At 39.9% G+C, this 55,205-nt stretch carries 67 protein-coding genes, 4 tRNA genes and 1 pseudogene (1 of these 72 running past the window's edge); 17 read left to right on the forward strand and 55 right to left on the reverse strand.

The window, feature by feature from the left end; genetic code table 11:
* Positions 1–79: 79 nt before the first annotated feature.
* The 3 genes from AC1M9N_RS11315 to AC1M9N_RS11325 are packed head-to-tail and all read right to left on the reverse strand — an operon-like array spanning position 80 to position 2,887.
* Positions 80–1,147, reverse strand: coding sequence for a DUF6670 family protein (locus tag AC1M9N_RS11315; RefSeq protein ID WP_481954793.1), 1,068 nt, complete (start codon positions 1,145–1,147; stop codon positions 80–82).
* An 18-nt stretch (positions 1,148–1,165) separates the two neighbouring features.
* Entirely contained in the window at positions 1,166–1,990 is an 825-nt protein-coding gene (pssA, locus tag AC1M9N_RS11320) for a CDP-diacylglycerol--serine O-phosphatidyltransferase (RefSeq protein ID WP_481586809.1), read from the reverse strand.
* A 39-nt stretch (positions 1,991–2,029) separates the two neighbouring features.
* Positions 2,030–2,887, reverse strand: a complete 858-nt coding sequence (locus tag AC1M9N_RS11325; RefSeq protein WP_035269897.1) for a 23S rRNA (adenine(2030)-N(6))-methyltransferase RlmJ — start codon at positions 2,885–2,887, stop codon at positions 2,030–2,032.
* A 117-nt stretch (positions 2,888–3,004) separates the two neighbouring features.
* Between AC1M9N_RS11325 and AC1M9N_RS11330 the strand changes: the two genes are divergently transcribed.
* On the forward strand, positions 3,005–3,607 hold the full coding sequence (locus AC1M9N_RS11330; RefSeq protein ID WP_092768036.1) for a 2OG-Fe(II) oxygenase: 603 nt from the start codon (positions 3,005–3,007) through the stop codon (positions 3,605–3,607).
* Positions 3,608–3,665: 58 nt separating this feature from the next.
* The gene (locus tag AC1M9N_RS11335; protein ID WP_035269895.1) at positions 3,666–4,193 is read left to right on the forward strand and encodes a hypothetical protein; all 528 of its coding nucleotides are present in this window, start codon (positions 3,666–3,668) and stop codon (positions 4,191–4,193) included.
* A gap of 25 nt (positions 4,194–4,218) precedes the next feature.
* Here AC1M9N_RS11335 and AC1M9N_RS11340 read toward each other — a convergent pair whose 3' ends face one another.
* The 5 genes from AC1M9N_RS11340 to AC1M9N_RS11360 form a co-directional block, all read right to left on the reverse strand.
* Complete coding sequence (locus AC1M9N_RS11340; protein ID WP_035269894.1) at positions 4,219–4,470, reverse strand: DUF2789 family protein; 252 nt, start codon at positions 4,468–4,470, stop codon at positions 4,219–4,221.
* Positions 4,471–4,589: 119 nt separating this feature from the next.
* Positions 4,590–4,829, reverse strand: a complete 240-nt coding sequence (locus AC1M9N_RS11345; RefSeq protein WP_179999322.1) for a DUF2789 family protein — start codon at positions 4,827–4,829, stop codon at positions 4,590–4,592.
* Positions 4,830–4,977: 148 nt separating this feature from the next.
* Positions 4,978–5,964 (reverse strand): malate dehydrogenase, encoded by a 987-nt coding sequence (locus AC1M9N_RS11350; RefSeq protein ID WP_035269892.1) that lies wholly within the window; start codon positions 5,962–5,964, stop codon positions 4,978–4,980.
* A 173-nt stretch (positions 5,965–6,137) separates the two neighbouring features.
* Entirely contained in the window at positions 6,138–6,800 is a 663-nt protein-coding gene (locus tag AC1M9N_RS11355) for a ribonuclease T2 family protein (RefSeq protein WP_481596487.1), read from the reverse strand.
* Between the two features lie 26 nt (positions 6,801–6,826).
* Positions 6,827–8,740, reverse strand: a complete 1,914-nt coding sequence (locus AC1M9N_RS11360) for a lytic transglycosylase domain-containing protein (RefSeq protein ID WP_481596536.1) — start codon at positions 8,738–8,740, stop codon at positions 6,827–6,829.
* A gap of 360 nt (positions 8,741–9,100) precedes the next feature.
* On the opposite strand from AC1M9N_RS11360, the gene miaB reads away from it, so the two are divergent.
* From miaB to AC1M9N_RS11395, 7 genes are all read left to right on the forward strand, one after another.
* Positions 9,101–10,558, forward strand: a complete 1,458-nt coding sequence (miaB, locus tag AC1M9N_RS11365) for a tRNA (N6-isopentenyl adenosine(37)-C2)-methylthiotransferase MiaB (protein WP_481952416.1) — start codon at positions 9,101–9,103, stop codon at positions 10,556–10,558.
* Between the two features lie 38 nt (positions 10,559–10,596).
* Complete coding sequence (locus AC1M9N_RS11370; RefSeq protein WP_481954794.1) at positions 10,597–11,682, forward strand: PhoH family protein; 1,086 nt, start codon at positions 10,597–10,599, stop codon at positions 11,680–11,682.
* A 30-nt stretch (positions 11,683–11,712) separates the two neighbouring features.
* Complete coding sequence (gene ybeY / locus AC1M9N_RS11375) at positions 11,713–12,201, forward strand: rRNA maturation RNase YbeY (RefSeq protein ID WP_481952415.1); 489 nt, start codon at positions 11,713–11,715, stop codon at positions 12,199–12,201.
* Between the two features lie 74 nt (positions 12,202–12,275).
* The gene (locus AC1M9N_RS11380; protein WP_180028263.1) at positions 12,276–12,569 is read left to right on the forward strand and encodes an antibiotic biosynthesis monooxygenase family protein; all 294 of its coding nucleotides are present in this window, start codon (positions 12,276–12,278) and stop codon (positions 12,567–12,569) included.
* 258 nt (positions 12,570–12,827) lie between these two features.
* Complete coding sequence (locus AC1M9N_RS11385) at positions 12,828–13,508, forward strand: hypothetical protein (RefSeq protein WP_179999309.1); 681 nt, start codon at positions 12,828–12,830, stop codon at positions 13,506–13,508.
* 141 nt (positions 13,509–13,649) lie between these two features.
* Positions 13,650–14,363 (forward strand): DUF3108 domain-containing protein, encoded by a 714-nt coding sequence (locus AC1M9N_RS11390; RefSeq protein WP_481610327.1) that lies wholly within the window; start codon positions 13,650–13,652, stop codon positions 14,361–14,363.
* Positions 14,364–14,445: 82 nt separating this feature from the next.
* Complete coding sequence (locus tag AC1M9N_RS11395) at positions 14,446–15,021, forward strand: xanthine phosphoribosyltransferase (RefSeq protein ID WP_035265221.1); 576 nt, start codon at positions 14,446–14,448, stop codon at positions 15,019–15,021.
* Between the two features lie 36 nt (positions 15,022–15,057).
* On the opposite strand, the gene AC1M9N_RS11400 is transcribed toward AC1M9N_RS11395, so the two are convergent.
* The 3 genes from AC1M9N_RS11400 to AC1M9N_RS11410 form a co-directional block, all read right to left on the reverse strand.
* Positions 15,058–15,912, reverse strand: a complete 855-nt coding sequence (locus AC1M9N_RS11400; RefSeq protein WP_481954795.1) for a MetQ/NlpA family ABC transporter substrate-binding protein — start codon at positions 15,910–15,912, stop codon at positions 15,058–15,060.
* Positions 15,909–16,958 carry an isopenicillin N synthase family dioxygenase gene (locus tag AC1M9N_RS11405; RefSeq protein ID WP_481586802.1) on the reverse strand — a complete coding sequence of 350 codons (1,050 nt, stop codon included), beginning with the start codon at positions 16,956–16,958 and terminating at the stop codon, positions 15,909–15,911. Before AC1M9N_RS11405 ends, AC1M9N_RS11400 begins: the two co-directional genes overlap by 4 nt.
* A gap of 115 nt (positions 16,959–17,073) precedes the next feature.
* Positions 17,074–18,054, reverse strand: coding sequence for an aliphatic sulfonate ABC transporter substrate-binding protein (locus tag AC1M9N_RS11410; RefSeq protein ID WP_481954796.1), 981 nt, complete (start codon positions 18,052–18,054; stop codon positions 17,074–17,076).
* Positions 18,055–18,325: 271 nt separating this feature from the next.
* Between AC1M9N_RS11410 and AC1M9N_RS11415 the strand changes: the two genes are divergently transcribed.
* Positions 18,326–18,700, forward strand: coding sequence for a hypothetical protein (locus tag AC1M9N_RS11415; RefSeq protein ID WP_035265212.1), 375 nt, complete (start codon positions 18,326–18,328; stop codon positions 18,698–18,700).
* 51 nt (positions 18,701–18,751) lie between these two features.
* Here AC1M9N_RS11415 and wrbA read toward each other — a convergent pair whose 3' ends face one another.
* Positions 18,752–19,348, reverse strand: coding sequence for an NAD(P)H:quinone oxidoreductase (wrbA, locus tag AC1M9N_RS11420; protein ID WP_035265209.1), 597 nt, complete (start codon positions 19,346–19,348; stop codon positions 18,752–18,754).
* 114 nt (positions 19,349–19,462) lie between these two features.
* On the opposite strand from wrbA, the gene AC1M9N_RS11425 reads away from it, so the two are divergent.
* Entirely contained in the window at positions 19,463–20,707 is a 1,245-nt protein-coding gene (locus tag AC1M9N_RS11425; protein WP_481614236.1) for a YihY family inner membrane protein, read from the forward strand.
* A 37-nt stretch (positions 20,708–20,744) separates the two neighbouring features.
* On the opposite strand, the gene yddG is transcribed toward AC1M9N_RS11425, so the two are convergent.
* On the reverse strand, positions 20,745–21,632 hold the full coding sequence (gene yddG, locus AC1M9N_RS11430; RefSeq protein ID WP_481614235.1) for an aromatic amino acid DMT transporter YddG: 888 nt from the start codon (positions 21,630–21,632) through the stop codon (positions 20,745–20,747).
* Positions 21,629–22,570 carry a DMT family transporter gene (locus tag AC1M9N_RS11435; RefSeq protein ID WP_481954797.1) on the reverse strand — a complete coding sequence of 314 codons (942 nt, stop codon included), beginning with the start codon at positions 22,568–22,570 and terminating at the stop codon, positions 21,629–21,631. The genes yddG and AC1M9N_RS11435 overlap by 4 nt, the downstream gene beginning before the upstream one ends.
* Positions 22,571–22,672: 102 nt before the next feature.
* On the opposite strand from AC1M9N_RS11435, the gene AC1M9N_RS11440 reads away from it, so the two are divergent.
* Positions 22,673–23,476 (forward strand): AraC family transcriptional regulator, encoded by an 804-nt coding sequence (locus AC1M9N_RS11440; RefSeq protein ID WP_481596495.1) that lies wholly within the window; start codon positions 22,673–22,675, stop codon positions 23,474–23,476.
* 51 nt (positions 23,477–23,527) lie between these two features.
* Here the strand turns inward: AC1M9N_RS11440 and AC1M9N_RS11445 are convergent, their stop codons facing one another.
* Positions 23,528–24,166, reverse strand: a complete 639-nt coding sequence (locus AC1M9N_RS11445) for a fumarylacetoacetate hydrolase family protein (protein ID WP_481596496.1) — start codon at positions 24,164–24,166, stop codon at positions 23,528–23,530.
* A 45-nt stretch (positions 24,167–24,211) separates the two neighbouring features.
* A complete protein-coding gene (locus tag AC1M9N_RS11450; RefSeq protein WP_481596497.1) occupies positions 24,212–24,715 on the reverse strand; it encodes a YcxB family protein in 504 nt (167 codons plus the stop codon).
* 171 nt (positions 24,716–24,886) lie between these two features.
* On the opposite strand from AC1M9N_RS11450, the gene AC1M9N_RS11455 reads away from it, so the two are divergent.
* Positions 24,887–26,194, forward strand: coding sequence for an SRPBCC family protein (locus AC1M9N_RS11455; protein ID WP_481614233.1), 1,308 nt, complete (start codon positions 24,887–24,889; stop codon positions 26,192–26,194).
* Between the two features lie 75 nt (positions 26,195–26,269).
* Here the strand turns inward: AC1M9N_RS11455 and AC1M9N_RS11460 are convergent.
* The 4 genes from AC1M9N_RS11460 to AC1M9N_RS11475 form a co-directional block, all read right to left on the reverse strand.
* Positions 26,270–26,346 (reverse strand) — tRNA-Arg (locus tag AC1M9N_RS11460).
* Between the two features lie 360 nt (positions 26,347–26,706).
* Positions 26,707–26,783 (reverse strand) — tRNA-Arg (locus AC1M9N_RS11465).
* 43 nt (positions 26,784–26,826) lie between these two features.
* Positions 26,827–26,903, reverse strand: a tRNA-Arg gene (locus AC1M9N_RS11470).
* 16 nt (positions 26,904–26,919) lie between these two features.
* Positions 26,920–27,010 (reverse strand) — tRNA-Ser (locus AC1M9N_RS11475).
* Positions 27,011–27,272: 262 nt separating this feature from the next.
* Between AC1M9N_RS11475 and rnr the strand changes: the two genes are divergently transcribed.
* The 3 genes from rnr to AC1M9N_RS11490 all read left to right on the forward strand — a co-directional run bounded on the left by rnr (position 27,273) and on the right by AC1M9N_RS11490 (position 32,173).
* The gene (gene rnr / locus AC1M9N_RS11480) at positions 27,273–29,711 is read left to right on the forward strand and encodes a ribonuclease R (RefSeq protein WP_481954810.1); all 2,439 of its coding nucleotides are present in this window, start codon (positions 27,273–27,275) and stop codon (positions 29,709–29,711) included.
* Positions 29,712–29,883: 172 nt separating this feature from the next.
* Positions 29,884–31,923 carry a M3 family metallopeptidase gene (locus AC1M9N_RS11485; protein ID WP_481954798.1) on the forward strand — a complete coding sequence of 680 codons (2,040 nt, stop codon included), beginning with the start codon at positions 29,884–29,886 and terminating at the stop codon, positions 31,921–31,923.
* Between the two features lie 40 nt (positions 31,924–31,963).
* Positions 31,964–32,173 carry a YheV family putative zinc ribbon protein gene (locus AC1M9N_RS11490; protein ID WP_171076743.1) on the forward strand — a complete coding sequence of 70 codons (210 nt, stop codon included), beginning with the start codon at positions 31,964–31,966 and terminating at the stop codon, positions 32,171–32,173.
* A 94-nt stretch (positions 32,174–32,267) separates the two neighbouring features.
* Here AC1M9N_RS11490 and AC1M9N_RS11495 read toward each other — a convergent pair whose 3' ends face one another.
* From AC1M9N_RS11495 to AC1M9N_RS11515, 5 genes are all read right to left on the reverse strand, one after another.
* Positions 32,268–34,487, reverse strand: coding sequence for a TRAP transporter large permease subunit (locus AC1M9N_RS11495; protein WP_481954799.1), 2,220 nt, complete (start codon positions 34,485–34,487; stop codon positions 32,268–32,270).
* 339 nt (positions 34,488–34,826) lie between these two features.
* A complete protein-coding gene (rrtA, locus tag AC1M9N_RS11500; RefSeq protein WP_481954800.1) occupies positions 34,827–35,414 on the reverse strand; it encodes a rhombosortase in 588 nt (195 codons plus the stop codon).
* 84 nt (positions 35,415–35,498) lie between these two features.
* A complete protein-coding gene (locus tag AC1M9N_RS11505) occupies positions 35,499–36,542 on the reverse strand; it encodes a hypothetical protein (RefSeq protein WP_481954801.1) in 1,044 nt (347 codons plus the stop codon).
* A gap of 537 nt (positions 36,543–37,079) precedes the next feature.
* Entirely contained in the window at positions 37,080–37,394 is a 315-nt protein-coding gene (locus AC1M9N_RS11510; RefSeq protein WP_481596500.1) for a hypothetical protein, read from the reverse strand.
* A gap of 61 nt (positions 37,395–37,455) precedes the next feature.
* On the reverse strand, positions 37,456–37,716 hold the full coding sequence (locus AC1M9N_RS11515) for an FAD assembly factor SdhE (protein WP_035265169.1): 261 nt from the start codon (positions 37,714–37,716) through the stop codon (positions 37,456–37,458).
* Between the two features lie 179 nt (positions 37,717–37,895).
* On the opposite strand from AC1M9N_RS11515, the gene AC1M9N_RS11520 reads away from it, so the two are divergent.
* Positions 37,896–39,068, forward strand: a complete 1,173-nt coding sequence (locus AC1M9N_RS11520; RefSeq protein WP_035265167.1) for an acyl-CoA dehydrogenase family protein — start codon at positions 37,896–37,898, stop codon at positions 39,066–39,068.
* Between the two features lie 48 nt (positions 39,069–39,116).
* Here AC1M9N_RS11520 and AC1M9N_RS11525 read toward each other — a convergent pair whose 3' ends face one another.
* From AC1M9N_RS11525 to AC1M9N_RS11670, 30 genes and pseudogenes are all read right to left on the reverse strand, one after another.
* Positions 39,117–40,607 (reverse strand): flavin-containing monooxygenase, encoded by a 1,491-nt coding sequence (locus tag AC1M9N_RS11525; protein ID WP_481597843.1) that lies wholly within the window; start codon positions 40,605–40,607, stop codon positions 39,117–39,119.
* Between the two features lie 190 nt (positions 40,608–40,797).
* Entirely contained in the window at positions 40,798–41,163 is a 366-nt protein-coding gene (rplQ, locus tag AC1M9N_RS11530) for a 50S ribosomal protein L17 (protein ID WP_034587447.1), read from the reverse strand.
* 18 nt (positions 41,164–41,181) lie between these two features.
* The gene (locus AC1M9N_RS11535; protein ID WP_035265161.1) at positions 41,182–42,189 is read right to left on the reverse strand and encodes a DNA-directed RNA polymerase subunit alpha; all 1,008 of its coding nucleotides are present in this window, start codon (positions 42,187–42,189) and stop codon (positions 41,182–41,184) included.
* A gap of 17 nt (positions 42,190–42,206) precedes the next feature.
* A complete protein-coding gene (gene rpsD / locus AC1M9N_RS11540) occupies positions 42,207–42,833 on the reverse strand; it encodes a 30S ribosomal protein S4 (RefSeq protein ID WP_035265160.1) in 627 nt (208 codons plus the stop codon).
* 12 nt (positions 42,834–42,845) lie between these two features.
* A complete protein-coding gene (rpsK, locus tag AC1M9N_RS11545) occupies positions 42,846–43,232 on the reverse strand; it encodes a 30S ribosomal protein S11 (protein WP_001040166.1) in 387 nt (128 codons plus the stop codon).
* A gap of 19 nt (positions 43,233–43,251) precedes the next feature.
* Entirely contained in the window at positions 43,252–43,608 is a 357-nt protein-coding gene (gene rpsM / locus AC1M9N_RS11550) for a 30S ribosomal protein S13 (protein ID WP_035265156.1), read from the reverse strand.
* A gap of 106 nt (positions 43,609–43,714) precedes the next feature.
* Positions 43,715–43,831, reverse strand: a complete 117-nt coding sequence (gene rpmJ / locus AC1M9N_RS11555) for a 50S ribosomal protein L36 (RefSeq protein ID WP_000867907.1) — start codon at positions 43,829–43,831, stop codon at positions 43,715–43,717.
* Positions 43,832–43,851: 20 nt separating this feature from the next.
* Entirely contained in the window at positions 43,852–45,171 is a 1,320-nt protein-coding gene (secY, locus tag AC1M9N_RS11560) for a preprotein translocase subunit SecY (protein ID WP_171076742.1), read from the reverse strand.
* A gap of 45 nt (positions 45,172–45,216) precedes the next feature.
* Positions 45,217–45,657, reverse strand: coding sequence for a 50S ribosomal protein L15 (gene rplO / locus AC1M9N_RS11565; RefSeq protein ID WP_035265144.1), 441 nt, complete (start codon positions 45,655–45,657; stop codon positions 45,217–45,219).
* A 3-nt stretch (positions 45,658–45,660) separates the two neighbouring features.
* Positions 45,661–45,837: a 50S ribosomal protein L30 gene (rpmD, locus tag AC1M9N_RS11570; RefSeq protein ID WP_004786899.1), complete on the reverse strand. Its 177-nt coding sequence runs from the start codon at positions 45,835–45,837 to the stop codon at positions 45,661–45,663.
* 6 nt (positions 45,838–45,843) lie between these two features.
* The gene (gene rpsE, locus AC1M9N_RS11575) at positions 45,844–46,341 is read right to left on the reverse strand and encodes a 30S ribosomal protein S5 (protein ID WP_035265141.1); all 498 of its coding nucleotides are present in this window, start codon (positions 46,339–46,341) and stop codon (positions 45,844–45,846) included.
* A 2-nt stretch (positions 46,342–46,343) separates the two neighbouring features.
* On the reverse strand, positions 46,344–46,694 hold the full coding sequence (gene rplR, locus AC1M9N_RS11580) for a 50S ribosomal protein L18 (protein WP_035265138.1): 351 nt from the start codon (positions 46,692–46,694) through the stop codon (positions 46,344–46,346).
* A gap of 14 nt (positions 46,695–46,708) precedes the next feature.
* Positions 46,709–47,242 carry a 50S ribosomal protein L6 gene (gene rplF / locus AC1M9N_RS11585; protein WP_035265135.1) on the reverse strand — a complete coding sequence of 178 codons (534 nt, stop codon included), beginning with the start codon at positions 47,240–47,242 and terminating at the stop codon, positions 46,709–46,711.
* Between the two features lie 13 nt (positions 47,243–47,255).
* Complete coding sequence (gene rpsH / locus AC1M9N_RS11590; RefSeq protein ID WP_035265132.1) at positions 47,256–47,651, reverse strand: 30S ribosomal protein S8; 396 nt, start codon at positions 47,649–47,651, stop codon at positions 47,256–47,258.
* A gap of 12 nt (positions 47,652–47,663) precedes the next feature.
* A complete protein-coding gene (gene rpsN / locus AC1M9N_RS11595) occupies positions 47,664–47,969 on the reverse strand; it encodes a 30S ribosomal protein S14 (protein ID WP_067731180.1) in 306 nt (101 codons plus the stop codon).
* 9 nt (positions 47,970–47,978) lie between these two features.
* Positions 47,979–48,515 (reverse strand): 50S ribosomal protein L5, encoded by a 537-nt coding sequence (rplE, locus tag AC1M9N_RS11600; protein ID WP_004809796.1) that lies wholly within the window; start codon positions 48,513–48,515, stop codon positions 47,979–47,981.
* Positions 48,516–48,531: 16 nt separating this feature from the next.
* Positions 48,532–48,849 carry a 50S ribosomal protein L24 gene (rplX, locus tag AC1M9N_RS11605; RefSeq protein WP_035265122.1) on the reverse strand — a complete coding sequence of 106 codons (318 nt, stop codon included), beginning with the start codon at positions 48,847–48,849 and terminating at the stop codon, positions 48,532–48,534.
* Positions 48,850–48,860: 11 nt separating this feature from the next.
* A complete protein-coding gene (rplN, locus tag AC1M9N_RS11610) occupies positions 48,861–49,229 on the reverse strand; it encodes a 50S ribosomal protein L14 (RefSeq protein ID WP_035265119.1) in 369 nt (122 codons plus the stop codon).
* A 91-nt stretch (positions 49,230–49,320) separates the two neighbouring features.
* Complete coding sequence (rpsQ, locus tag AC1M9N_RS11615; RefSeq protein ID WP_004691314.1) at positions 49,321–49,578, reverse strand: 30S ribosomal protein S17; 258 nt, start codon at positions 49,576–49,578, stop codon at positions 49,321–49,323.
* Positions 49,575–49,772, reverse strand: coding sequence for a 50S ribosomal protein L29 (rpmC, locus tag AC1M9N_RS11620; RefSeq protein ID WP_035265113.1), 198 nt, complete (start codon positions 49,770–49,772; stop codon positions 49,575–49,577). The genes rpsQ and rpmC overlap by 4 nt, the downstream gene beginning before the upstream one ends.
* The gene (gene rplP / locus AC1M9N_RS11625; protein WP_035265110.1) at positions 49,772–50,185 is read right to left on the reverse strand and encodes a 50S ribosomal protein L16; all 414 of its coding nucleotides are present in this window, start codon (positions 50,183–50,185) and stop codon (positions 49,772–49,774) included. The genes rpmC and rplP overlap by 1 nt, the downstream gene beginning before the upstream one ends.
* A pseudogene (gene rpsC, locus AC1M9N_RS11630) lies at positions 50,125–50,941 on the reverse strand (30S ribosomal protein S3). Before rpsC ends, rplP begins: the two are co-directional and overlap by 61 nt.
* A gap of 1 nt (position 50,942) precedes the next feature.
* Positions 50,943–51,272: a 50S ribosomal protein L22 gene (gene rplV / locus AC1M9N_RS11635; RefSeq protein ID WP_035265103.1), complete on the reverse strand. Its 330-nt coding sequence runs from the start codon at positions 51,270–51,272 to the stop codon at positions 50,943–50,945.
* A gap of 11 nt (positions 51,273–51,283) precedes the next feature.
* Positions 51,284–51,559 (reverse strand): 30S ribosomal protein S19, encoded by a 276-nt coding sequence (rpsS, locus tag AC1M9N_RS11640; RefSeq protein ID WP_004281508.1) that lies wholly within the window; start codon positions 51,557–51,559, stop codon positions 51,284–51,286.
* Between the two features lie 19 nt (positions 51,560–51,578).
* Positions 51,579–52,403 carry a 50S ribosomal protein L2 gene (rplB, locus tag AC1M9N_RS11645; protein ID WP_035265099.1) on the reverse strand — a complete coding sequence of 275 codons (825 nt, stop codon included), beginning with the start codon at positions 52,401–52,403 and terminating at the stop codon, positions 51,579–51,581.
* 11 nt (positions 52,404–52,414) lie between these two features.
* Positions 52,415–52,735 carry a 50S ribosomal protein L23 gene (rplW, locus tag AC1M9N_RS11650; RefSeq protein WP_035265097.1) on the reverse strand — a complete coding sequence of 107 codons (321 nt, stop codon included), beginning with the start codon at positions 52,733–52,735 and terminating at the stop codon, positions 52,415–52,417.
* Positions 52,732–53,334 (reverse strand): 50S ribosomal protein L4, encoded by a 603-nt coding sequence (rplD, locus tag AC1M9N_RS11655; RefSeq protein WP_035265093.1) that lies wholly within the window; start codon positions 53,332–53,334, stop codon positions 52,732–52,734. Before rplD ends, rplW begins: the two co-directional genes overlap by 4 nt.
* Positions 53,335–53,345: 11 nt before the next feature.
* Positions 53,346–53,984: a 50S ribosomal protein L3 gene (rplC, locus tag AC1M9N_RS11660; RefSeq protein ID WP_035265091.1), complete on the reverse strand. Its 639-nt coding sequence runs from the start codon at positions 53,982–53,984 to the stop codon at positions 53,346–53,348.
* A 59-nt stretch (positions 53,985–54,043) separates the two neighbouring features.
* Complete coding sequence (gene rpsJ, locus AC1M9N_RS11665) at positions 54,044–54,355, reverse strand: 30S ribosomal protein S10 (RefSeq protein ID WP_004725677.1); 312 nt, start codon at positions 54,353–54,355, stop codon at positions 54,044–54,046.
* A 235-nt stretch (positions 54,356–54,590) separates the two neighbouring features.
* Positions 54,591–55,205: the 3' portion of a type 1 glutamine amidotransferase gene (locus tag AC1M9N_RS11670; RefSeq protein ID WP_035265089.1), read on the reverse strand. 144 nt of this gene lie beyond the right edge of the window; 615 of the gene's 759 nt are visible here — the last part of the coding sequence; its start codon lies off the right edge, out of view; its stop codon occupies positions 54,591–54,593.

The raw sequence follows: 55,205 nt of genomic DNA on the forward strand, positions 1-55,205 counted from the left end.
ATGTTTTTTAAATATTTAAAAAAAATATGATTAACTGGATATTTATTGTTCAATTTACGTGATTTTTATGCTTTTGGAGCTATTTTTTAAGCGTGCATGGCACAATACTTGCAAAATTATCCATTAATTTTTCATCTTTATTAATTTCTTGCCACTTTAAACTACGGCAATCTATATATTCACAATACCCAGATTGTCCCACTTCTTGAATTCCATCAATCTGCACCTGATAACTAAAACTACCTACATAACCTGCGGCAAGACCAAATTTAAAATCTCCACGACTTTCACCTTTCACGATTATTTTTCTTTTTTTATTTTCAAATGACCATTCAAATACGCGCGCTAAATACATCTCATGTCCATTAGGGGTTTTTACTTTTGGGTATACACGATGGACTTTGAAATAAACATCATCAAACATTTCAGATGTCTGAGCTTTTAAATCTCTTAAATACATCCTTGATTGCACAATTTGATTTAAACTATTACGTATATGAGCAAGAAGTAACTGCCTTTGATCAATCAAATTAATAATCTGATAGGTAAAAAAGTGAAGTGGTAGATAAGGAATATTGATCGCTCTGGCAAATTCAAATGCCCCTAACTGGTCAATTTTATATGTTTGTTCTTTATAGGTTACTGTTCCTTTGCATTGACACATTAATGACCAGTGATCAAATAAACCTAATTTTAGTTTAGTAAAGTGCGAAATAATTGGTTGAGTTTGAATATTCAGATCAACGGAAAGTTCATTGTCCTTTCTTATTAATTTGAAGTTTGGGATTGAGCCTTCTAGTTGTTCTCTTTGTCCAAATACAAATTTATTCTCTTTAATCTCGCAATCATTGATGATTGAATAACCATGAAAATGTCCAACCATATGTGGACTAATGCTCGTAATGAGTGAAACAGTATCCAAGGCTTTTGTTTTAATTGCATAATCATTACGCAGCATTGGAACATTCGGCTGTCCGATAATGGTTAAAAAATTAAAATAATGAAGTGGAGATGGTAATCCTGGAATCATCAATCCTTGATGGATAATTTTATAGATTCCTCGTGGACCGTGATAATCCAACCGAAGAGGAAAAGGAGCCTGATTAAGCTGTTTTGAATCGTCCGCTAAACTCATCAACAACTGCATATCAAACTCCTTTTTTATTTATCTTGTTTTTTCTCGAGCCAAAAATGTAGTGACGAAACCTGAAAGTGCATAAATAATCGAAAGCACTAAAATACCGACAGGAATATTGTACGTAATCGCAGCAAAGATAAACACAACAATAGGCAAGACTGCAAACGGCACACGTTTACGATCTACGGTTTTAAACGAATAGTATTTAATATTCGAAATCATCAGCAAGCCAACTGCAATAATAATGACTGCATTTATGGTCTGAATCATTGGATCAGATAGGACAAAAATTTCAGGGAAATCACGTCCCACCCAAACCAAAGAAATGATCATTACTGCGGCTAGAGGACTAGCTACACCAATAAAATAGCGTTTATCAACCACACCTATTTGCACATTGAAACGTGCCAATCGGAATGCAGCACAAGCAGTATAGACAAAACATGCAGCCAAACCGATTCGACCTAGATCATGGAGGCTCCAGCTATACATCAAAATTGCAGGCGCAACACCAAATGCCAACATATCTGATAATGAATCAAACTGCTCACCAAAAGGGCTTTGCGCTCCAATTGCTCGTGCGACCCGACCATCTAAACCATCAAATAAAGCAGCGATAAAAATGGCATAAATAGCTTGTGTGAATTCGCCATTCATACTTGCAATAATTGAGTAAAACCCTGACAACAATGCCGCAGTAGTAATCAGATTTGGCCACAGATAAATCCCACGACGCTTAACCTTTTGCCCTTCTTGTGTATGTTCCTCTTCTTCAACTTCGAAAGTAATACCATCAAAGCCCGGAACATTTCTTGGAGAAGATTCAGTTTCAGGTTTATTTATATTTGTCATTGTCATTCGTCCTAACTGTAGCCTTATCTCTCAATATTCTTATTCGCCGACCAACCAACGAACGGCAGCATGACCACCATTTTCACTCATTCTTAAGTGCGGAAAAAGCCATTGCAATGCTTCATCTGCATCTTCAGAAAACTTCCAAGGTGGATTAATCACTAATAAACCACAACCGTTTAATCCTACAGGTGTATCGTCTGGCCATACACATACTTCACAAACCAATTGACGGCGAATACCAGTCTTAATCATTTTTTTCTCAAAACGATCAATCATTGCGCGGTCTTTAATTGGGTACCAAATTGCAAATATGCCTGTAGGCCATTTCTTATATGCCGTAGCGATGAGTTCAACCAACTGCGGAAAATCCTTTCGCTCCACCTCATATGGTGGATCAATCATGACCAATCCACGTTTTTCTTTAGGAGGAATCACACCGAGCAAACCTTCATAAGCATCACGCTCATGCAAACCTGCCCGACGATCACGCACATTCATGTAAAGTTGCTGAAATACATCTCGTTGCATCTCAAAAATTGTTGCTTTATCTGTTTCGCGCATTCCTTCCAAAGCGAACCATGGCGAACCCGGATAAGCGCCTTTTCCGGCACCTGCACGCATATCTTCTACAACTTTAAGATATTGCTTAACACCTTCAGGGGCATTACGCTTAATTGAGTCATCGAGTTTAACTAAACGGTGAATACCATTTAAAAACTCTCCCGACTTCTGTGCTGCAGACGTTGATAAATCGTATTTACCTGCACCACCATGTGTATCAATGTAACGATACGGCTTATCTTTTTGATTAAGACGTGACAAAATCTGAAGCAACAATACATGCTTCATGACATCGGCAAAGTTTCCAGCATGGAAATGGTGACGGTAATTCATGTTTCAATTATTCCTAAGATCAACAATCATTTTAACATGAAAAAGTGTTTCATTCAGAATCGATTATTACTCTAAAATAGCTGACCTTTTTTTTATACAGTAAATAGCGAGATAAATATGGAAGCAGTTGTCATCCCAGGGGATTGGAATGTTGATCAAATCCTTGATGATTTAGATCAACATGGCTTCAGTATCATCGATCATGCATACCCACCAAGCTATTTAAAAAACGTTGTAAATGAATGCCAAATCCATCTTGATGATTTTCGAAATGCAGCAATTCAAAATGGCATTGTCAGCACAATCCGCAGCGATCACATTTTGTGGTTAGATCCAAAACTATCAATTTCCCATCAACACATAAAAACCTTAGATTTACTCTCTCAGGAATTAAATCGTGCATTTTATTTAGGCATTCAAGAAGTCGAAGCCCACTTCGCTTGTTATAATCCTGGTGATTTCTATGCTTTACATCGAGACAACCCTCAAGGCAAAAATGGTCGTGTGATGTCGACAGTTTTTTATCTGCATGAGGAATGGCATCAGCATTGGGGTGGTCAACTAAAGCTACAAGATAAGAATAATCAGTGGCATATTATTGAACCCAAACCTAATCGCATCGCTCTATTTCAAAGCGATTTATTACATGAAGTTCTTGTTGCACACCACCAACGTCTTTCGATTACAGCTTGGTTAAGGACCGCACGAACTTTAATTTAGCGCTTTATTTTTTCGAAGTTGCCTCCATATAGGTTTTAAACCTGATGAGGACTCATCCATGCAATCAAATACCAAGCTAATTATTCAACGCATTGGTGAAACAGACCAACTTTACTTACAAAAAAATACGCCTGAGCTTGCCTTTGAACGTGCCGAATTGCGTTTAGAGCTGGTCAGTATGAGTAAGCTTCGTCAGGAACAAATTCATTTTCTTCAAGAAGCGATTGTTCTTCTTGAACAAGGTCGAGTAGATTTCGAAGAAATGCCAATGCGTTTGTATATTAATCTTACCCTGATGTTAGCTAGAGCCTACATGATGTATTTTGAGATTACTCAAGATGAAAAATTTGCGATCATCACTCAGCAAATTTTAAAATCATTAACATCGACCAATCATAGTGATGTTTATTTTAATCTGGCTTATGCTTGCGCTTCTCGTAAAGAGTCAGCACTTACACGCCATTGGCTAAATAAATATTTTAAAACTATTGATCATGATTTAGAGGTGATAAGAACTCACCCTGCTTTCAAACAATTTCATGACCAAGAGTGGTTTATCCAGTTAACCAAACCTAAGATGCATTAAAAAAAGCCCCATGAAAGGGGCTTTTTTAGGCCATTTTTAATTTATATGCATCCATATGTAACTGTTGATTAAGTTCATCTATCCATATTGCCCAATCATCATCTTGTACTAAATGACTAATTAAGAAGTCGCGCTGACCTTTATTCCAAAATGGTGCATCATGTAAATTTTGTTGAGCGGAAAGCTGATGTGTACGGATATAGAGTTCAATTGCCGCTGGACTATTTGCCAACCCCAATTGAGAAAACAATAACGCTAAGGAAGGTTTATGTTCCATCAAGAGACTCCCCTTATCAGATTTTAATAAAATTATTATTTAAATAACTTATAAGAAATCCATGAAAAAACCCAGCTTTTGGTCTGGGTTTATTGTTTCAATTTGTGATTATATTTTCATCACTTTGTATCGTTTGTGAGCTGCTCACTCAATTGGTCAATGACAATGGCCCATTCATTATCTTTTTTCCAATGACTAATAATAAAATCGCGTTGCGATGGGTTCCAAAAATCAGCTTCATGCATCGGCGTATTGGGATCAAGCCGATGTGTCTGTATAAATTGATCAATCCCTTCAGGTGAGCTATCTAAGCCCAATTGCTCAAAAAGTAATTCTTGATTTACTTCCATATCCAACATGGATTGCTCCTTGAATTTTCATGATTTTGTTCAAGATAACATGTCAATACAAAGTTCTATGTAGAAGGATTTCTTAAGCATTGTTAAGTTTTGTGCATTAAAAAAGCACTCCGAATGGAGTGCTTTTTTAATTTAGTTGAGAACTAAATTATTTAACCATGTCAGCAATCGCTGCACGTTCTTCTTCTAACTCATTAAGCGTGAAGTTGATACGCTCACGGCTGAATTCGTCAATTTCAAGACCTTGAACGATTTTGTACTCGCCATTTTCACAAGTTACAGGGAAACCGAACATTACGCCTTCAGGGATACCGTAAGAACCATCAGAAGGAATACCCATAGTTACCCATTCGCCGTTTGTGCCAAGAGCCCAATCGCGCATATGGTCGATTGCAGCGTTTGCAGCAGAAGCAGCAGAAGAAAGACCACGCGCTTCGATGATCGCAGCACCACGCTTACCAACAGTTGGAAGGAATACGTCTTTATTCCATGCAGCATCGTTGATTTTGTCTTTTAAGCTTTCGCCGTTTACGTTAGCAAAACGGTAGTCAGCATACATTGTTGGAGAGTGGTTACCCCAAACTGTCATGTTTTTGATGTCAGAAACTGCAACACCAGCTTTTTGAGCAAGTTGAGTTAACGCACGGTTGTGGTCAAGACGTAACATTGCTGTGAAGTTTTTCGCTGGAAGATCTGGAGCAGATTTCATTGCGATATAAGCATTCGTGTTAGCAGGGTTACCTACAACAAGAACTTTAACGTCACGGCTAGCAACTTCGTTAAGCGCTTGACCTTGACCGATGAAGATTTCACCGTTGACTTTAAGAAGGTCAGCACGTTCCATACCAGGACCACGTGGACGTGAACCAACAAGAAGCGCGTAGTCAGCATCTTTGAATGCAACTTTAGGATCATCAGTACCGATCATGCCAGCCAATAATGGGAAAGCACAGTCGTCAAGTTCCATCATCACGCCTTTAAGCGCTTGTTGAGCTTTCTCAACAGGAATTTCTAATAATTGAAGAATAACTGGTTGGTCTTTACCCAACATTTCACCGCTAGCGATACGGAATAAAAGGCTGTAACCAATTTGACCAGCAGCGCCAGTAACGGCAACGCGAACAGGTTGCTTCATGTAATTATCTCCAGTTGAGAGGATAGTCAATGCGATTAAATAGCTGTTCTATCTAATCTTAATAATCATAAACGGCGAAGATTGTACTCCAATACTTTGACAGATGCATTGAAAAGAGAATGAATTTCAACAAAAGTCTGATAGGAAATATAAATTAACTTCGCGGAAATAAATTAGTAGGCGCCCTCTATGTCAAATCTATTTGGGCAGGTCGAGACAATATCAGACGCACATGACTTGAATTGACCATTCGTGCGATAACAGATTTCAACCCCCGTTAACACTGGGCGACCATTTAAGCTTTGGCATTGAAATTCAATACCTTGGCTGGGTAATTTTGGGTTGAGTTTGATGAATTGTGATCGTAATGTCGCCATAGAGACTGTTTTACGATCCACTCCTGTTAAGGAATCAGGAACTTTTAATTGGTCTGCATGATTAATAATGGTACGAAAATACTGACTGGCATTCATTGGAACGCAACCACCATAGTTGGCCCATAACCTAATTCTAGCCTGCTCATCAGGCATCACCCTAGCAACAACCCTCTTCTGTAGCGGTGCCAAGGTGGCAGATGAACTCGTTTGGCAATCATGACGACTGGTTTCTGGGATAAGACCCTTTATCGTCAGTGAATATCCTTCTAGGCATTTACGGTGTTTCGCTTTTGTTCGATCTAATGCACAAATGGCAGGTGTCATCTGTACTTGAAGCACATATCCTTGTAAACCTTTCCCGGATGCCATCACATCTGCTGAACACAACAAAGCCCCTACGCTCAAACTACAGAGGAGGTAAGTGTGTTGACGACTAAACAGCAGTTTTGCGTGATTCATCCAAGCTCACAAAAGTAGTTGAAATGCTATTGCGTATTTCTTACTGGAATAGGCGGCATACGACTTTCGATCGCTTGCGGCCCCTGACCAAGCAAAACACCATAATGAGCAGCATTGGTCATAACTTTCTTCACATAGTCACGTGTTTCATGAAGTGGTATTGACTCTGTGTATTGATCCGCCGCAATACTTTTAAACTCTGGTTGCCAACGGCGTGCTCTAGTCAGCCCTGCATTATAGCCAGCCGTAGCTAGAACTGGACTGTTACTCAGCATACCTTGAATCATTGACAGGTAATATGTCCCATAACGAATATTGGTATTCGGATCTGATAATGCAGCAGGATTATACGTTTCACCCATTTTTCGTGCCACATCTTTTGCTGTTGCAGGCATAATTTGCATCAATCCACCAGCACCTACATGTGAACGGGCCGTGGTTACAAAGCGACTTTCTTGACGCATTAAACCATAAGCCCACGAAGGATCAATCCCTGCATTTTTACTATGCGTCACCACTAGATTTTGATGTGGTGTCGCATAACGATATGCATAGTTATGACGTTTAAGTGTTCTTTCCGCCGCATAAATAGCACGGTCATACCACCCCATTTCTGTGGCACGTTTTGCCGCAGCCAGTAATAGACCATCATCTTGCTTAAGATAAGCTTGGCGGACAGCCCAATTCCATTCACGGTTTGTGTAAGTTGCTGAAGCATTGATATTGCGTAATGCAAAAGCACGTCTAAAGTGAATATCTTGATCTAAACGTTGAATATCCTGTGCGCTTGGTTGTGCTCGATCATGTGCTTCATTATAACGAATACCTAAATGATCTTTTGCCAACAGATTGTGATAATCATCGCCAGCGGCAGCTAATCGTTGATAAATACTTTTTGCAGCTTGCTTGGAAGCTTGATCTTTGCGATTTTCATACGCTCTCGCCATCCAATATTGCCAGCGATCTTCTTGTTTTTGCGTAACGCTCATACTATCTATGGCGCGCAACACACTTTCCCACTCACCAAAACGAATCGCTTGACGCGCGTAAATTTCAGCCTCTTCTGGTGTAAAAGGCACGCCATAACTGTAATCAAAGTTCTTCAGCACTTCAGGATTAAAATTATTTTTCATCACTGTCGTGCCTCCAATATACGCCACCGTGCGGTACATATACTTTTGAACATCTGCAGGAACACCTTGCACGACACGAGGAAGATTTTGAAGCGCCGTGTTCAAGTCAGCATCTGCAGCACGACCTAAAGCAAACACCAAATAAGCATAATCTACTGTTGTTCCTTTGGTCGCAGACCATAAATAATTCAAAGGATCTGCCTGAATTTGATTTAATTGTGCTAATGACAAGTTTAAACCCAGAGTTTGTGCTGTTGCGATCGCTTGACCAGACTGTCCCGCTCTAAGTTGCGCATACAGGCGCTGTTGACGATCTGTGGTGGTGAGTAAGGGACTACTTAGCATTAAGCGACCTAAACCATTACACGATTCTGGCTGCGATTCTGTTGTAAACCAGACATCTTTGTATTCAGCGTATACCAATGTATCGCCATTTTTTGCTCTTACTTGCGCAACCGCACAGCTTTCAGCTTGATCAGGATTGGTGACATAAGGTAAAACAAGTTGAGCTGTCTTGAAATCTGCTTGTTTTACCTTTTCTTCGACATAATCAGCAGCTAATTTTTCAGCCATTGCAGATTGAGGATAGCGCTGTGCAAAGCTGATAATATTCGTTGCGGGTTGGAAGCCTAAATTATTATTCAACATCCAATATTCTGGATAATATCCAAGCGCATCATTTTGCATTGCAGAACGATAATATTCGAGCTGAGCTGTATTACCCGAGTTCGCAAATTTAATCGCCTCATTAAATTGCTCTTCAGCCGCATGAGCAGCGGGCAAACAACCTAGTGTTATCAGCCCCATTAAATATTGTTTTAACTGTTTTTGCTTCACTGCTTTTTTTAACACGCTTCTCTTCTCAACTTTAACTCGTCGCTACATTTGGACATGCTTTTTTGCATGATCAACTCTTTTGCAGCGCTTGGCAATTTTAAAATGTATTTTAAATACTCTAATGATCAAGTACTGTTCTGTTATGTAAAGCGCTGATTAACCACTATTATTTTAAAGTATTTTTACTGTAAATCCATAAACTTGATCTGATTTATATATTTGTTCAACCCGTAGTACAAATACTGTAAAATAGCTCGCTTTTATCGAGTGTGGGATTCCCCCATACTTCACCGGAACATATTTATCCCTTTTTATAGGATAGGAGCCTTCATGACGGTTCAAACCTTCATTCCGAATAGTGCCCCAGCTGCCTCAGAAAACACTGTTACCCAGCCACAGCACACCCCAGCCATCGATGGTGCAGTCAAAAAACTGTATATCGAAACGCAAGGGTGTCAGATGAATGAGTATGACAGTCATCGTATGGCCGACTTGCTAGGTGATTCACACGGTTATGTATTAACGACAGACCCTGCTGATGCAGATATTCTTTTAATGAATACCTGTTCAATTCGTGAAAAAGCGCAAGAAAAAGTATTTTCAGAATTAGGTCGCTGGCGCAAGCTGAAAGAAAAAAATCCTGATTTGGTGATTGGTGTAGGTGGATGTGTTGCATCTCAAGAAGGTGACAATATCCAAAAACGTGCACCTTATGTCGACATGGTATTTGGTCCACAAACACTTCACCGTTTGCCACAAATGCTTGATCAACATACGGATCAAATTGAAAAGCCGAAAAAAGAGAAAATCAAACTGGTAGACATCTCATTTCCAGATATCGAAAAGTTCGACTTCTTACCTGAACCTCGCGTTGAAGGTTATAAGGCGTTCGTATCGATTATGGAAGGCTGTTCAAAATACTGTTCATTCTGCGTGGTGCCATACACTCGTGGTGAGGAAGTCTCTCGTCCCCTAGATGATGTACTTGCTGAAATTGCTGGTCTTGCTGAAAAAGGTGTACGTGAGGTTTCTTTACTCGGTCAAAACGTAAATGGTTACCGCGGAGAAACATTCGAAGGTGAAATCTGTACATTTGCTGATCTTCTTCGTCTAGTGGCGGAAATTCCAGGCATTGGTCGTATTCGTTATACAACATCTCATCCATTAGAATTCAATGATGACCTTATCCAATGCTATCGTGACCTACCACAGATGGTTTCTCACCTTCATTTACCAGTTCAAAGCGGTTCAAATGATGTATTGAAGGCAATGAAGCGTAACCACACGATTGACGTTTATATCGATAAGATTGCTAAATTACGCCAAGTACGTCCTGATATGCATTTGTCTTCAGACTTTATTATTGGCTTCCCTGGTGAAACTGATGCTAACTTTGAAGAGACATATCAATTTATTCAAGACTTAGATTTTGATCATTCTTATAGTTTCATCTACTCGAAACGTCCTGGTACACCAGCATCAGAGTTGGAAGATTTAACACCTGAAGATGTTAAAAAAGAGCGCTTGGCTAAAGTTCAACAATGGATCAAGCAATCAAGTATCCAAAAAACTGATGCTATGCTTAGTACTGTCCAACGTGTGCTCATTGAGAGCGTTTCAAAGCACGATCCAAACTTATTGGTAGGAACCGCAGACAATACACGTTTAGTAACATTTATTGGTGATGCTTCTTGGCTCGGACGCTTTGCAGAGATTGAGATTACAGAGATTAAAACCTTAAATTTAGTTTACGGTGAACTCTTGAATCTTGAACCTGACGTGGCGTAATGTAGAGGTATAGATTAACAGACTCTAAAGGAAATCTCTTGACTGCAGCGATTCGACGTACAGTGGCTTTTCCCGGTGTTTCAATGGACCGTTTACAAACCATGCTTGGCGCGTACAACGGTCATATGAAACAAATTGAACAACGTTTAGATGTAAAAATCAGTCAGCGTGGCGATAGTTTTTTTATTGACGGTGGAATTGATGAAGTCGAGAGAGTTGAAAGCTTACTTCAGCGCTTATACGCCGAAGCTGAAGTTTCTCAACAAATCAGCTCTGATTTGATTCATTTAATGATTCAAGGCAGCCAGACTGATCATGAATTACAATTGGATCCTAATCAAGAACACACAGAACTTGACGAAGTCTGGCTCCAAACCCGTAAGGGCCGCATTAATCCGCGGGGGGCCAACCAAAAACGCTATGTACAACGCATTCTTCAAAGTGATATTTCTTTCGGGATTGGTCCAGCGGGTACAGGTAAGACCTATTTGGCTGTAGCTGCTGCCGTTGATATGCTTGAACGCAATGAAATTCAACGTATTCTTTTAGTTCGCCCTGCTGTGGAAGCTGGTGAAAAACTTGGCTTCTTGCCAGGTGACTTATCACAAAAAATTGATCCTTATTTACGCCCACTCTATGATGCCCTGTATGAAATGCTTGGCTTTGAAAAAGTGGCAAAATTAATTGAGCGTCAAATTATTGAAGTAGCGCCACTTGCATATATGCGTGGTCGTACACTCAATCACTCCTTTGTCATTTTAGATGAAGCCCAAAATACAACGCCAGAACAGATGAAAATGTTCTTAACTCGTCTTGGTTTTGGTTCGCGTGCAGTCATTACAGGTGACATTACTCAAGTGGATTTACCACGTGGACAGCTGTCTGGTTTGGCACATTCATTACGCGTGCTTGAAAAGATTAAAGAAATCCATATCACGCGTTTTCACTCACGTGATGTTGTAAGACATCAGCTTGTACAAAAAATTGTAGAAGCATATGAGGGTTGGGACAGTGAACAACATCGTTTAACTGCTGAAGCACGTGCGGAACGTAAAGCACGTCAAGAAGCACTCATATCAGAAAATGATTCTGCTGCTGATGCTCAGCATCAAGATGCAGAGTAATTTAAATCTAATCACGCTCAAGGCAAGATTTTGAAACTCAGTCTCTCATTACAACAATCGTTTGAAGCATCAAACTTGGTGCTCAAACGTGCGTATGTTAAAAAAATTATTGAAACCACCCTTCGTCATATTGATACACAAAGCGATTGTGAAATTGGTATAGCTTGCGTAGATGTCGAAGAAAGTCACAAACTTAACCTTGAATATCGTGGTAAAGATAAGCCAACCAATGTTTTATCTTTTCCAAGCGACTTACCAGATGAAATGGCTGAAATTCTAGACAGTTTCCCTATCGGAGATCTGGTGATTTGTATTCCCGTTGTGCTTCGTGAAGCAGAAGAACAATCTAAAGCACCATTAACACATTTCACTCATATGTTGGTTCACGGTACTTTACATCTGATGGGCTATGATCATGAAACTTCTGAACAAGATGCTGAGGAAATGGAAGTAATTGAGATTGAGATTTTACAAAAACTAGGTTTTGAAAATCCTTACCTGCTTTTGGATAACGAATAACATTCCTCAATGACTTCGGTCTATGCTTCCCGTTATTCGGGAAGCAAATTAAAATAATAAATGAGTATTCAAAAATGAACTTCGTTGTCATCTTCAAAGCTAAAATAAAAAATATTGATGATGAATATGTAATATTGGCTAGCCAAATGCGGCATAAAGCGATGCATGATTATCATTGTACAAAGTTTGAAAGCTATCAAGAGAAGGATAATGAAGTCAGTCTTTCTTATTGGAGTCGGTTAGAAGATATTCAAGCTTGGCATCAAGACACCCAACATCTTTATGCCCAACAAAAAGGTCGCCTATCATGGTATGACACGTATTCGATTGAGGTCTGTCAGATTCAGCGCGCTTATCAATCTGAGTAAATCGAGTTGATCTTTATATTGATGACATATTTTAGACAAATGAGTTAAATATTGAGCAAGTTCTTCAGATAAAATAAGATAAAGTCATGCGAAACCAATAGATTAAACTTAAATAACGCCTGACCATCAAAACCATAATAAACGTCTTTGTAAACATTACATCGCAATTGGATAAGCTGTTATCCTTCGGCAGTAATCACCTACAAGATATACACTAGCTGACATCTCACAATATTTAGAGGTAATGGAACTTCACTTATGCCAACGATTATTTCAAATATCGCGAACAAATTTCGTAAAGTCTATCAAAAGGCTGAAGGGTTTATTGAAGAAGAACGTGAATTTCCTGTCTCTCAAGTTTTTTTAAATGCGACTTTCAAGCGCTTTGTGACCGACAATGTCAGCATCCTTGAAGACTTACATGCTGATTTACACGACGATTGGCTTCGACTCTATGCCACTTTGAATGTGAAAGGGCTTTATACCATTCTCTCTGTAGATTTAAAGCTGATTCAAATGGAATTGAATAAAGATGTACAACTGATTGTATTTGAACAAATTAGTGAAACCGAAGTAATTGAAGCAAAATTTCAAACCTTTTGGATGAAAATTGCATTCCGCTCTGCCCTATTTTTCTATCAAAAAATTCTTCGTAAAGATCCACTTGGCATGATTTTAGAGCGTTTTAATGTCATTAAAGTCAAAGATGATCTCTTACATCTCGATTTAAATCAGTGGCTCGGAAAAAATCGCTCGATCATCGAAACATTGGGCAAAGTACACGTCAACCATGCAGAACTGCGTGAAACAGAATTGGTCGTGATTGGTAATGTAAATTTGATGGCTTTATTTAGCAAAATGAATACTGATCGATTCAAATCTAAATCTGATGAAGTGGAAAGTGATCACATTACACCAATTAAACAAAAGGACGACTAGAGCGCAGCGTTTTGATGTCGTCATAAAGCTTAAGCTACAGAAAAATACATTTTCACTGTGATTATTGATTATTTCTCCTTATTTATCAGAGATAATATAACTTCAAGTGATCCTTCGATACGAAGGTAAAGGAAAATATTTATGGCATTTAAATCGTTTAAAACTTTGAGTGTGATTGCAAGTGTAGGTACAGCCGTGCTTTTCACAGGCTATTCAAGTCAAGCGCTTGCCATGACGCCCTTCCAAGCCTCTTATCAGTTTGCATACAATGGTAAAAACTTGGGGTCAGCAACACGAACCTTGAAAAAATCAGGTAACACCTGGAATTACGTTTTTGCAGCTAAAGCAGGTGGTATTGCTTCAGCAACTGAAACCAGTAACTTCACATTCAATAATAATCAGATTCAATCATCCAATTTCAGTCGCACCAGTAAAATTTTAGTTCATAACAATACGATGAGCATTAAATTTAATCCAAGTGCCAAAACCATTAACACCACCAAAGATAAAGAGCAACGTTCATTTGCTTGGAAATCTGGTGTACTGGATGAGTTAAATGCAGAATTGCAAATTCGTGAAGACCTCAAAAATAACGGTTTAAAATCGCAATATTGGATTGCAGATGCTAAAGAAGTTGAATCACGTCGATTCGTCAAACAAGGCACTGAAAAAGTGGAAACCAAGTACGGCACGTTAGATACCATCAAGGTGGTGATGAAACATGATAAACCAGGTCGTGAAACGATTTTTTGGCTGTCTCCGAAATTGGACTATCTACCAGTGAAAGTCACACACCAAGATAAGAAATCTTCATACGGGCTCTTACTGACAGGGTATAACGGTCCACAAAATTAAGGCATTTTTTACTTGCTTTTTTGCAGATGCTTTTTAAAATACGTCTTTGCTTAAAAAGGCACCTGCCCTAGAGGATTCTCCCGTGTACGCACTAGAACAGAAAATCTTAAACGAAGGTATCGTTCTATCTGATCAGGTTTTAAAAGTTGATTCTTTTCTAAACCACCAAATCGACCCAGTGATGATGCAACAAATTGGTCAAGAATTTGCTCGTCTATTCAAAGATGCAGGCATCACCAAAATCATCACAATTGAAGCTTCAGGTATCGCACCTGCTGTGATGGCTGGCTTGGAACTTGGTGTACCGGTAATTTTTGCACGTAAGTATCAATCTTTAACTTTAAAAGATGATTTATATCGTTCAAAAGTATTCTCATTTACAAAGCAAGTAGAAAGCACAATTGCTATTTCTAAGAAGCACATTGCAGCAACAGATAAGGTTCTTGTGATCGATGACTTTCTTGCGAATGGACAAGCAGCTTTAGGTTTAGCTGATTTGATTCACCAAGCTGAAGCTGAGGTTGTCGGGATTGGTATCGTGATTGAAAAGTCGTTCCAACCTGGCCGTGATCTTTTACTTGAAAAAGGTTACCGAGTTGAATCACTTGCTCGTGTTGAATCACTTGCAAATGGGACAGTGACTTTTGTTCAAGAATAATGTTGAACATTAAAAAAAGCGCCTAACGGCGCTTTTTTATTTTAATGTGGCAGGATCAAGTTGAATACCCAATTTTGTACCACCAAAATGCTTTTGAATATAATCTTCAACGTAAGGCTGATGGTAAAGATTTGAAAGTTTTTGAAATTGTGGATCATTCAATCGATCTTTACGCACTGCAAGTATATTGACATTTTCTAAAGCTTTATCAGTAACCTCTTCTTTAAATATCGCATTTGTTATTACATTTAGTCCACTTTCTAGAGCAATAGTATTTCCAATTGCGGCTAAATCCACCTCAGACAATACACGTGGTAGTTGTGCACCTTTGACCAATTTAAATTGAAGTGATTTCGGATTTGACTGGATACTTTCAAGAGTTCCAGAAATCGTATTAAAATCTGGCTTAAGTTGAATCAACTGAGCACGTTCTAATAGTCTTAATGCACGTGCTGTATTCGCCACATCATTTGGAATTGCAATTAAGGCCCGATCAGGCAAAGCAGTTAGTGACTTGTAGTTTTGAGAATATAAACCCATAGGCTCTAAATAAGTGGTCGCCAAGACAGCAAGCTTATGATGATTCAAGTCATTAAATTCTTTGAAATACGCCCAAGATTGAAATGCATTTACATCAATTTCACCATCGAGCAAAGCTTGATTCAAAGCCACACCGTCATTAATTTCTTTCACCTCAATGTCAACATTTGCTGCTTTCGCCTGATCAGAATCCGCGATATGTCTCCAAATATCAACATCCGATCCATGTGATCCAATCACGATTGTTTGTTGTGTTTGCTTTGTTTTTTGAGGTTCAGGTTGAGCACTACATGCACTGATAATGAGAATTGCAAAAATAATAAATAAAAATTGGGCGTATTTTGACTTCATGATTTACTCGATATTGTTGTTGATTGTTTGAGTTGTTTAAATTGCGCTGGATAATATTTTTCAGTAACGTCTAAATGAGATCTAAGTCGACCTTTGATACAGTTTTCTCCCACATTTCTCAGTAAAGGATTCAGTGGATCTGTCTCTGGTCCTTGTGCAAGTGCTTTTAAATCATTTGCAAGATTTAAAAGCGGAATTTCACCAGCAAATAAATTTGGAGAAAGAAAATAAGCAACCGAGTACCGTTCTGCATTGGTTGGAGATATGACTCGATGTTGATTCGCAATCAAATATCCATTTGTGGCAAGCTCTAAAACCTCACCGATATTGACGACAAATGCGTGTTCAACAAATGGTACTTCAATCCATTTGCCTTGACTTAAGACCTGAAGTCCTCCGATCTGGTCTTGTAAAAGTAAAGTTAAAATATTGGAGTCTTTATGAGGGCCTACACCCTGATGATTCATTTGATCAATTGGGGGATAATGAATCAGCTTGAGTAGTTCATGTGGACTGCCTGTAATCAATTGATCAAGTGCTGTGTCCTGCTGCCCCAATGAAAGCAACAAGGCTTTTAATAATTTAATTGCAACTTGTCTGAGATCTCGTTGCCATGCGGTGACTACGCGTTGAAACTCAGGCCAATTCGAAGGCCACTGATTTGGTCCCTGTAAACGTCTCCATGTCGGTCCAGTTTCAGGTTCTAATGCAGCCAGCTCAAAACCAATGTCTATTTGTTCTCTAAAATCAGGTTGCAGACGTGTAACTTCGGCATTTACTCGACTATACCCTCGAAAATGCGGGGAATGAATCATAGCGATTTCATCTTTTTGTTCTTGTGGCAGCGAAAAAAACTGTCGAGTAATACGCTGAATCTCCAAAATTTTTTCAGCTGAAATGCCATGACCTGTCAAATAAAAAAAACCAATATCCTTGGCGATATGTGCAAGTCGTTGCAGAAAATCTGCTTGCGTTGATGATTGATCAAATTGACTTAAATTTAGAATAGGAAGTGCTGTTAAGCTTTGTTGTAATGGTTGATTCATGATGCACTCATCTTTCTAATACTTCATTGTATTAATGACTGAAAGATGAATGCTTTTGAAATCATTTAAATTGGATACTTATGCGTCTATAAAAATATGATTCGCGTTCAATCACTTACTCTTGCCCAGTCCACACATGATCTTTTAAAGACACCGCATTCGGAATGAGTTTGAGTCGATAAAACAAATCTGCAATTTTTTGTTGCGCCGTGACTGTATCTGTATCGACCAGTTTGGCATAAGCAGGAATATTTCTTTTTTCTAAAACCAGTTTGGTAATATTTTCGTCCAAGCTTGTACTTTGCGCCAAAATTTTTGCGGCTTGATCTGGGTGTTGATTGATCCAATCATCTACTTGATTTAATGTTTGCACAAATCTTTGGGCTTCAACCGCATGTTGTTTTAAAAATTTTGGAGAAGACAAATAGAAGCTATACACTAATGGCAAAGCTTTTGAATCAATAAGAACACGTGTATCACCTTTAAGCGAAGCAGCACTTGCATAAGGATCCCAAATCGCCCAAGCATCGAGTGATTTTTTATCAATAGCAGCTCGGGCATCTGCAGGCGTTAACCAGACGGGTTGAATATCAGACCAGCTCAATTGAGCTTGATCTAATATTTGTGAGAGAAAGTAATGCGCACTTGAACCTTGTGTAACACCAATGCGCTTACCTTTTAGATCCTTTAAGCTTTGAATCGTACTGTCTTTGGGTAAGAGCAAGCTATGTGAGTTTTTAGATCCATTTTCATAAGCTAAATATTGAATTGGTTTACCTGCAGAAAGTGCGAAAATTACAGGTGTATCCCCTGTATACCCCACATCAATAGCACCGACATTTAATGCTTCTAGTGTTTGAGGACCTGCCGGGAATTCTTTCCATTGAATTTTCACACCAGGGAATGCCTGCTCAAAAGTTTTATTTTGTTTTGCAACGATGAATTTAAGCGCCGCTTTTTGATAGCCAATATTCAAGGTTGTTAATTTTTCATTTGATTCATCTTGCCCCTTAAGCTCAGTAGGCTTTTCTTTTGAGCATGCAATGAGGCTAAAACTCAATGTCACAATGGTGCTTAGTACAAATAATTTTTTCATTGTCTTGGTAATTTATTTGATTGGAATAAAAAAATAAGCCAAACTTCGAAAAAAATTAAATCACTATTTGCGCTTAGTTATTCAGTTCAAGATCTAAGCCATCCTGCTCATAAAATATGGTTTTATCCTTAAAAATTAAATTAATCTATTTTCAAATCAATTTTTTATTTTATCTGGCATTACAGTTTTTCTACATTCGGCCATGTTGCAACTTTAATCGCAATGCTAGAATCTTTTAAATAAATGGATGTATAGATTAGAGCAATCCTAAATGACTGAAAACTTAGAAATACACTGCCCAAAATGCGGTTCAACTGATATTGAAAAACGCAACCATGAACAATTACTGCAAAAAACAGGTGGTGTTCTTCTTTCCGCAGCGGGTACAACTGCGGGTACTGTGGGTGGTGCTGCATCAGGTGCTTCTATTGGTGCTTCTATTGGTGCTGTTGCGGGCCCTTTAGGTGTAATCATGGGTGGCACAATTGGCACTTTTGTTGGTGCAATCAGTGTGGGTGTGACTGGTGGCTTTTTAGGTCATCGTTTTGGAAAAAAAGCGGGAGAAATTGTCGATAAGAATGTTTTCCTCGATTACCAATGCAAAAAGTGCAAACACCGATTTGAACAGAAACATATTTCAAAATAAAAGTGAGCGAGAAGCTCACTTTTTTTATGCCTGATAAAATAATCTTTAAAATTATTTCTTTAACATTTGCAACGCCACTTCACCTAATCGTTTCCCTTGCTCGATACACAGTGATTTTTCATCTTGGCTTAGAGATTGATCGTGTCTAGGTCCACTGACATGTGTAGCACCATAGGGTGTCCCACCTGATTTTGTATTCGATAAAGCTGGGTTGGCATTGGTTAAACCCAAAATCAACATTCCATGATGAAACAAAGGTGGCAACATAGTCAGTAATGTACTTTCCTGCCCGCCGTGCATAGAGCCCGATGAACCAAACACACAAGCAGGTTTATTATGCAATGCACCATTGAGCCATAAACTCGTTGTTTGATCCCAAAAATATTTCATTTCTGATGCCATATTGCCAAATCGAGTTGGTGATCCTAATGCAAGTCCCGAACAATGTTGAAGATCATCCAAAGTCGCATAAATATCGCCCTCCTCTGGAATACTTGGTGCTGCTTCGGTCACCACTGTTGCCAACTGTGGAACTGTTCTAATTTTCGCAAGCATTCCAGTAGATTCAATTCCTTGAGCAATTAAATGTGCCATTTCCTTGGTTGAACCATATTTGCTGTAATACAAAACTAGAACATATGCTTGCATAAAAAGATCATCCAATGAAAAAAGAAAACTATACGGTATTTTTTTTAAAATTTGGTTAAGCTGTGCAACGAACGTACAGAATTTTAACTAAAAAATACTCGAGACTCATTATTTATGGCGGAAATCTTAAAAAAGTTACCTTTCTACAATAAAACATGGTTTCAGTTTATTTTGTTTGTACTACGACGCTTTGAAGCTAACAATTGTCGTGAGCAAGCAGGCTCTTTAACTTACACCACACTTTTCGCTGTCGTGCCGATGTTGACCGTATTCTTGGTTATCATTTCATCGATTAAAGCATTAGAACCTGCTCGGCAACAATTACAACAATTGATCTACAGTAATTTTCTGCCTAAAACCAGTATCGCGTTTGATAAAGCATTGAATGCATTTACTGACAATTCGAGCAACTTAACCATTATTGGTGTGCTGTTTTTATTCTTTACCACAGTAATGATGCTCACTAGCATTGAGACAGCATTCAATCGTATTTGGCGTGTGACAGAAACGCGTAATGGCATTATTGGTTTTATGCGCTATTGGACCATCATTTCACTGGGACCAATCCTGCTGGGTTCGGCTTTTGTGATTTCATCGACTTTAGCGTCTATGAACATCCTAAGCAATAATTTTGCAGGTTATGAATTGAATGGCACTTTTATTTTATGGGTCATCTCATTTGCACTCACCGCATTAGGTTTTTTTGCCTTGTATTGGACGATTCCAAACCGCTCTGTTCCAATAAAAGCAGCCATGATTGCTGCGATTTTTAGTGCTGTTACCTTCGAGTTACTGAAAAATTTATTCGGCTTCGTGATGACTAACTTTACCAGTTATCAGTTGGTTTACGGTGCTTTTGCAGCAGTTCCAATTTTCCTGTTGTGGATTTATCTCTCTTGGAACATCGTACTGCTTGGTGTTGAGATAAGTTATGCCCTCACAGCATTTCATACAGGTAAGACCGAAACGCGCCATCCAATTCTCATGCTTCTAGATATGCTTGAGTTATTCTATAAAAAACAAAAACAAGGTAAAACCGTAACCGATCTGGAGGCACTTGATATTTTAGGACGCGGTGAAATTGGCCGCTGGCCTAAATATGTTAATCTATTAGAACAGCAGAATATTATTAAACGTACAGATAATAATGAATATGTTTTGGTTAGAAATTTAGATCATCTTGATTTTTGGTCATTTTATAAATCATTGCCTTATACGCTGCCTGATAAAAATGATATCGGAAAAATTCATGAAGATGATGTATGGATGAACCGTATTGGTCCTGCACTGATTGAAGCTGATGATTATCTTGCTGCAAAGCTCTCCGTACCGCTATCGACCATACTTGAAGAAAAATAAACTCTTGCAATAAGAAAAGACCTCTATAGGTCTTTTCTTATTTCGTAGACGGATTATATGGACGTGTAGATTGCCAACAAATAAGTGCGCCTAAGGTCACTAAGACACAACCGATCCAAAAGCTCATTAGAGGTTGCACATCTAGAATCAGCATCGACATCAGACTTGAAAAAATGGGCATAAAATACGTTGCCAAAATTAAAATTTTGAGATGTCCATATTGCATGCTTTGGTTCCAATTGCTGTAAGCCAAGCCAATTAAGCTGCCAATGACTACAACCATCAGCCATGTCATCAAATTCAGCTCAACAAACGGTTCTCGCATCACAAAATGTACAGCCCACAACCCAACTGCAGTCATTAGAAAAAGAAATGGAACAGCATTATGACCTTCTGCATATTTCTTGGTAAATATACTGTACAAAGGCCATAGTACGGCGCCGATGAAAGCAAATGAGTACGCCAATGGATTTTCAAGCACGGCCACCAATATGCTTTTCGGCTCGAGAATATCTGGATTAACAACCATCATTAACCCAAGAATGGCACATGCAAAGCCAGTAATCACCCAAATATTCGCGCTCAATTGCCGTGCAAGAATCGAAAATACAATCAGCAAAGGAGGCCAAAGATAATTAATCATTGCTATGATTAATACCTGTTCTCGATGCGTTGAAAGTGCAATCGAAATTAAAAACAGGATCTCGTAGCCAACAAAAAGAGCACCACAGCCCCATAAGTATTTTTTAGGCATGAGTGAAAGCTTGGGAAAACCATTTTTCCATAACATGAACAATGCACTAAAACTATAGATCAGTGCCACCGCCTGTATCGGGCTTAATGATTCAGTTACAAGTTTCACCACCGCAACCAACGAGGCCCAAATCAAAATCGAGCTTAATCCCAGCCATGTGTACTGATTCAATGGAATGCTCCAATTCTTGCGCTGATTCGATCAAGATAAATTCTCAAATAGCGGTGCAAAGATACAATCATAATCCCTGCAAGAACCATACAAGAACCGACCAAGAAACTCGTTTCGATCTCCTCATCTAATAGCCAGACACCAAACAACATGCCGAACATGGGGGTCAAAAACGAAAACACACCTAAGCCATTTGCTAAATAAGTTCGTAACAACCAAAACCATAACAGTAAACTTAAAAAAGACATGACAACCGCATGAAATGTTAAGCTCAGAAACGTCAGTTGTGACCAGCGCACATCTGCTTGTCCAGTCCAAAAAGCTAAGGGTAATAAAAAAATAAAGCCCCCAAGCAATTGATAAAATAATGTTTGAGTAGGCGGTGCCTCTGAAAGCGTTGAAAATTTTAAAGAAATCGTAGTCAATGCCCACATCATCCCCGCCATTAGAGCAAGAAAATCTCCCCATAAAATAAGGCTGAGTTGGCTCTGAGCTTGATCACGCACTAAAAAAGTATAAGCGATGCCAAGAAATGCGAAACAAATACCAAACCACTGCAGATTATTCAATTTTTCAGCTTTGACTTTCCAATGTAAGCCTAAAGCCACAAAAATAGGCGCGGTATAGAGCAGAACAACAGTGTGCGCAGCACTGGTGTACCTGAGTGCCTCAGCAACCAAATAAAATTCTGCAGAAAATAAAAAGGCTAACCAAATTCCAGGAACAACATAACGGTAATGGAACAGTTGTTGCACTCGTTGTCGATACAATAATGGAACGACAAGCAAGGTTGCCAAACCACAGCGCAATGCGATTTGCATCAGAGGACTAATATCAGTAGCTGCAAGTTTCAAGACAATTTGCTGTAAACCCCAGACTAAACACAATACGATCATTAAGCTTGACGCCTGAAGGTCAAGACCTCTTCGCTCACCCATGAGTGGCACTCTTCACACAAACAAGTCGTCACTATACTGCTGACTGAATTAGAATATATAATTCAAAACAGACAACAAATACATTTATTCAGGCAATTTAATATGCCAAAACGCCATCCACATGAATCATTCGTTCAGTTAGATAATTATGATCATATCCAAGAGAATCTTTGGCTAACATTCCGTAATGATCCAGCCCATTCGGAATATCCTAAACACGGTCATGCATGGGGCGAATTTATCTATGCATTTGATGGTGTAATGGAAGTTCATATTGATCAAAATCAATATTTAACACCTCCGCCCTACGGAATTTGGCTACCGCCGCATCTGCATCACAGCAGTATTAATCTCACAGCTGTTTCTCATGCCACCTTATACGTGCATGAAAGCCTGTGTGATGCACTGCCCAAACAATCAGGTATTTTACTAAGCCCCCCCTTAGTGACGGCGCTACTCAATGAACTCAGAAAAACTTATTTCAAATATGATCAACCCGAATATCAACGACTCTTAATGGTTTTGCTGGATCAATTAAAAAGCTCACCCCTGCTCAAAAGCTACTTACCCCATTCTGATCATCCTGCATTACAAACGATATTTACCTACATGCATGAGCATCTCAGTGATCAGCGTCCACTGAGAGATTATGCTCAAATGGTGAATATGAGTGAGCGCACTTTATCGCGCCTATGTGAAGCTGAAATTTCGATGTCGCTCAATGAATGGCGTCAACGCTTTAAAATTACACGAGCATTAAGCTTATTGTCTGAAAATAAAACCGTTGAACATATTGCTCTAGATTTGGGCTATGCCAACGCCTCAGCCTTTATCAATATGTTTAAACGCTGGATGCACATCACGCCCCAACAGTTTCGTAAAAACATCAATTCAGACAATCTCTAGCCATAAAAAAAGGATGAACCATCATCCTTTTTAATTGAGCTTGATGCATCATTAATGCACTTGCGTAGTCCACACAAAATCTTGTTTTAAGCCAGTCAAAGTCATTTTGAGCTGATCACCCGATTCTAATGGTCCCACACCTGCAGGCGTACCCGTCATGACAACATCACCAGACATTAAGCTAAAGTTTTGACTGATTTCTGCCAAAAGCACTCCTAATTTAAAAATCAGTAACCCCGTATCACCATGTTGCCTAAGTTGATCATTAATTTCGAGTTTAAACTGGACTTGATCTAATGCTGGAACCTGATCAAGCGAAATCCAATCTGCCAAAATACAAGATCCATCAAATGCTTTCGCACGTTCCCAAGGTTGTCCTTTCTTTTTAAGCTGATCTTGTTGATCTCTTAAAGTCAAATCCAAACCAAGGGTGACTGCACCTACTGCTGCTAATGCCTCTTGAGGATCCTTAACGTTTTTGAGCGGTCGATCTATTCGCAATGAAAGTTCACATTCATGATGACACTGTCCCAATGCACGATTCCAATCAATCCCTTCTGCTAAGGACACCAAGCTACTCGGCGGCTTGATAAATAAGACAGGTTGATCAGGAATCGCATTACCTAATTCTTGAGCATGCGCAGCATAACTGCGACCGACACATACAATTTTTGATGGAACTGCACTCATGAAAATCTCTCTTATTTATAGTTTGAGTAATGAACTCATCAAAACTTAACGTTTTTGGAATGTATTTTCAAACAGTGTTCTGTCTACATCAGACTCAAATGCACGTTTTGGAATAATGACAACTGTATGATTTTTGAGTTCAAGCATATAGGTCAATTTACCCACTACAAATTTTTGTACTTCAATGTAGGCAAATGCTTGTTTAGGACGACCACTTGAAAAAAGCTCGGCAGAGTTTTGAAACAAATCGATACCTTGTTCAGTCTTACCAAATTGATATTTTTCAAACTGACGCTTGAACATCATAGGTAAAAACCAGTAACGCATAACGATTTGTAAAAAGATAAAGAACGTGCCTAAAGCCACGTAATAGCGCCCTACTCCCTCTAATCCAAGATAAAGCCCCCAAATCACGATCGCAATACTGACAAGTGGCGTTAAAAAACGCGTAAATTGTTTTTTGCCAAAAGTAGCTAATGCAAAACCATCCTGAGACTCTTGTAAATTTAAGAAGTAACGGACAGATAAAACTGGTTGAGTATCAGACATAGGGGATTCAACGATCGATTTTCTTAAGCAAAGATATTACACCACTTTACCTGAAATCGAATTGTCGTTTTAATGAATAGTGTTGATTACATCATCGCACTATTGATGAAAGCATCACACGATTTACAATGACACAAAATAAAAAGTCTAAATTCATAGTTCAGGATGAAAATGAAATACTTTAACTATCGAGCATTGTGCTTAAGCCTTATTTTTATACCCAGCTTGTCGTACAGCGCGATTATTGAATGGAAAGAAAATATACCCAGTGCGTTAAAACCATTTCAAAATAATAGTACCGAACTCGCCAGCATCGCCAAAGATCAGATTCTCATCTATGCGCACACAAATACCCAAACATCTATTCCGACACGCAAAAAACAACCCAATCCAAATGTGAAGTTCACATCATCTGCCATCGTATTGCCTGTTAATGAAGAAAAGGTCGCCAAAACGCTTTCACAGTTTGAAAATTTTGTTGGATTATTCCCGACATTGAAATCAGCTAAAATATTAAATCAAGAAAAAAATATCACTCAGGTTCAATATAAAATTTCCATTCCAACACCAATACCAGTGCTCAACTTTAATGAGACCATAGTGTTTCAGCATCATATTGAAGCCAATAGTATTTCAAGTTTGATTGTGGATGCACCTGTTCCTTATGGTCTAGGCAAATTTGAATGGTTCAAATTGGATCAAAATCATACTCTTCTGACCCTAACGCAATGGGGAGATTTGAACCAACCTAAAGGTTTTCTATTTAGCAAAGTTCTGAATGCAGTGCCTGAAGCAAAAATGGGAATTCCAAGTGGTACACATGCATTTTTACTTGAATCAATTCGAAAAAAATTAACAGCGCCTTCTTCGAGTGCGCTCAAACCAGGACAATTTCCATCCGACCAATTAACGACAAATCAAATAGCCAAAATCGCACAAATCAGTCGTATCACCGAACACCCTGTAAGTTTTGTCCATACACCGACAACCGTGCCTTATCAACACGGTGCAGAATCAATGCGTTTTGTGACGACGTATCAGTATTATTCCCAACCAGTGCAACGATTACAAAAATGGACACAGCCTGTACATTATAAAAAGTTGTTTCCCCGCCAACTCAAATCTATTGATATCGAAACCCTAAAAGACCAAACACAATTGGCAGATTTTAAAGTTGAACTCGGGTTAGGAGTTATTCAAATTCCATTCCGATTTAAACTAAATTTTAGCTTTCCTCAGTCGAATCAGAATAGTTTTTATGCTCAAGGGGGTGATCTGAAATACATTAAAGGAAAAATGCAATTTGATAAGTTTCAACAAGGTACTTTATTGAAAATGACGAATGCTGGAAAAATAGATGAAAAAGCACCGTTCCTGATTCGTGCAGCACGGAGCTTGCCTTATCATGATGTGCTCCCTACAGTTGGGGCGAATGTCGTCTTTGCATTGAAAGTCAAAAACGAAGAGCAGAAGAAATAAGATAAAAAAATAGACACAAAAAAACCGCAATTAAGCGGTTTCTTCTCTTTTTTTACATCTTAGAGATGATCAAGTTGGTGCGCTCAGAGAGATTCGAACTCCCGACCCCTTAGTTCGTAGCCAAGTGCTCTATCCAGCTGAGCTATGAGCGCGACGTCTTGATGGAGTGCATTATATATGAATATTATTATTTGTTAAGTACTTTTTAATAAAATTTAAATCAAGCGAACAGTATTTATACGTAAATGTAAATTATGGCTAGATAATCAACAATTTAAGAGATGATCAACAAGATCAATCCAAATTCCAAACAATCCTGAGTTGGATTGATGATGTTTTTATAAGAGCTAATATCTATTAATTAAAAATAATATGTGTAGAAATTTTAAAATTTATTTCTTTCTTAAGTAGCTAATAAAATATGATGATTTAGAGCATCACTTCATTCTAGAAACAAAAAAACCGCAATTAAGCGGTTTCTTCTCTTTTTTACATCTTAGAGATGATCAAGTTGGTGCGCTCAGAGAGATTCGAACTCCCGACCCCTTAGTTCGTAGCCAAGTGCTCTATCCAGCTGAGCTATGAGCGCGTACTTGAGTGTCTTACGACTTCGTTACATCGATTAACTTGATTGGTGCGCTCAGAGAGATTCGAACTCCCGACCCCTTAGTTCGTAGCCAAGTGCTCTATCCAGCTGAGCTATGAGCGCATTTCAAGTTTATCGTTGGCGGTGAGAGAGGGATTCGAACCCTCGATACCAGTAATAGGTATGCTTCCTTAGCAGGGAAGTGATTTCAGCCACTCATCCACCTCACCGTAACGAGACGCCATAATACAAACTTCGTCCCTACTCTTCAAGTGAGAATTTAAAAAATTCTATGTTTTTTGTTCAATCATATATTTTTTAAACAATTTTCAGGTTTTTTACCTTTAATCTGCATTAATTTCACTTTAATACTGTCTATTCTGCATCTCTTTTATAATTTATGAACTAAAAACACTTTATTGCAATCATTTACGTGCAGTATTTCTTATCATGTCTTATGCTAAACTTATCTTCTGATATGAAGCCAAAGACATTATGAAAAATTGGGTCGACCCTGAAGCCAAAGCGGAAGCTGAACGTTACGATAATCCTATTCCAAGCCGTGTTCTGATTCTAGAAACGATTGAGAATAAGAAAAAAGCATTGTCTCATGCAGACCTTGTGGAACACTTCGAAATTGCGGATCAAAAAAGTATTGAAGCACTTAGTCACCGTTTAAGTGCGATGGTTCGTGATGGTCAATTGACGAAAGAAGGTTATAAGTTCCAGCTTATGGCAGATCAACCTGTTCATGATGCGACCATCTATATCAATAGCAAAGGTTTAGGGGTTGCGAGTATAGATGGTAAGAAAGAAGAATATTTGTTACCTGAGCGTGAATTACGTCAAGTCTTCCATGGTGACCGAGTTAAAGTTCAACAGACCTCTGTTGACCGTAAAGGTAAACCATGGGGTTTCATTACTGAAATTACCCAACGACGCGTCAAACAAATCATTGGGAAACTCGCAGAATATGAAGGTGAATACTTCATTCAACCAGCAAATCCAAATGCGCATCAACCGATTACCTTAGAAAAAGAACTCATTGCGCATGCGAAAGCTAAAGTTGGTGATTCTCTTCGAGTTGAAATTGATGATTTTCCAAATCGTGAAGAGTTTGCTACAGGCCATATTATTCAATCTATGGCCGACAAATCTGATACTGAAATTATTATTCCTCAAACCATTTTAGAATATGGTTTACCTTACGAATTTCCAGAAGCAGTAGTTCAAGAAGCTGAAAGTTTTAAAGAACCGACAGCACGAGATCGTCAAGGACGCATTGATTTAAGAGATTTACCCTTAGTCACAATTGACGGTGAAGATGCACGTGACTTCGACGATGCTGTCTATGCAGAAAAACGTCCTGGTGGCGGCTATCGTGTCGTAGTTGCGATTGCAGATGTCAGTCATTATGTTCGTATTGGTAAACCTTTAGATGATGAAGCACAAGAACGCGGTACGTCTGTGTACTTCCCTCACTTTGTCTTACCGATGTTGCCTGAAGCACTTTCAAATGGCTTATGCTCACTCAATCCAAATGTCGATCGTCTATGTATGGTCTGTGATTTGAATTTAAGTCGCGCAGGTAAAGTCACAAAATTTGAATTCTATCCGTCGGTGATGCACTCTAAAGCACGACTCACCTATGACCAAGTTGCAAAATATTTTGAAGGTGATAGTCAAGCTGTACCTGAAGATCGTACAGTGCGTAAATCACTGAATACATTATTCCAACTTTACCAAGTATTAAAAGGTTTACGTGCAGAACGCCATGCAATGGAATTTGAAACCGTTGAAACGTACATGACTTTTGATGAACTTGGTGGAATTAAAGAAATTCTACCAAGATCACGTAACGAAGCTCATAAACTCATTGAAGAATGTATGTTGTTAGCCAATGTCGCTGCTGCTGAATTTGCTTTAAAACACGAAATTCCAATGTTGTATCGTGTGCATGAGCCACCTGAATTCTCACGCATTCAAAAAGTTCGCGACTTTGTTAAGTTATTAGGTTTGAAATTCCCTGATCAACCTACGCAAGCGGACTACCAAGCGGTCATTGAAGCCACTAAAGACCGTATTGATGCGCCAAGTATTCATGCTGTGCTTCTTCGCTCCATGATGCAAGCTTATTATGGGCCAAATAACGCTGGTCACTATGGTTTGGCGTATGAGGCATACACTCATTTCACCTCTCCAATTCGTCGTTATCCAGATTTATTATTACATCGTGCTATCAAAGCACACCTCAAAAATAAACCTGCACCAGTCTCAGGTGGCGCACTAGAAGAAGCCGGTAATCATTTCTCGGCAACAGAACGTCGAGCTGATGAAGCTTCTCGCTCAGTGACCACTTGGTTAAAATGCCATTATATGCAACAGCATCTTGGTGAAGAGTTTGTTGGCGTCATTAGTGCTACGGCTGAGTTTGGTCTATTTGTCACTTTAAAAGATTTATATGTCGATGGTATGGTCCATGTAAGCCAGCTTGGCGATGACTTCTTTGTCTTCGATCAAGCGAGTCAAAGTTTAGTTGGGCAAAATCGTGGTCAGACCTTCGGTTTGGGTGATGAAGTACGCATCAAGGTTGCAGGTGTCAATTTAGAAGAACGTAAGATTGATTTTGAATTGATTCAACAACTCAGCCATGCAGGTCGCGCTATTCGTAGTCGAGCACCACGTGTCGTGAAGGAAAACCCGGTCACCAAGCAAGAAGCGTTAAATCGCATGTTGAATGAGCCTGTCGAACTCCTAAAAGATAAAGATGAAAGCGGTGAACGCCCTGTTCGTAAGAAAAAGTCCAAGGCAAAACCAAGCTCTTATTCTAAAAAATCAGACAAAAAATCTGATGGAAAAGTAAAAGACAAAGCGAAAAAGAAAGCTAAAGTGAAAAAGAAAAAGTCGAATGCGAAAGCTAAATTAGACTAAATCTTTAAAGAGCGCTACGGCGCTCTTTTTTTTAAGCTTTATTTTTTTAATTTATAATCAAGTGCACCGATTCTTTATTTAGCACTTACGTAAATAATTGAATGTATCACTTGATTTAAAGTCCATAAACCCCTACATCTAAATGAAGTAAATGAATCAATTAGGTCCTTGAATGACTTTAGAAAAGGCAACTTTGCCTGTACCCGATTTTTCTCAAATTACACTTGATCAACTTAAAGCACAGATTGAACAAGCGATTCAAAATGGTCAACACTTTATAAACCAACTCGAGAAAGTCCCAGACACGGTACAATTACAATTAAATGTGCTCGATCAAATCGATGAATTAGAAAACCAAATGAGCGAATCTTGGGGAATTTTGTCTCACTTAAATGCTGTGATGAACAATCCTGAAACCCGCGAGATTTATCAGTCTCTTTTACCTAGCTTAAGTGAATACTACACACAATTAGGGCAACATACTGCGCTCTATCAAACCTACCAACATGTGCATGATGCACCTATTTTTTCGGATTTACCAGAAGCTCAACAGAGTGCGATTAAACTTGCACTTAGAGACTTTAAACTCTCAGGCGTGGCTCTAGAAGGCGATGCAAAAAAACGCTACGCAGAAATATCAGCTCGTTTATCGCAGCTTTCTTCAGATTTTTCTAACCACGTTCTTGATGCCACACAATCATATTTCAAACCATTAACTGAAGATGAACTTGCTGGTTTACCTGCGAGCAGTATCGAACTGCTAAAGCAATACGGTCAACAACGTGAACTCGATCAAGCCGTGGCGACATTGGATTTCCCTTCTTATCTTGCGATCATGACTTACGCAGATAATCGAGAGCTTCGCGAAGCCTTATATAAAGCATATACCACGCGAGCGTCGGATCAGTCAGATCACCCTGAATATGACAATACTGCGGTGATGGAAGAAATTCTCAAATTGCGCCAAGAAATGGCTCAACTTTTAGGTTTTGATCATTATGCAGCATATTCACTGGCAAGTAAGATGGCTCCAAGTGTTGAAGCTGTAGATCAATTCCTGATTGAGTTGGCAGAACATGCTCGTAAACCTGCCCTACAAGAAATTGAGGCATTAAAAGCAATTGCTCAATCTCATGGTGTAGATGAACTACAACCTTGGGACACGACGTATTTCTCGGAAAAACTCAAAGTTCAACAGTTTAATCTGTCTCAGGAAGCACTTAAGCCATACTTCCCTACCCCTGTCGTCGTTCAAGGTTTATTTAAAATTGTGGAGCGTTTATATGGTATTCAAGTCATTGAACGTGAAGCACCTGTATGGCATCCAGATGCACGATATTATGAGCTTGAAGATCAAGGCAGTGTCATAGGTGGATTCTATTTTGACTTGTACGCTAGAAGTGGGAAACGTGGTGGAGCATGGATGAGCGGATTCCGCTCACGTATGCAAACCAACAATGGCATGCAGAAACCGATTTGTTACATGGTCGGTAATTTTACACCACCAATTGGTCAACAGCCTGCGCTTTTAACACATGATGAAGTCGTTACTCTTTTCCATGAGTTTGGACATGGTCTGCATCATATGCTCACAGAAGTAGATCATATCTCTGTAGCAGGCACACATGGTGTCGCTTGGGATGCCGTCGAGCTGCCAAGTCAGTTTATGGAATTCTGGACTTGGGATAATGAAAGCTTGGCTTTAATCAGCCAACACATTGAAACCAAAACACCGTTACCTGAAGAACTCCTTAAGTCTCTTTTGGATGCGAGATTTTTCCAATCAGGCATGCAAACCCTTCGACAGCTTGAGTTTGCCATGTTTGATTTGAATATACATAAACAATCTCCTGCTTTAGATGCAACAGGTATTCAACAATCCTTAAACGAAATTCGTGAACAATATGCTGTTCTCCCTACAGCACCATACAACCGATTCCAAAATAGTTTTAGCCATATTTTCGCAGGGGGTTATGCCGCAGGCTACTACTCTTACAAATGGGCTGAAGTTTTAGCAAGTGATGCATTCGATCGCTTTGAACAAGAAGGGATCTTCAACCAAGAGACTGGACTTGCTTTCCGCAAGGCAGTGCTGGCTGTAGGCGGTAAAGATACAGCGCTTGATGCCTTTGTTAAATTTAGAGGTCGTGAGCCTAAAATTGATGCATTATTACGCCATCAAGGTTGGACGAATGACACTAAAACTGCTTAAACTACGCTACTAATTTTTGAAGGTGAGAGTCATTATGTCGATCAAACGTCGTTTCATTGCAGGTGCAAAATGTCCGAAATGTGAAGCTATGGATCGTATTGTCATGCTCACTTCAGGTGATTCAGAATGGATCGAATGTATTGAATGCAACTATTCTGAAAATCGTCCGACACACATTGACGAACCTCAAATGCCTGAGGTTGCAGACGAAATTGGTGTTATTCAATTTAAGCCGCGCCCAAGAAATTAAGATGTTTTAAAAATCAACAAAGCCAGCTCGATGGAGCTGGCTTTGTTGTAAATTCATCAAAAAATAAGCACCCGAAGGTGCTTATTTTATTTAATTATTGATACCAACCGAATAACTTAAAGATATAAGGCACATAGGCGATAATCAACATTGCTGGAATCATCACAATCAGAGGTAGAATCCAACGTTCGTATTTGTAGTAGAACGTTTTATCTTTCACTTCTGCATCGGCAGCAGCCACCTCTTCATCTCCAATCGACTGCCTTGCGAGCAAGTGATTGAGTGCAACTGGAGGTGATATATAACCCAATTCGAAACCAATTAAAGCAATCATCCAGAAGTGAACAGGATCAATACCATAAGCGTAGGCGACAGGCGCAACTGTTGCTGAAATTAAGATGACAGCACCAAACGGATCCATAATCATACCGACAAATACCATGAGACATACGATCAAGGTAATCACGATATAGATATTTTCAATATCCGTTGGGAAGTGTTCCATCAACTCGATACGCTCTAAGTATCCACCAACGCTGACAGACAATGCCATTAAGATCACAAGCGCCCCGATATGTCCGACTGTTTCACTTGCAGATACATGAATTGACTTCCAGAAACTCACTTTACGTGCAGGATTGTCTGGACTATCCTGTGCTGCAATTTCAGATGCTGACACTCGCGCCTTAGCTGCTTCTTGTTCAACCGAAGTATGGCTTAATGTCGTATCCCAATGTCCTACTGGTGCGAGCGGTGCTGGTTCATGACGTAATTTTTCATAAAGCACCATGACAAGTAAGATGATTGGCATCATGACTGGTGCAGTAAACTCATTCAAGTTGGTATTTAACGCATACTTGTAGAATGCCCACACAATCAGGAATACGATCACATAAGGAACTACTGCCACTAATGCCTTAGCTGAATTCGGGAATGCAACTGATGGCGCTGCAATACGGAATTTTTGCTCAGCAAAGAACAGTGAAATCAATAAGAACAAAGTTGAAGTGATGAGGAAAACACCAATACCATATTGGTATAACAAGTCAGTCGTCACTTCTTTGTTCAGCGATGCAACAACAACAATCAATAGACATGGACGGAGTACCACACCAAGCGAACCTGACATTGCAGCCGTAGCCAAAGCGAATTGACGGCGTCCGCCCGCATTCCAAACTTCTTTATAAATGATCGCACCTGCAGCGATTACAAAAATACCTGATGCACCTGTATAAGCTGTAGGTAATGCAGCAGCAAGTAAGATTAACCAGGTAAGCGTTTCAGGCGCTAGATTCCATGGACGTAAAATGTTTAGGAATTTATCAACAATCAAGGTCTGCTTTAGCAGCATACCTGCCCAAATGAACAGTGATAAATTAAGGAAAATGGTAGAGAACTCAACCAGCTGCCCTAAATAAATCCCTTGACCCATTGGATAGTCCATCACAAAGGTAAAGTTAAATCCTGTTGTGATCGCCATATAGGCATAAAGTGGGACTGACAATAATGCCATGCCAATCGTACCACCTGGCTTCGCATTTTCTGGTACACGGAACAATTGGTACAAACTAATTAATGTCAGTGTACTGAACAATATTATCCATAACCAATAGATGATTGTCATCTCACTGGTTGGCGGAACACCAGAGTTCAATACAGATCTATACTGACTGATCGCTGAACTGGTTAAGAAACTGTTCGCAAGTATCATTGCGACAGCATAAACCCGATAATCTAAAACAGAACTTGGACCGCGTAGACCAATGTGGTGGATTTTAAGTGTTGCAGTGATCGCTGCAAGTACCACCATGATAATCAATAGAACTGCCTTATTTTCCGTACCAAATTGGAAAATACCAAAGAAAGTTGTTTCCATGGTTCGGTAAGTTCGTATTGAAGGATTATCTTCTAAATACTGAATTGACTTATCGTAGAAGGCATATTTTTCTTCACATAACTGTTGACCAGCCAATACAGAGGCACGAACATCTTCTTCAGACGTTGTACCAAAGATATCCGCAAATTCATCTTTTGCATTGGCTTGCATTTGGTTTTGAACCAAAAGGTCAATATTTGGATTTCGATCACAGACTGGCTTTTCAGGTTCGGCACGCAAGAATGAATACTGCATACCAATTTTTTCGTCACCGTATAGACTTTCACCTAAACGTAACATCTGCCCGTGAATCATTTCTCCTGTCCCGATGATGAGCGTCAGTAACAGTAGAAGCAAAATCGTAAACGCAGATATCCACTCAGTCCATATATAACTAAGTAGACCTAACCCAGATCTCTTTTTAGAAGGCTCTTGCATTGTTATTCCATTATTTAATACTGCTATACATTGCCTGTACAGCTCATCTTTTCTAATTCGGGCTTAGGCAAAATCCTTTACCTAATTTCCTTACCTCTTTTATCACATGAATCTGACTGATTTTTTTTTAAAAAAGAATGACTGACTTTTCCATTTTTTTTAAATTTATGCCAATTTTCATCAATTCATCTCTTAAGAGCGAGATAAAAACCAACTAAATCAGTAGGCTATACCATACTGTATTTCTTTTTTTAAACAAATATGACCTTAAAAAAATAAATGCAAAAGATTTGAATCTGATCACACATTAAAATAAGTGATAATTAAGTATCAGAGTAATTAAGAGATGTGCGTGTCCTTCACGGAGATGTGCTGATAAATTAAAAAGAGCATGCTGAGTAATGCCCCCCATATTGCACCTGTTAAATGTGCTTCAACCAATACTGGGCTACCAATCATTTGCGCAGTATCGAGAGAACCAAAGATATTTTCCCACAAAATTTTGCCCGTGATTAAAACTAATACAAGCAGCGAGAATTTACGTTCTTTTTCAAATTTAAAAAAATAAACTGCCAAAGCCATATACATACCATGTAGTACCCCTGATAGACCTGCATAAGCTTCAACGTGAGGATAAACATAAAAAAAACTTAAACTAATTAATGGCGGGAGTGAGATCAACAAGTACATCATGTACCTAATTTTGACATATGGGAAGATGAATGGCAGACAGGCTAAACCCACCATATTCAATGCATAGTGTATCCAGCCCACATGTACATAGTGGGCTGTCCATACTCGCCAAATTTCTTCATCCAATACAGGACGCCAATAGAAAAAATACTCCTGAAAAATCTGCAAACTAGCAGCAATACTGATACAGCATGCAATAAACAGTATTTTTCGAATCAGGATAGTATCTTTCATCTTTCGTATTCCTAAAAGAAAAAGAGCTTTAAGCTCTTTTTCTTGAATAACTCCATTTTTAATTTTGAACAAAATTAAAAAATCTTATTCGCCTAATGTGTTCTCGAAAAGATCATCGGCTTCATTGGTCGGTTGATCATCCCAGAAGCTCGACATTCCATCTGCTTCAGTTCGGACACCTGTATTCTCCGTCCAATAACGGTCTGAGATCGCTTGTATCATTTGTCCTGCCATATTATCCAATAACTTAAACTCTGGATTTACAGGAACTTCTTCAGCACGTGAAGCGGCATAAGAACGTAATGCATCACGTATTTTTGCATCGTCACCACTGGCTTGTGCTGCAACAGCATACAAGGCATGCGATAAGCGTACTCCTTTTTGCTCACCAATTTGCATAGATTGTTTAAGCGTTTGGTATGGATCTGGTTTGCCTGCATCAGCTCCAGGTAATAATGTCCAAATCACTGCTCGAGTAGCATTCGGTACGCCCCAGAACTTGTTGTTATCAAGGCAGACCATGCCACGTTCAACAATTGCTGCGATATCTTTAGGAACATGCACTTGACCACCAGAAGCAATATCATTGGTCATCGCTTGTAAGCCACTTAACATACCTAACAGATATACTGTTTGGTCAAGATTACGACGCATAGTTGGACATGAGTCACCTAAATTATATTTATATTTAGACTGCCAACGCTCCGCAAACAATTGATAACCCGTATATTGACGTTCGGCAGCAACAGCAGCCCAGCGCTTTTGTTCAATACGCGCATCTTGTGCTTCTGTCACTTGACCTGCTTTTGATGCTCTTAGGTATCTTAATTCTGCATCTAAGGCACGATTTTCTGCGCACATCCCTGAAGCTGAATATAAAAGAACTGCCATACGGGTCGGATCAGCACCCATATCTTTAGTCGCCATAATCACAGGGGTCAAAGCTGTGCCCTGATTACACACCATATCCACATCACCCATTGAGAGTACTGGCGGTAAGATGTGTTTTTCACTAAACGCAAGTGATGCATTCGCACCAGTTTTGATTACGTATGAACATCCAGATAAAGTTGTAGCTGCTACAACCGCAATTGCCGTGAAAAGACCTTGAGTCTTTAATTTAGACATACTTCCTGTCCTCAATTTTATAATTTTGTCATCCTTGCGATTTAAAATATCAGATGCAATCGCTGAATAAAAGTGCAGCAATGCACTTCATTAACAATTAGTCTGTCATTGATCTGAATTGAAATAATTGACTTATTTTTTGAATTGTTAAAATTTTGGGCAAAAAAAAGTAGCATTGCGACGGTTCGGCACATGCTACTTATTAAATGGTAAACTCAAGAGAGTTTATTTTGTTCGTTGTTGTGGTGTTCAATTCGTTCCTTCAGCACAGTTCCTAGTCTTCCAATTATAATTGCCATAACAGCAGCAACCACTAGAAACAACCACATATGAATTTCGCTCATTTTGAAATTCCTCATTAGCTGTTGGTATATTTAATGTACTTTAGAAATTTAGATTTCATCGCATTTTTGTCTAACAATTTGATTTTCTTTCATTTTCGTCAAACAATTCATTTTTTGTTCATACTATACGTTTTTAAATAATTGTTTTTTATCATGTTTTAAATTTTAAAATAAAGCACTTTTTGTCTAACAATTAGCCAAAATTTGCATGAGTAATCAAGCTTTTCCATTGTTTTTCATCTATTTGATCTCTCCAAATCACCAAAGAATCTAATTTCTTTTCGTTAAAACTGAGTACAACGAAGTAATGAAAATGAAAAACTCGAGTCAGTTTTGCTTGGTATATTTTTGGATTTGAAGTCATTTGAATCGACCATAAATCTTTGTCTAGTTTTTGTAATTCACTTAATTGTGGTTTTTTTCTAAAACCCCACCAGATAATCAGTATAAATATAATACTGCTTAAAGCATAAATGAGCTCAATACTGATTAATAAAGTAATACTCATGATGAACATAAAGAAAGCGTGAAACACAGCTGAATAAAGGCTGTGTTTCAGTGAATAACGCTCATGGATTATGGACATAATCTTTTAATTTTTGAATAAATTGGCGCAATTCAGGTCGAGGTGGTTCAGAAACCTCCATAAACCAATCCAATAAATCAGGATCTTCTTGCTCAACCAATTCAGCAAACATTGCTTTCTCTTCAGGTTCAGCTTGCAAATAGTATTGCTTTACATAAGGATCAAAATACACGTCAATTTCTTTTAACCCACGACGTGCGCGATAGATAACTTTACGCTCTTCAAGCGTTAATTCATCGTACATTTTTATCCCCTAATCTGTGTTCATTCCATTTTAACTGAAGCCATGAGCTTTGTGTTTTAAAAATATCAATTGACCAAATTCATCAGCATTTCTTGTGTTTTGAGCATTCAACACATTGCACCAATGTTCAGGCTCTCTTATGTTGTGGCTATTCTAATAACACTTATGGAAATATAAATATGCAATCAGGCGCAATTCGACCAATTCCTAATATGTTGCCTCGAAAATTATTCAATGCAGAACATGAAGCCTTTCGTGATACTGTCCGAAAATTCTATGAAAAAGAAGTCGTTCCAAATATTGCCAAATACGAAGAACAACAACATGTAGATCGTGACTTATGGAATAAAGCGGGTGAAATGGGTCTATTGTGCACCACAATGCCTGAAGAATATGGTGGATATGGTGTAGATCGACTCTACAGTATGATCCTCATTGAAGAACAAGCTTATGCAATGGATTCATCAACTGGTTTTTCATTGCATTCGGATATTGTTGCGAACTACCTGAATAATTTTGCCAACGAAGAGCAGAAGAAAAAATGGCTCCCTAAAATGGCTTCTGGCGAAGTTGTCACTGCCATTGCGATGACTGAGCCTGGTACAGGTTCAGACTTACAAGCTGTACGAACTTCTGCAGTTTTAGATGGCGATGAATATGTTATCAATGGTTCTAAAATTTTTATTACCAATGGTTATCTATGTGACATGGCGATTGTTGTGTGCAAGACAGGTAATAGTGATAAAGGTTCAGCCAACTTATCGCTTATCATTGTCGAAGCTGATCGAGCAGGATTCACCAAAGGTAAACCACTCAATAAAATTGGTATGAAAGGACAAGATACTTGCGAATTGTTCTTTGATAATGTTCGTGTACCAAAGGAAAATTTAATTGGTATGGAAGGCATGGGCTTCATCATGCTTATGAAAGAACTCGCATGGGAACGTATGCTTGTTGCGATTATCTGCCAAGCAGGTGCAGAAGCTGCCTTTGCGCACACAGTACAATATACAAAAGATCGTAAAGCATTTGGCAAGCCAATTGGTGCATTTCAAAATACACGTTTTAAGCTAGCAGAACTTCGAACTGAAATAGACTTCTGTCGTTCTTATTTAGATCGTTGTATGGAATTACAACTTGAGGGTACTTTAGGTGTAGATGCGGCCGCAGCTGCAAAATATAAAATTTCTGATATGTTCTCTAAAGTCGTCGATGAATGCTTGCAGTTACATGGTGGCTATGGCTTCATGCTTGAATACCCTATTGCACGCGCATATATTGATAACCGTGCAAATCGTATATATGCAGGCACCAATGAAATCATGAAAGAACTCATATCACGTTCTTTATAAATAGAAAAAGGAAGCTTTCGCTTCCTTTTTTATTTTAATAGCTATTCATTAAGATACTAATTTAGGCTTTTTTACAGACTGTGCGGGAGCCTTCGAAAATTTTAAAATACCATCGTTAAAAGTCGCATTTTTGAGATCTTTACGATCAGCTAAATAGTTATGCGTTGCCATCCAAGGTGCCTTAGTACCTTGTTTTGGAAGTTGATCAGCCGCTCGCGCGATATAACCTGATGACATTTCACCCATAACTGTTTCATCGAGCATTGCAGAATGGTCAGTTGGTGCGACAACTTCATCATAACCGTTCTGATCCATATATTTGAATAAACGGCAAATATAATCAGCAACGACATCTACTTTTAAGGTCCATGACGCGTTCACATAACCAATAACCATCGCCATATTTGGTACATCACTTACCATCACACCATTATAAAGCATATGTTCGCTAGTCTTGATCGGCTGACCATCAACAGTCGCTTTGATACCGCCCATAATTTGAATTTCTAGACCAGTTGCAGAAACAATGATATCTGCATCTAAGTGTTTACCAGATTTCAATTGAATACCATTTTCAGTGAATGATTCAATATGATCTGTTTCAACACTTGCTTTACCACTACGTAAAATTTTGAATAAATCACCGTCTGGCACTACACATAAACGTTGATCCCAAGGATTGTAACTTGGCGTAAAGTGCTTCATATCCACTTTACCTTTCAACTGCATTTCAATAGATTTAAGAAGTAACTTGCGAACCAATTGAGGTTGTTTTTTTGACAAAGCAAAAATCGCACGTTGCATTCCGATATTACGAGCACGCGTGAACTTATATGCCATGTCCTCTGTCATAAATTTACGTGTTTTGTCATAAACAAAATCAATCGAAGGAATTGAAGCAATATACGTTGGTGAACGTTGTAACATTGTTACATGCCCAGCCCCACCTTTTGCCATTGCTGGTACTAAAGTGATTGCAGTTGCTCCACTACCAATGATAACTACTTTCTTACCGGTATAATCTAAATTTTCAGGCCAAAATTGTGGATGAATCAATTGACCTTTAAATTTATCTTGATTTGGAAAATCAGGTTGGAAACCTTGATCGTAGTTATAATAGCCTGTACATCCTAAGACGAAATTAGCTTGCCAAGTTTGTTTCTTTTCATTTTGATCTTCGATTTCTACAATCCATTTTTTAATTGAAGTATCGTAATTCGCTGAAAGTACACGATGTTCAAAATGAATTTTTTCTTTAATATTGTACTCACTAACAACTTCGCCCAAGTAACCTTTAATCGAAGCACCATCTGCAAGCACATTCGCTTTACGCCATGGCTTAAAATTGTAGCCAAAAGTAGACATATCTGAGTCGGAGCGAATACCTGGGTATTTAAACAAATCCCACGTTCCACCGAAACTTTTACGACGTTCGAGTATTTCAAATTTACGGTTCGGATTATTTTTAATTAAATGTGCTGCAATTCCAATTCCAGAGATACCAGCACCAACAATAAGAATATCGACTTGCTTATCCATTTCTTTTATTAACCTTTTTATAAGAACATTTTTATTAAAACATATTTTTGACAATACACAATGTCAAGTTTGACTAAAAGTTGCAAAAAACATATCAATTCAGGTCAAGTAATGCCAATTGTTAGACAAAAAAAAAGGTCGGTTTATTCAACCGACCTTTTTTGAACAACTTGCGATGTTCTACACGAAATTATTTAACTTCGCGATCTACTAGCTCAACGTAAGCCATCGGTGCAGCATCACCTGCACGGAAGCCCGCTTTAAGAACACGTAGATAACCGCCGTTACGTTCTTTGTAACGAGGCCCAAGAACGGTAAATAATTTACCAACAGTTGCTGCTGAACGAGTACGAGCAAACGCTAAACGACGGTTTGCTACTGTATCGACTTTAGCTAAAGTGATTAAAGGCTCAGCTACACGACGTAACTCTTTTGCTTTAGGCACAGTTGTTTTGATCAACTCGTGTTCAAACAAAGAATTAGCCATGTTTTGGAACATCGCTTTACGATGACTGCTTGTACGGCCTAATTTCACACCACTATTACGATGACGCATGGTGATAGTCCTACTTAATTAACGACTACGATAGGCAAAACGATCGTCCATACGTAAACTAGCTGGTGGCCAGTTTTCTAAACGCATGCCGAGTTGTAAGCCTTTTGAAGCCAGAACATCTTTGATCTCAGTCAACGATTTTTTACCTAAGTTAGGAGTTTTTAACAACTCAACTTCAGTACGTTGAACAAGATCACCAATGTAGTAAATATTTTCTGCTTTCAAACAGTTAGCAGAACGAACAGTAAGCTCTAGATCATCTACTGGACGAAGCAAGATTGGGTCAACTTCTTCACGAGGTTCTTGAGCAACTGGAGCTTGATCTTTCTGAAGATCAACAAAGATTGCAATTTGTTGTTGCAAGATTGTTGCCGCTTTACGGATCGCTTCTTCAGGATCAACAGTCCCGTTTGTTTCAAGATCAATGACCAACTTGTCAAGGTCTGTACGTTGTTCTACACGAGCATTTTCAACTGTGTAAGAAACACGTTTAATCGGGCTATAAGACGCATCTAATTGTAAACGTCCCACTGGGCGAGTTTCACCTTCTGGGAAGCGAGAATCAGAAGTCTCATAACCACGACCTTGAACAACTTTCAAGCGCATTTTCAATGAGCCTGAAGCACTTAACGTGCCGATCAAATGTTCAGGGTTAACCACTTCAACATTGTGAGGTAAACGAAGATCAGCGGCAGTTACATCGCCAGGACCTTGTTTCTCTAATGTCAAATATGCTTCATTTTGATCGAACAGCTTAATAGACAATCCTTTAAGGTTCAGCAAGAGCTCGACGATGTCCTGCTGCAAGCCTTCTAAAGTACTGTACTCGTGCTCGACGCCTTCAATCTCAACTTCAACCACAGCAGCGCCAGGTAAAGATGATAAAAGAATGCGACGTAAAGCATTACCTAGAGTATGACCAAAGCCACGCTCTAAAGGTTCTAGAATCACTTTTGCCGAGGTCCCGCTTGCCGCTTCGACCTTGATCGCTTGCGGAGTTAGAAACTCGTTTGCAGTACGCGTCATTATTGCTACCTCAAGGATTATTTAGAATACAATTCAACAATCAAGCTTTCGTTGATTTCAGCAGGTAAATCAGAACGATCAGGTGCAGATTTGAATGTACCTTCTAATTTAGAATGGTCAACTTCCATCCAAGAAGGAGTTCCACGTTGAGCAGCCAATTCAATTGCGTTTTTAATACGTAATTGTTGTTTAGCGCCTTCGTGTACTGCAATCACGTCACCAGCTTTAACTTGGATTGACGCGATGTTAACACGACGACCATTTAAAGTGATTGAACGGTGAGATACAAGCTGACGAGCTTCTGCACGTGTAGAACCAAAGCCCATACGATAAACAACGTTATCTAAACGGCTTTCAAGCAATTTCAACAAGTTTTCACCTGTTGCGCCTTTAACACGAGCAGCTTCTTTATAGTAGTTACTAAATTGACGTTCTAAAACACCGTACATACGACGTACTTTTTGTTTTTCACGTAATTGTAGTGAGTACTCTGATTGTTTACCACCACGAGCTCCACCATGTTGGCCAGGAGCTTTAGCATGTTTTTTTGTCTTAACATCAAACGGTTTAACGCCTGATTTAAGTTGCAGGTCTGTCCCTTCGCGGCGAGAGAGTTTGCATTTTGGACCAATATAACGAGCCATGAATGTTTCTCCTTACACGCGACGTTTTTTAGGTGGACGGCAACCGTTGTGAGGAATTGGAGTCACATCGGTAATGCTATTAATTTTATAACCCACTGCACCTAAAGCACGAACCGCAGATTCACGACCTGGACCAGGACCTTTAACAAGGACGTCCAAGTTTTTCAAACCGTAATCCAAAGCAGCTTTACCAGCAACTTCAGCAGCTACCTGAGCAGCAAACGGAGTTGATTTACGTGATCCACGGAAGCCTTGTCCACCTGAAGTGGCCCAAGCCAGTGCATTACCTTGACGATCGGTAATAGTCACAATGGTGTTATTAAAAGAAGCGTGAATGTGTGCAACACCTTCAGAGACGGTACGAGTGACCTTCTTGCGTGTGCGAGTATCTTTAGCCATCTTTTAGCTTCCAGAAATCTTATTTCTTAATAGGTTTGCGCGGACCTTTACGGGTACGTGCGTTAGTTTTGGTGCGTTGTCCGCGGACAGGCAAGCTGCGACGATGACGAAGACCGCGGTAGCAGCCTAAATCCATTAAACGTTTAATGTTCATGGAAATTTCGCGACGTAAGTCACCTTCGGTCGGAACCTTAGCAACTTCTGCACGAATCGCATCAAGCTGAGCGTCATCTAATTCACGGATCTTAGTAGTTGGTGCAATACCAGTTGCAGCTAAGATTTGCTTAGCAGTATGGCGACCAATACCAAAGATATACGTAAGAGAGATAACAGCATGCTTGTTATCCGGAATGTTTACACCGGCAATACGAGCCATTCACTTTCTCCAAAAAGGCAGTAGAGATAATCAACCGCCCCACAAAATCTTTGAGGGGCGGATAATAACCTAATTAGCCTACTGAAATCAACAGGTCTTGATCAGATTAACCTTGACGCTGCTTATGACGAGGTTCAGCGCTACAAATCACGCGGATTACCCCATTACGACGGATAACTTTACAGCTACCACAAATTTTCTTTACAGAAGCTTGAACTTTCATGATGAAACCTCTAAGTGCGCTTATCCCTTAGGATGAGCAGTCGTTTTACTCATTAGTGTTTGATTATCATATTGGCGCGATGTGAGGTGTGCCTGTAGCTGAGCCATAAAGTCCATAACTACAACAACCACGATCAACAGCGATGTACCACCCAAATGGAATGGAATACCAAAAGAACTTTGAAGTACCATCGGCATTAAACATACAACAGTGATATAAATCGAACCGATAAATGTTAAACGACTAAGAATATGATCTAAATAACGAGCAGTTTGCTCACCTGGGCGGATACCAGGTACATAAGCTCCACTACGCTTTAAGTTTTCTGATACTTCTTTAGGACTGAAAACTAGTGCCGTATAAAAATAACAGAAGAAAATAATAAGCGCACCGAATAGCACCAAATATAATGGTTGTCCAGGCGATAAAACTAATGCCAAATCTTGTAGTGTACGCTTAACGATCCCTGCATTAGGATCAGAACTACCTAACCATTGACCTAAACTTGCAGGAAACAGCAATAACGAACTTGCGAAAATTGCTGGAATAACACCTGCCATGTTGATTTTTAATGGTAAGTGAGTCTGCTGTGCAGTAAATACTCGGCGACCTTGCTGCTTTTGAGCATAGTTAACAGGTATACGACGTTGTGCTTTTTCAATAAACACAATCGCAGCTAAAACAGCTAAAGACAATAAGCCAAATATAGCAATACCAATTAAGCTTGATTGACCATTTTCCACTAGGGTAAATGATTGCACAACCATACTTGGTAAACCAGCAACAATACCTGCAAAGATGATCATAGAGATCCCATTACCAACACCACGTTCGGTAATTTGCTCTCCCAACCACATTAAGAACATGGTACCTGCAACTAACGACGTTAATGCAGGAATATAGAATGCTAAACCTGAAGTAAAGGTAATCCCTTGACTGATCAGACCCGCACACATACCAATACCTTGTACAATTGCAAGGAATAATGTGCCGTAACGCGTATATTGGTTAATCTTACGCTTGCCCTGCTCGCCTTCTTTTTTCAATGCTTCCAGCGAAGGAACAACCGTTGACATTAACTGCACGATAATCGATGCAGAAATATACGGCATGATCCCCAACGCAAGAATGGACATTCGTTCCAATGCCCCGCCTGAGAACATATTAAACAAACCAAGGAAAGTACCCTGGTTTGCATTAAAGAAACGTTCTAAAGCGACATTATCAATACCTGGCAGCGGAATATGCGCTCCTAGTCGAAAGACCACCAAAGCACCAATTAAAAACATTAATCGGCGAATAATTTCACGATATTTCACGTGAAATGGTTGACCTTTCATCATGTGAACATGACCTGTAGAACTAGGAGACATAGACACTCGCGATTACTCCTCGACTTTACCGCCAGCAGCTTCAACAGCAGCTTTAGCGCCTTTAGTCAATGCAACACCTTGAACAGTGAATGCACGAGTGATTTCACCAGAAAGAACGATACGAGCACGAATCATATCTTTACGTACAACGTTCGCTGCTTTTAAAGTTTCAAGAGTAACGATATCGCCTTCAACTTTGTTAAGTTCAGACAAACGTACTTCAGCAGTTTTCAAAGCCAATTGGCTAGTGAAACCGAACTTAGGTAGACGACGATATAACGCAGTTTGACCACCCTCGAAACCTGGACGAGTACCACCGCTCTTACGTGAGTTTTGACCTTTGACACCACGGCCACCAGTCTTACCAACGCCAGAACCAATACCACGGCCTAAACGAAGGTTTTCACGCTTAGCACCTTCTGCAGGTGCAATTGTATTTAAACGCAGAGTCATGGCTTATTCCTCTACACTAACCATATAGTAAACTTGATTGATCATACCACGGTTAGAAGGAGTATCTTGAACTTCTACAGTGTGACCAATACGACGCAGACCTAAACCTTTAAGGCTAAGCTTGTGATTTTTCAAGCGATGCGATGCAGATTTAGTCTGGGTAACTTTAATCGTTTTCATGATTGATTACCCTTGAATTTGTGCTACTGAAAGACCACGTTTCGCAGCAACTTTCTCAGGAGAAGTCATATCACGCAGACCATTAAAAGTCGCGTTTACTACGTTCGCAGCGTTAGTAGAACCATAACATTTAGTTAATACGTTACGTACACCAACAGCTTCTAAAACAGCACGCATAGCGCCACCAGCAATTACACCAGTACCTTCAGAAGCAGGTTGCATGTAAACACGGCTAGCACCGTGACGAGCGTTGATAGGGTGCTGAACAGTACCATCAACAAGTTCAACAGTAATCATGTTGCGACGAGCAGCTTCAAGTGCTTTAGAAATAGCAGCTGGAACTTCACGAGCTTTACCACGACCAAAACCTACGCGACCATTACCATCACCCACAACAGTTAATGCTGTGAAAGAGAAGATACGACCACCCTTAACAACTTTGGCTACACGATCAACGGCAACCAGCTTTTCAACAAGACCTTCGTTTTGTTCAACTTTAGCCATGATTAGAACTCCAAGCCGTTTTCACGAGCAGCATCAGCCAAGGCTTTGATACGACCATGATATTTGAAACCAGAACGGTCAAATGCAACTTTAGTTACGCCAGCTGCTTTAGCACGTTCAGCGATTAAAGCACCAACTTTAGTAGCTGCTTCAACGTTACCTGTAGTACCACTACGTAACGTAGCATCTAAAGTAGAAGCTTGCGCTAATACTTTGCCACCATCTGCTGAGATTACTTGAGCATAGATGTGACGCGGAGTGCGGTTTACACACAAACGAGTCGCACCCAATGCACGGATGTGCAAGCGTGTGCTTTTCGCACGACGCAAACGGGTTTGTTTCTTTTCGTTCATAAGAACCTCGCGCCTTATTTCTTCTTAGCTTCTTTACGAAGTACAACTTCATCAGAATAACGAACACCTTTACCTTTATATGGCTCTGGTGGACGGTAACCACGGATATCTGCAGCAACTTGACCTAAAGCTGCTTTATCAGCAGATTTAAGCACGATTTCAGTAGCTGTAGGAGTTTCAGCAGTTACACCTTCAGGAAGGTTGTAATCGATCGGGTGAGAGAAACCTAGGTTAAGGTGAACTGTGTTCCCTTTAACCGCAGCTTTATAACCAACACCGATAAGTTGTAACTTACGTTCGAAACCTTCGCTAACACCTTTAACAAGGTTGTTAAGCACAGCGCGAGCAGTACCAGCTTGCATCCAAGCATCTTTAGATTCAGCTTTAGGAGCAACAGCTAGAATACCGTCTTCCTGTTTTAGCTCGACCAGCGCATGCAGGTTGAAAGACAAAGTACCTTTGCTGCCTTTCACTTCGACCTGCCGGCCGTTCTGAGTAACTGTTACACCGTTAGGTACAGTTACTGGGGCTTTAGCCACACGAGACATGAGGAATCACCTATTAAGAAACAAAAGCAATAACTTCACCACCGATACCTGCAGCACGTGCAGCGCGATCAGTCATGATGCCTTTGCTTGTAGAAACAATTGCAATACCTAAACCTTGCTTAACGCTTGGAAGGTTATCTTTACCGCGATATTGACGTAAACCTGGACGGCTAACGCGCTTCACAGTTTCAATAACTGGTTTGCCTTCGAAATATTTTAAAGTCAAAGTAAGTGTTGGTTTGCCTTCAGCATCCGCAACAGCTACGTCAGCGATATAACCTTCTTGTTGAAGAACGTTAGCAATCGCAACTTTTAACTTTGAGTTTGGCATAGAAACAGTTTGTTTCTTCGCCATTTGTGCGTTACGAACACGTGTTAACATGTCGGCAACGGTATCTTGCATACTCATTTATAGTGCTCCTTACCAGCTTGCCTTAACAACGCCCGGTACATCACCTTGCATTACTGTGTCACGTAATTTGTTACGGCTTAAACCGAACTTACGGAAGTAACCATGAGGACGACCAGTTAAACCACAACGGTTACGAAGACGTACTGGAGATGCATTACGTGGTAATGCTTGTAACTTCATCATCGCTTCGAAACGCTCTTCGTCGCTTGCATTTACGTTTGCAATAACAGCTTTTAATTCAGCACGTTTTGCAGCGTATTTAGCAACAGTAGCTTCGCGTTTCAATTCGCGATTAATCATACCTTTCTTAGCCATATCGACCTCTTATTTGAACGGGAAGCCGAATGCACGCATAAGCGCACGGCCTTCGTCATCGGTGCGAGCAGTCGTAGTGATGGTAATATCCATACCACGAATACGGTCAATCTTATCAAAATCGATCTCAGGGAACATGATCTGTTCTTTAAGACCCATAGAGTAGTTACCACGACCGTCAAATGATTTCGCAGAGAAACCACGGAAGTCACGGATACGAGGGATCGCGATAGAGATCAAACGGTCTAAGAATTCGTACATGCGTTCGCCGCGTAAAGTAACTTTACAACCAATCGGCCAACCATCACGGATTTTGAAACCAGCGATAGATTTACGAGCTAACGTAAGAACTGGTTTTTGACCAGCGATAGCTTGCATATCAGAAAGAGCACCATCAAGGAGTTTTTTGTCAGCAGCTGCTGCACCAACACCCATATTGATCGTGATTTTAGTGATGCGAGGGATCTCCATCACATTCTTAACGCCCAATTGTTCTTGTAATTGAGCTTTAAGTTCGTCGTTGTAACGCGCTTTAAGTCTGGCCATTGCCTATTTCAACCTATTACTTCGCTACCGCCACTGATTCACCATTTGATTTGTAAACGCGAGTTTTCACGCCATCAATCACTTGGTAACCAACACGGTCAGCCTTTTGGGTTGTAGCATTAAAAATTGCCACGTTAGAGATATGAAGCAAAGCTTCTTGTGTAACGATAGCGCCTTCAGCACCTGTTGCACGGTTAGGCTTTTGATGCTTCTTAACTAAGTTAAGACCTTCAACCTTAACTCGGTCATTAGAAACAGACAAAACAGTACCTTGTTTGCCTTTTTCTTTACCTGCGATCACGATTACTTGATCGCCTTTTTTAATCTTAGCCATGATTGCCTCTATTATAGAACTTCAGGAGCCAATGAAATGATTTTCATGAACTGTTCAGTACGAAGTTCACGAGTCACTGGTCCGAAAATACGAGTAGCAATCGGAGCTTTGTTGTTGTTCAAAATAACAGCAGCGTTATCATCGAAACGAATAACAGAACCATCTGGACGACGGATACCGAATTTTGTACGTACAACTACTGCATTCATTACGTCGCCTTTTTTAACACGGCCACGTGGAATTGCTTCTTTTACAGTAACTTTAATAATGTCGCCAACTGAAGCATAACGACGATGTGAACCACCAAGTACTTTAATACATTGTACGCGGCGAGCACCACTGTTGTCTGCTACGTCGAGCATAGTTTCGGTCTGAATCATTGCCCTACTCCAAAACCGAGCATCACCGGTCACAATTTCGAAAGGCTCAAAGAGTACTCGAAATTGACCGATGATGCAACAAGAACGTTATTTACTCAGCAGCTGCTTCAACAACTTCAACTAAAGTCCAAGACTTAGTTTTAGAAATTGGGCGGCTTTCTTTGATAGTTACAACATCGCCAGTTTTAGCAGTGTTGTTCTCATCATGAGCGTGTAATTTTGTTGAACGGCGGATTGATTTGCCATACAACGGGTGTTGAACGCGGCGTTCGATAAGAACAACGATAGACTTGTCCATCTTGTCGCTTACTACTTTGCCTGTTAACGTGCGAACTGTTTGCTCACTCATTGTGCGTTCCCCTGTTTTTCGGTAAGGAGGGTCTTGATGCGAGCAATAGTTTTACGAGTTAATTGCACTTCGTGCGATTTACCCAATTGACCAGTTGCTTTAGCCATGCGAAGACGGAATTGGTTCAACTGTTGCTCATCAAGCAAAGCTGTCAATTCTTCTACCGACTTTTCACGTAGATCTTTAGTTTTCATTACATTACCGTCCGAGTCACGATAGTGGTTTTAAACGGAAGTTTAGCAGCAGCAAGCGTAAATGCTTCACGCGCTAATTCTTCGTTCACACCTTCCATTTCGTACAGGATCTTACCTGGTTTGATTTCACAAACCCAATATTCCACAGAACCTTTACCTTTACCCATACGAACTTCTAATGGTTTTTCAGTAATTGGTTTGTCCGGGAATACACGGATAAAGATCTTACCACCACGTTTTACACGACGGCTGATTGTACGACGCGCTGCTTCAATTTGACGCGCAGTCATGCGACCACGTTCAACTGATTTAAGTGCGATAGTACCAAAAGATACTGTGCTACCGCGATGTGCTAGACCAGTGTTACGGCCTTTTTGCACTTTACGGAATTTAGTACGTTTAGGTTGCAACATGGATTATTCTCCTTTTTCAGCAGAACGATCATTGCGACGACCACGACGCTCTTGACCTTCACCACGACCGCGACCACGTTTAGCTGGACGTTCTTCAGCTGGAGCTGGGTTCATGACTTGTTTCATGCCGCCCAAGATCTCACCACGGAAGATCCAAACTTTAACGCCGATCGTACCGTAAGTAGTTTCTGCGCGAACCGCTGAATAGTCGATGTCAGCACGAAGAGTATGTAGAGGTACACGACCTTCACGATACCATTCAGTACGTGCAATCTCTGCACCGCCTAAACGACCAGAAACTTCAACTTTGATACCTTTCGCACCAGCACGCATAGTGTTTTGAACCGCACGCTTCATAGCACGACGGAACATTACACGTTTTTCTAATTGAGAAGCAATTGCTTCACCAACTAGACGAGCGTCTAAATCTGGACGATCAATTTCGTTGATGCTTACTTGCGCTGGAACACCCATAATATTGGTAAGTTCGCGCTGTAATTTTTCAATGTCTTCGCCTTTTTTACCGATCACGATACCAGGACGAGCAGTGCTAATTGTTACTTTAGCAGCGCCTGTTGGACGTTCGATAAGAATATTGCTCACCATCGCATTCTTAAGTTTTTTGTTTAAAAACTCACGAACTTGAAGATCTTTAAGCAAGTATTCAGCGTATTGTTTCGGATTCGCATACCAGTTAGCGTTATGACGTTTCACAACACCTAGGCGGATACCGATTGGATGAACCTTCTGACCCATATCAAACCCCTACCTTAACGGTGATGTGACAAGTACGCTTAGTAATACGATCTGCACGGCCTTTAGCACGTGGCAAAATACGTTTAAGGCTCATGCCTTCATCAACGTAGATCGTAGAAACTTTAAGATCGTCTACATCTAAACTGTTATTATGTTCAGCGTTTGCAATCGCAGATTCCAACGCTTTCTTAACTAAAACTGCAGCTTTTTTGTTGCTGAAGTTTAGGATGTTAAGAGCGTGCGCAACAGATTTGCCGCGAATCAAGTCTGCAACCAAACGAGCTTTTTGTGCCGAGATAGCGGCACCGCGTAATTTAGCAGTTACTTCCATCATAGCACCTATTAACGTTTAGATTTCTTGTCAACACCGTGACCACGGTAAGTACGAGTCGGTGCAAATTCACCAAGCTTGTGACCAACCATATGTTCAGATACGATTACCGGAACATGGTTACGACCATTGTGTACAGAAATTGTTAAACCAACAAAATCCGGGAGGATCATCGAACGACGCGACCAAGTTTTGATCGGCTTACGGTTATTAGCCGCGATAGCCGCTTCAACCTTAGCGAACAAGTGCGCATCGACGAATGGGCCTTTTTTCAGAGAACGAGGCATTGTCAGATTCCTTTACTTGTTACTTAACGCGACGGTCGCGAATGATCATCTTAGTCGTACGCTTATTGGTACGTGTCTTGTACCCTTTAGCTTTTTGACCCCATGGGCTTACAGGTTGAATACCTTTGTTACGCCCTTCACCACCACCATGTGGGTGATCTACCGGGTTCATCGCCATACCACGAACGGTAGGACGAACACCACGCCAGCGTGAAGCACCAGCTTTACCTAGTGAACGTAAGTTGCTTTCTTGGTTAGAAACTTCACCAAGAACTGCGCGACATTCAACGTGTACTTTACGCATTTCGCCAGAACGTAGACGAATAATTGCGTAAGAACCGTCACGACCCAATAACTGAGCAGAAGCACCAGCAGAACGCACTAATTGAGCGCCTTTACCGATTTTAAGCTCGATATTGTGAAGAGTAGAACCGATAGGCATGTTACGAAGTGGTAAGCAGTTACCTGGACGAATTGGAGCATCGTTACCAGATTGAACTTTATCACCAGCACGTAGACCTTTAGGCGCAATGATATAACGACGCTCACCATCAGCATACAAAACTAATGCAATGTGTGCAGTACGGTTAGGATCGTATTCGATACGCTCTACAGTCGCAGGAATGCCATCTTTGTTACGTTTAAAGTCAACAATACGGTAATGTTGCTTGTGACCACCACCAACGTGACGTGTAGTAATGTGACCGTTGTTATTACGACCACCAGTACGTTTTTTAGCTTCTACCAACGGAGCATAAGGCGCACCTTTGTGAAGATGGTCGTGAACGACTTTCTCTACAAAGCGACGTCCTGGAGACGTTGGCTTACATTTTTGAATAGGCATAATTCTCGTCCTTATTCCGCTGTGCTTTCAGCGGTATCGCCCAAGTCAGCCATTTCTACATCTTGGCCAGCTTTCAGGGTGACGTATGCTTTTTTAACATCAGAACGACGTCCGATAGTTTTACCAAAGCGTTTAGTCTTACCTTTAGTGATAGTCGTGTTAACTTTAACAACTTCTACACCAAATAATTGTTCAACTGCTTTTTTGATTTCAAGTTTGTTTGCATCGATAGCAACTTTAAACACTTGAACACCAGCAGTTTCACCTAAAACTTGTGCTTTTTCTGAGAATACAGGTCCTTTTAGGACTTGATAGATACGTTCGTTGTTCATCCGAGTTCTACCTCAATTTTCTTAGCAGCAGCTACAGACATAACAACTTTATCGAACGCGATCAAGCTAACAGGATCGATAGCAGCAGCATCAACCACATCAACGTGTGGAAGGTTACGAGCAGCTAGATACAAGTTCTCATCAACAGCATCAGTAACGATTAATGCACGAGTAGCATTCAAGTCGTTAAGTTTTGCAAGCAATTCTTTAGTTTTTGGAGCAGCTACAGCAAACTCTTCAACTAAAACTAAGCGATCTTGACGAACAAGTTCAGCTAGGATGCATTGCATAGCACCGCGATACATTTTACGGTTTACTTTTTGAGACCAGTCTTGTGGACGAGCAGCAAAAGTTTTACCACCGCCAACCCAGATTGGGCTACGAATAGAACCAGCACGAGCGCGACCAGTACCTTTTTGACGGAATGGTTTTTTACCACCGCCAGAAACGTCTGCACGTGATTTCTGAGCTTTTGAACCTTGACGACCACCAGCTAAATAAGCTGTAACAACTTGGTGTACAAGAGCTTCATTGAATTCACGACCGAACGCAACTTCTGATAATTCAACAGCAGAGCCGGAAACAGTATTTAAATTCACGTTATTTCCCCTCAAGCCTTGATAGTAGGACGAACAGTTACGTCACCACCGGTAGCACCAGGAACCGCGCCTTTAACTACAAGAACTGAACGCTCTGTATCGATAGCAACGATTTCAAGACCCTGTGTAGTTACGCGTTCAGCACCTAAATGGCCAGCCATTTTTTTGCCTTTGAATACGCGACCAGGAGTCTGGTTTTGACCTGTAGAACCTAGAACACGGTGAGAAACAGAGTTACCGTGAGTAGCGTCTTGAGTACGGAAGTTCCAACGCTTAACACCACCTTGGAAACCTTTACCTTTAGACTGACCAGTTACGTCAACGATTTGACCCACTGTGAACAAATCCACACCGATAGTTCCGCCAACTTCACGACCTTCAAGATCAGCTTCTGTAACACGGAACTCTTGAACTAAACGACCAGCAGCAACACCCGCTTTAGCGAAGTGACCTTTCTGAGCATTAGTAACGCGAGATTCGCGACGTTCACCAGTAGTGATTTGAATCGCTTGATAACCATCAGTTTCAAGCGTTTTGATTTGAGTGATGCGGTTAGGATCAACCTCAATCACTGTAACAGGTACAGAAACACCAGCATCTGTAAAGATACGTGTCATACCGCACTTGCGACCGACTAAACCAATAGCCATGTGCATAAACCTCTAAAAAAGCGGCTTAATTAACTTAGAGTGTTAATTAACCGAAAGCCTTAACCCAATGCGATCTGAACGTCTACACCAGCTGCAAGATCTAATTTCATCAATGCATCTACAGTTTTGTCTGTAGGTTGAACGATGTCGATCAAACGCTTGTAAGTGCGGATTTCATACTGATCACGCGCGTCTTTGTTAACGTGCGGTGAAGTTAGAACGTTAAAACGCTCGATGCGAGTTGGCATCGGGATTGGACCACAAACTTGTGCACCAGTACGTTTTGCTGTTTCTACGATCTCTTGAGAAGATTGATCAATTAAACGGTGATCAAAAGACTTCAAACGGATACGGATTCTCTGGTTAGACATACCAGTAAACTCCAAGCCAAATATATAAAGAATCACCCATGACGCATCTCCCCCTGTCCGAAAACAAGGCAAGTGTCAGAGGCAGTGAAAATCACTAAGGTCGTGATCGATGCCACGACTGTAACGATCTAAACAACAATCAACGTTGTTTAGCCCTTAATATCAAAGGGTCGCCCATTATAACGATTGTTTAACTGTTAAGCAAACCTATTTATCATTTTTTCTCAATTTACGGTTAAGCGTTGGCGGCTTTCTTTTGTACACCCTGCCCGAACCCCAATACATAATTAATTGCATCGATCAGCAATTCATTCCCTTTTTGGAACCTCGTTTTTTTTGTTTGTTTTAAGGTATCTAAAGATTGTACATAAGCGCCAGAAAATACCTTCTCATGCTCTTCATTCTCAATATACATTTGTAAAACTTTCGGCGTTATTTCTGGATGAAACTGAAAACCCAGCACATTCTTTCCAATTTGGTACATTTGATTTGCACACACATTATTTTCAGCCAGTCTGACGCCTCCTTTAGGAATCTCAAAAGTCTCACTGTGCCATTGCATTATTTCCAATTCTTTAGGTATTTCAAAGTAATCTGATAAACCATGTTGAGTTCTGAAGACATTAGTCCAACCTAACTCTTGTTGTTCATTTAAACGTACACTTGCTCCCAAAGCATTGGCTATAAGCTGACCTCCGAGACACAAACCAATGGCAGGCTTGCCTAGTGATAAATATCGACGGATCCATCTTTTTTCTATTTTTAGCCATGGATAATTTGCCTCATCATTTACACTCATTGCTCCACCCATGATGATTAGTAAATCAATATCTTCAATTGCTGGTAACGC

It is taken from the genome of Acinetobacter sp. ANC_7655, assembly GCF_056784015.1.

Excerpts from the sequence above, each read along its gene's own strand:
- AC1M9N_RS11315 (WP_481954793.1), bottom strand. The coding sequence starts at position 1,147 with ATGCAGTTGTTGATGAGTTTAGCGGACGATTCAAAACAGCTTAATCAG.
- pssA (WP_481586809.1), bottom strand. The coding sequence starts at position 1,990 with ATGACAAATATAAATAAACCTGAAACTGAATCTTCTCCAAGAAATGTT.
- AC1M9N_RS11325 (WP_035269897.1), bottom strand. The coding sequence starts at position 2,887 with ATGAATTACCGTCACCATTTCCATGCTGGAAACTTTGCCGATGTCATG.
- AC1M9N_RS11330 (WP_092768036.1), top strand. The coding sequence starts at position 3,005 with ATGGAAGCAGTTGTCATCCCAGGGGATTGGAATGTTGATCAAATCCTT.
- AC1M9N_RS11335 (WP_035269895.1), top strand. The coding sequence starts at position 3,666 with ATGCAATCAAATACCAAGCTAATTATTCAACGCATTGGTGAAACAGAC.
- AC1M9N_RS11340 (WP_035269894.1), bottom strand. The coding sequence starts at position 4,470 with ATGGAACATAAACCTTCCTTAGCGTTATTGTTTTCTCAATTGGGGTTG.
- AC1M9N_RS11345 (WP_179999322.1), bottom strand. The coding sequence starts at position 4,829 with ATGTTGGATATGGAAGTAAATCAAGAATTACTTTTTGAGCAATTGGGC.
- AC1M9N_RS11350 (WP_035269892.1), bottom strand. The coding sequence starts at position 5,964 with ATGAAGCAACCTGTTCGCGTTGCCGTTACTGGCGCTGCTGGTCAAATT.
- AC1M9N_RS11355 (WP_481596487.1), bottom strand. The coding sequence starts at position 6,800 with ATGAATCACGCAAAACTGCTGTTTAGTCGTCAACACACTTACCTCCTC.
- AC1M9N_RS11360 (WP_481596536.1), bottom strand. The coding sequence starts at position 8,740 with ATGGGGCTGATAACACTAGGTTGTTTGCCCGCTGCTCATGCGGCTGAA.
- miaB (WP_481952416.1), top strand. The coding sequence starts at position 9,101 with ATGACGGTTCAAACCTTCATTCCGAATAGTGCCCCAGCTGCCTCAGAA.
- AC1M9N_RS11380 (WP_180028263.1), top strand. The coding sequence starts at position 12,276 with ATGAACTTCGTTGTCATCTTCAAAGCTAAAATAAAAAATATTGATGAT.
- AC1M9N_RS11385 (WP_179999309.1), top strand. The coding sequence starts at position 12,828 with ATGCCAACGATTATTTCAAATATCGCGAACAAATTTCGTAAAGTCTAT.
- AC1M9N_RS11390 (WP_481610327.1), top strand. The coding sequence starts at position 13,650 with ATGGCATTTAAATCGTTTAAAACTTTGAGTGTGATTGCAAGTGTAGGT.
- AC1M9N_RS11400 (WP_481954795.1), bottom strand. The coding sequence starts at position 15,912 with ATGAAGTCAAAATACGCCCAATTTTTATTTATTATTTTTGCAATTCTC.
- AC1M9N_RS11405 (WP_481586802.1), bottom strand. The coding sequence starts at position 16,958 with ATGAATCAACCATTACAACAAAGCTTAACAGCACTTCCTATTCTAAAT.
- AC1M9N_RS11410 (WP_481954796.1), bottom strand. The coding sequence starts at position 18,054 with ATGAAAAAATTATTTGTACTAAGCACCATTGTGACATTGAGTTTTAGC.
- AC1M9N_RS11415 (WP_035265212.1), top strand. The coding sequence starts at position 18,326 with ATGACTGAAAACTTAGAAATACACTGCCCAAAATGCGGTTCAACTGAT.
- wrbA (WP_035265209.1), bottom strand. The coding sequence starts at position 19,348 with ATGCAAGCATATGTTCTAGTTTTGTATTACAGCAAATATGGTTCAACC.
- AC1M9N_RS11425 (WP_481614236.1), top strand. The coding sequence starts at position 19,463 with ATGGCGGAAATCTTAAAAAAGTTACCTTTCTACAATAAAACATGGTTT.
- AC1M9N_RS11435 (WP_481954797.1), bottom strand. The coding sequence starts at position 22,570 with ATGGGTGAGCGAAGAGGTCTTGACCTTCAGGCGTCAAGCTTAATGATC.
- AC1M9N_RS11440 (WP_481596495.1), top strand. The coding sequence starts at position 22,673 with ATGCCAAAACGCCATCCACATGAATCATTCGTTCAGTTAGATAATTAT.
- AC1M9N_RS11445 (WP_481596496.1), bottom strand. The coding sequence starts at position 24,166 with ATGAGTGCAGTTCCATCAAAAATTGTATGTGTCGGTCGCAGTTATGCT.
- AC1M9N_RS11450 (WP_481596497.1), bottom strand. The coding sequence starts at position 24,715 with ATGTCTGATACTCAACCAGTTTTATCTGTCCGTTACTTCTTAAATTTA.
- AC1M9N_RS11455 (WP_481614233.1), top strand. The coding sequence starts at position 24,887 with ATGAAATACTTTAACTATCGAGCATTGTGCTTAAGCCTTATTTTTATA.
- AC1M9N_RS11485 (WP_481954798.1), top strand. The coding sequence starts at position 29,884 with ATGACTTTAGAAAAGGCAACTTTGCCTGTACCCGATTTTTCTCAAATT.
- AC1M9N_RS11495 (WP_481954799.1), bottom strand. The coding sequence starts at position 34,487 with ATGCAAGAGCCTTCTAAAAAGAGATCTGGGTTAGGTCTACTTAGTTAT.
- rrtA (WP_481954800.1), bottom strand. The coding sequence starts at position 35,414 with ATGAAAGATACTATCCTGATTCGAAAAATACTGTTTATTGCATGCTGT.
- AC1M9N_RS11505 (WP_481954801.1), bottom strand. The coding sequence starts at position 36,542 with ATGTCTAAATTAAAGACTCAAGGTCTTTTCACGGCAATTGCGGTTGTA.
- AC1M9N_RS11510 (WP_481596500.1), bottom strand. The coding sequence starts at position 37,394 with ATGAGTATTACTTTATTAATCAGTATTGAGCTCATTTATGCTTTAAGC.
- AC1M9N_RS11515 (WP_035265169.1), bottom strand. The coding sequence starts at position 37,716 with ATGTACGATGAATTAACGCTTGAAGAGCGTAAAGTTATCTATCGCGCA.
- AC1M9N_RS11520 (WP_035265167.1), top strand. The coding sequence starts at position 37,896 with ATGCAATCAGGCGCAATTCGACCAATTCCTAATATGTTGCCTCGAAAA.
- AC1M9N_RS11525 (WP_481597843.1), bottom strand. The coding sequence starts at position 40,607 with ATGGATAAGCAAGTCGATATTCTTATTGTTGGTGCTGGTATCTCTGGA.
- rplQ (WP_034587447.1), bottom strand. The coding sequence starts at position 41,163 with ATGCGTCATCGTAATAGTGGTGTGAAATTAGGCCGTACAAGCAGTCAT.
- AC1M9N_RS11535 (WP_035265161.1), bottom strand. The coding sequence starts at position 42,189 with ATGACGCGTACTGCAAACGAGTTTCTAACTCCGCAAGCGATCAAGGTC.
- rpsD (WP_035265160.1), bottom strand. The coding sequence starts at position 42,833 with ATGGCTCGTTATATTGGTCCAAAATGCAAACTCTCTCGCCGCGAAGGG.
- rpsK (WP_001040166.1), bottom strand. The coding sequence starts at position 43,232 with ATGGCTAAAGATACTCGCACACGCAAGAAGGTCACTCGTACCGTCTCT.
- rpsM (WP_035265156.1), bottom strand. The coding sequence starts at position 43,608 with ATGGCTCGTATTGCCGGTGTAAACATTCCGGATAACAAGCATGCTGTT.
- rpmJ (WP_000867907.1), bottom strand. The coding sequence starts at position 43,831 with ATGAAAGTTCAAGCTTCTGTAAAGAAAATTTGTGGTAGCTGTAAAGTT.
- secY (WP_171076742.1), bottom strand. The coding sequence starts at position 45,171 with ATGAAAGGTCAACCATTTCACGTGAAATATCGTGAAATTATTCGCCGA.
- rplO (WP_035265144.1), bottom strand. The coding sequence starts at position 45,657 with ATGACTCTGCGTTTAAATACAATTGCACCTGCAGAAGGTGCTAAGCGT.
- rpmD (WP_004786899.1), bottom strand. The coding sequence starts at position 45,837 with ATGAAAACGATTAAAGTTACCCAGACTAAATCTGCATCGCATCGCTTG.
- rpsE (WP_035265141.1), bottom strand. The coding sequence starts at position 46,341 with ATGGCTAAAGTTGAACAAAACGAAGGTCTTGTTGAAAAGCTGGTTGCC.
- rplR (WP_035265138.1), bottom strand. The coding sequence starts at position 46,694 with ATGAACGAAAAGAAACAAACCCGTTTGCGTCGTGCGAAAAGCACACGC.
- rplF (WP_035265135.1), bottom strand. The coding sequence starts at position 47,242 with ATGTCTCGTGTGGCTAAAGCCCCAGTAACTGTACCTAACGGTGTAACA.
- rpsH (WP_035265132.1), bottom strand. The coding sequence starts at position 47,651 with ATGAGTATGCAAGATACCGTTGCCGACATGTTAACACGTGTTCGTAAC.
- rpsN (WP_067731180.1), bottom strand. The coding sequence starts at position 47,969 with ATGGCTAAGAAAGGTATGATTAATCGCGAATTGAAACGCGAAGCTACT.
- rplE (WP_004809796.1), bottom strand. The coding sequence starts at position 48,515 with ATGGCCAGACTTAAAGCGCGTTACAACGACGAACTTAAAGCTCAATTA.
- rplX (WP_035265122.1), bottom strand. The coding sequence starts at position 48,849 with ATGGCTAAGATTAAAAAAGGCGATCAAGTAATCGTGATCGCAGGTAAA.
- rplN (WP_035265119.1), bottom strand. The coding sequence starts at position 49,229 with ATGATTCAGACCGAAACTATGCTCGACGTAGCAGACAACAGTGGTGCT.
- rpsQ (WP_004691314.1), bottom strand. The coding sequence starts at position 49,578 with ATGAGTGAGCAAACAGTTCGCACGTTAACAGGCAAAGTAGTAAGCGAC.
- rpmC (WP_035265113.1), bottom strand. The coding sequence starts at position 49,772 with ATGAAAACTAAAGATCTACGTGAAAAGTCGGTAGAAGAATTGACAGCT.
- rplP (WP_035265110.1), bottom strand. The coding sequence starts at position 50,185 with ATGTTGCAACCTAAACGTACTAAATTCCGTAAAGTGCAAAAAGGCCGT.
- rplV (WP_035265103.1), bottom strand. The coding sequence starts at position 51,272 with ATGGAAGTAACTGCTAAATTACGCGGTGCCGCTATCTCGGCACAAAAA.
- rpsS (WP_004281508.1), bottom strand. The coding sequence starts at position 51,559 with ATGCCTCGTTCTCTGAAAAAAGGCCCATTCGTCGATGCGCACTTGTTC.
- rplB (WP_035265099.1), bottom strand. The coding sequence starts at position 52,403 with ATGCCTATTCAAAAATGTAAGCCAACGTCTCCAGGACGTCGCTTTGTA.
- rplW (WP_035265097.1), bottom strand. The coding sequence starts at position 52,735 with ATGAACAACGAACGTATCTATCAAGTCCTAAAAGGACCTGTATTCTCA.
- rplC (WP_035265091.1), bottom strand. The coding sequence starts at position 53,984 with ATGGCTATTGGTTTAGTCGGTCGCAAGTGCGGTATGACACGTATCTTT.
- rpsJ (WP_004725677.1), bottom strand. The coding sequence starts at position 54,355 with ATGTCTAACCAGAGAATCCGTATCCGTTTGAAGTCTTTTGATCACCGT.